This window comes from Companilactobacillus kimchii DSM 13961 = JCM 10707 (assembly GCF_001435445.1).
Taxonomy (GTDB): Bacteria; Bacillota; Bacilli; order Lactobacillales; family Lactobacillaceae; genus Companilactobacillus; species Companilactobacillus kimchii.
In genome coordinates this window covers 173,014-230,684 of record NZ_AZDH01000027.1, presented here as the reverse complement: position 1 = coordinate 230,684, position 57,671 = coordinate 173,014, and the positions used below count along the sequence as shown (strand labels likewise).

The following is a 57,671-nucleotide window of genomic DNA, read 5'->3' as shown; positions in this document are numbered from 1 at the left end:
CAAGTTGCTTATCAAAAAGTCAAAAATCAAGCTAAACAGACTCAAATTGAATTTGATAATAATGCTGAATTTTTGAAACAGGTTAGTGAACAGGAAAATATTTTACGTAATTTAGATAAGAAGTGGGAACGCTTTGAAGAATTAGAGAAAAATAAACAGCCAGTTGGTAACAACGCTCAGATTAGTAATGAAGACTGGGAAAAGTTCTTAACTGACAACCAAGAGTTAAGTACATTACAAGAGACGACAACGACAAATCGTGTGACTCAATTGAATAATGTTGAAAAACAAATGTTGGTTAATTATAGAGCTAATCAGAGGCGTATGGATTATATTCGCAATCAGAAGTTTGAACTTCAGAACCTGCAGTTTCATCGAGATGATATGAAATCTAAGTTGTTGAAAGTTGATACGCAAGTTGATCAGCTATTCCAAAATAATCCGCAATTATCAGAAGATATGCGACCATTATCAAGTGAAGAACTTGATCAAATTAACCCGCAACAACGTGTGAAGACCAACAGTTTGCCACTATTGATTTGTGGTATTGCTGCAATTTTGGCTGTGGTAACGGGTAATCCGTTAAAAGTTATTTTTGCTATCGTAGCAATTGGCTGTGGTGGCTGGTACTTTTATCAAAGTCGTAATCTTAAATCCAATCAAAATTTAGCTAATTATGATTTTCTCAAGCAAAAGGGTTATCAGTCTCTAAATCGAGAAAATATTGTTAATATTCAAAGTACAGTAATTCAGTTGGCCAATTATCGCTCAACTCAAAATAGTTTGAGTGATGGTATTAAAGCAATTGAAGTCGACTTGAATAAATGGCATGACATTCTGTTGGAGTTAAATATCTTAGATAAGTCATATAAGAAAGATAATTATAACGAACAGATTGAAAAATACTTTACAAGATTAGATCAAATCAAGGCACGAGCTGACTTGAATGAACAGAGTCAGTCAGAAACTCAAGAAATTACTGATAATCGAAATCAACGTTTGCAGGAAATTAATGCGGAAATATCGCAAATCGTTGATAAGTATCAATTAGTGAGTGTAGAACGTTTTGTTCAAATGCATACAGCTCAGATTAAGAATCAAAAAGTTATTAATCAGATTAAACAAGACAAAGCCTTTTTAGGTGATGATTTAAAACGATTGCAACAATATTCCAATCATGATGAATTGATTGAAGATTTACAACAAGTAGTAACGAGAAAAGAAGCTTTAACGGATAAGAATAATGAATTAAGTCGTCAAATTGGTTCATTAAAGGAACAGATGCAACAAGTCTTAGATAATACCCAATATCAAAGGGTAGTTGACCAGTTGGCTCAGAACAAAATTGATATCATTGAATATTATGATGAATGGTTGTCTAAAACTTTAGCAAGTAAGTGGATTCGAGAAATGTTAAACATTGCTACTGAAAATCGTTATCCTAAGATGATGCAGAAGGCCACACAGTATTTTGCTTTATTGACGAATAATAATTATGTAAAGATAGATTTTCACGATAATGATATTGCAGTTTTTAGCCAATCTAAAAATCGCTTTGATGTTCACGAATTATCACAGGCAACAACAGTTCAATTGTATATTTCTTTACGTTTGGCCTTTGTTACAGAGATAGCCGATCTAATTAAATTGCCAATTTTGATTGATGATGCGTTTGTTGATTTTGATATCTCAAGAACAGAGAATGTCTTTGAATTGATTCAGAGAATTGCTAAAGATAATCAAGTTATTTATGTAACTGCCAATGAACCTAGTTCGTTGCCACAGGATCATATCTTAAAATTGAAGGGGGAAGCCTAGTGAGTAAACATATTATTGATTTTAACAATGGAGAAACAATGAGTCTGGAAGTTATTATTAAACGGTCTGATTTTAGATTGGCAAAGAATGGTAAGAATTTCCTGTCATTGGTTTTTGAAGATAAGTCAGGACAAATTCCTGGTAAGTATTGGGATGCTAGTGAAGATGATGCTAAGAAGTACCATATTGGTGCCATTGTTCAATTGGAAGGTCGTCGTGATTTGTATCAAGGAAAACCTCAAGTTAACATTACTCGTCTAGGCCTTCTGGATGCTGATACTGTGGATATGTCACAATTCGTTCAAACGGCACCTATGAAACGCGCCGATATGGAAAATGAATTTGAGGATGTCTTTTTACAAATTACTAATGGTGCCTGGAATAGAATTGTTAGATATTTATTTAAAAAATATCATGATCAGTTCTTTACTAGTGCCGCTGCCAAGAGTAACCACCATGATTTCCAAGGTGGTTTAGCTTTTCATACCTTGAGTATGGTGCGAATGGCAGAGAAGATTTCTGATCTTTATCCACAAATTAACCGAGCCTTATTAATAGCTGGAGCTTGCCTACATGATTTTGGCAAGATTATTGAGTTAACAGGCAGCTTGGATATTGAATATACCTTTGAAGGTAACATGTTGGGCCATATTACTATTGTTGATGAAGAAATAGTCAAGGCAGCTACGGACCTTGATATTAGTCTTGAAAGTGAAGATATGATTCTTTTAAGACATATGATTTTGTCACATCATGGCTTGCTTGAGTATGGTTCACCAGAACGTCCTAAGATATTAGAAGCTGAAGTTTTACATAATATTGATATGATGGATGCTTCTATCAATATGATTACTAAGGCTTTGGATAAAACCGAAGAAGGTAAGTTCTCTGAAAGAATTTTTGGATTAGATAATCGTTCATTTTATAAACATAGTTAACAATAAAAGGCAGTGTCTATTGAATAGGTCATAATTTCATGACTAAATCTAATAGACGCTGCCTTTTTTATACAATTAATTGTTTTTGAGCCGCTGATAACCAGGGATGTATTATCAATGGATTGTGTGATAATAAATAATCAATATATACTAACGCTGCTTTTTGTGGTGAATCCTTTAAAGCACTGTTTAAATCTTTCAAATAAGGTGGAGTCCCAGATTGATCCCAAGCAATTTTATCGGCTAGGAAAATAATCAAATCAAAATTCGTAAAATCTTTTTTCAAAGTAGTGTGACATTCGATAGCATTTAAGATCAGAGGATCTTTAATTTGAAAGCATTCTCGAGCAATGTAAGCCGAGAGTTTTTGATGCAATAGAAGAGGAACTTGACGTTCTTCTTTTAAAACAGGAATATGTAATTTTTCAGAAACTGACAAATGTTTGTTTTTGGGGATAAAAGCGCTGATATCGTGCAGAAGTCCTGCCTGGTAAAGCTGTTCAGAATGTTTTTTAGAAAGGCTGACAGCTTCTTTAGCGACCATCTGGCCGTGATGAAAGGTAGAGATGGTTTCAGTTTCTTGGTAGAAGCGTTTAATGTTATCTATAAAACTTTGATTAGTCTTCAATTTAAAGTTATTAATGTATTCAATGTAATCCGTATTTTCCCTCAAAAAAAAAGAACTTTGGACTTTACATCCAGAGTTCTTTTTAATCAATTATTTTTTACTTGATGTTGAAGATGATGATACGTAACCTGAAAGAACGTCTTTCAAATCGCTATCCTTGATAGAAACATCAGCATTCTTCAATACTTTAGAAATAACTTTTTGCATTGTAGTTGAATCTTGTAACCATGAAGCATAGATCTTAGATTTAAGTTCAGCTTCGTGATCCTTCATGTTACCCTTAGCAGGTTTCTTAAGAAGTTTGATAACACTGTAACCATAACTTGTCTTAACAGGTGTTGTTGTGTAATCGCCGACTTTGTTTAGCTTGTATGCAGCTGTCTTAAAGTCTGAATCAATACTTGTTGTATCGTTATCAAAGGCTGCTAACTTACCACCCTTGTTCTTTGTAGCAGAATCTGTTGAGTATTCCTTAGCAAGCTTAGTGAAGTCGCCACCGTCTTGAAGTTTAGTAATAACTTCTTCAGCAGTTGATTTCTTAGCTACTAAGATGTGAGCAACAGTGATCTTAGGTTGGTAGTTCTTCCATTCTTTTTGAAGGTCTTTGTTTGTAACTTTCTTGTTCTTCTTCAAAGCAACCTTTGTAAGAAGATTTGTACGAATATTCTTCTTAAATTGGGCAGTTGTCATACCGTTTTGTTGAAGAATTGAACTAAATGAAGAACCGTATTGACTCTTGTACTTGTTGTATTCCTTGTCAACTTGTTTTGTTGAAACACTCTTACCATATTGGTCTTCAAGGGCCTTTGTGATAATCATTGTTTGAAGTGTTTGTTTACCTTGGGAAGAACTCTTCATTTCCTTGTAGTATTCTTCTTGGGTAATTCTTCCACCCTTAAGTGTAGCAACAGTCTTGTTACTTGAACATCCAGCAGCAACTACAGTTATCATAAATAGACCAGCAAGCGCCAAGATCCATTTAGTTAATCGTTTATTCATCTTTACACATCCTTAATTAAATAAATATATCTACAGTTGAAAAGACTACCATAAAAACTCGTTAATAGTTTATCATTTTATGAAAAAATCACAAAAACTTCATAATTAACTTCAACCTTTGTTTAACTCATCAAGGTTTGATTTCATTTCAGCGATAGATTCTTGAAGTTCTTCTACATCTGGCTTGATACTTTCTGAGTAATTAGATAAGTCTTCTTGAATACCCGAAACCACTTCTGGAACTACTGCAGTATTTTTCTGTAAATCGGTTAATATATCCTTAAAATCTTTTATATTCTGAAATATCTTGGTATCATTGACACTAGATAGCGCATCTTTTGATTGGACAAGATGAAGTGCAATTCCGGAAATAGTACCAACTACGAATCCAGTAAAAAATTTCATTTTAACCCTCCAAGTTTTCCTTGATCTTGTCAGCACGAGTTTGTAATTCTTCAGCACTAGCGAGACCAGTGTTGTCGCCCCAGTGCATTGAGAAAGCATCATCTTTAGAATAACGGGGAACTAAATGGATATGTGAGTGCATGACGCTTTGGTAAGCAATCTCACCGTTGTTTTGGCAGATATTCATACCAATAATTTTAGGATTTGATGCTTTGATAGCACGTGCAATCATAGGAACCTTCTTGAAAACACGTTCAGCTAGATCTTCATCATAAGCAAAGATATCTTTGACATGTTTCTTAGGCACTACAAGGGTGTGACCCGGTGTAACTTGAGAAATATCGAAGAATGCTAGTACATCATCATCTTCGTAGATTTTAGTACTAGGAATATCTCCGTTAATAATTTTGCAAAAAACACAATCATCCATGTAAAAAACTCCTTTCAAAAACAGCAATATATTTACTACAATGCTATCATATTAACATTATTAAAAACAGATAATAGGTGGTTTAATCCATGACTTTAGAAGTAAAAGAACTGACCGGAGGATACGGTCAAGTATCAGTTTTAAAAAAAGAGACCTTTAATGTTGAAAGTGGTCAGGTTGTTGGTTTAATTGGTTTAAATGGTGCTGGTAAATCAACGACAATCAAACATATTATTGGTTTGTTAACTCCACGAGGAGGGCAGATTTTAATCGATGGTATTAGTCTACATGACGATGTTGAAAAATATCGGAAGAAAATTGCTTATGTTCCCGAAATGCCAATTTTATATCCTGAATTGACTTTGAGAGAACATATTGATTTAACAATTATGGCTTATGGTTTAGATCATGATAAAACTTGGGTTAATGCAACTGAATTGTTAAAAACTTTTCGTTTAGATAACAAGCTGGATTGGTTCCCACAAAACTTTTCTAAAGGTATGAAACAAAAAGTTATGATCGTCTGTGCCTTTATGACTGATGCCAGTTTATTCATTATTGATGAACCATTCACTGGTCTGGATCCATTGGCGGTTAATGATCTTTTGAATATTGTTGAAGCTAAGAAAAAAGCAGGATGTTCTGTATTGATGTCAACTCACATCCTAGCGACTGTTCAAAATCATGCGGATAAATTTGTTTTGATCAACCATGGTCAAGTTAGAGCTGATGGGACTTTAGATCAGCTTAAAGCTAAATTCAATATGCAACAGGATAGTAATCTTGATGATATCTATATCAAGATGTCACATGAGGATCTCTAATGACAAATTTATGGCAAGAGAGATTGAGAAGACATCAACTCGATCAATTTAAATATTTAAGACTTATCTTTAATGATAATTTTGTCCTTGCATTTATTGTCTTGATAGGTGCGTTAGGATTTTGGTATTCTAATCTTTTGGGAACAATTCATCATCAACTAATAATAGGCAAACCAATCGTTATCCTATTATTATTTTTGGCAACACAAGTGGGTGGAATAGCTACCTTATTGGAAGAACCAGACAGTACTTTTCTACTAGTTAAAGAAAAAGAATTTTATAAGTATTTCAAGGCTGCTAAAAATTACAGTGTTTTTATTCCAATTGTAACTTTGGCTTTGGTTAACTTTTTATTGTCGGCTTTTGCCTCAAGAGCAGCAGGAATGAAAATTATTGATATTGTTTTGATTGCTATTGGTCTAATTGTTTTCAAACTGGGATCTTTGAATGTCAATTTAATGGCATTGTATGGTCAAGATCATTTTGGTAGTTTGAATATGCATTTGGTTTCCAATATTCTTTTAGTTATTTCTTTGATTATTTCAACGTATTTCCTAAGCGCTATTATGGTGATTGTCGGGGTAATTTATTACTTGTTCTTGAATATGCGTGTAAAACCTTTGGAAACTAGTGGACAATTACAGTGGAAATATGCAATTGAAACTGAGAATCAACGAATGTTTCGTATCAAACGTTTTTACAACTTATTTACAGATGTACCTGGAGTTAACAGTAAAATTAAGCGTCGTAAGTGGTTAGATGGACTCTTTAATTTTATCAAGCCAAAGGGTTCTAATACTTATTTGTATCTATTTGCACGTGGTTTTGTTAGAAATAATGAATATATCGGTCTTTTCTTGCGCTTGACAATTATTCAAGCAATTATGCTTTGCTTGATCGATAATTTTTATATTTCTTTGATTGTTGAAATGTTATTCATTTATTTAGTTGGATTCCAGCTGAAACCATACTTCAAAGAAGTTATGCAAAATTTAATGCAACGTTTATATCCCGTAAGTAGTAAAGATAAGATTGCTTCTTTTACAAAATTAAGTACAATAATTTTAAGCATTCAATGGATCGTCAGTGCATTGGCAATTATTTATAAGTTTGGATTGAGTATGAATGGACTTATAATTATTGTTGCTGGAGCTTTGGTATTAGTGTTTGTAAATTACTTCTATATGCCAAGACAACTGAAAAAATATTTAAACTAATGGAGAATTTTGATTTATGCGATTAAGAAACAAACCTTGGGCCAAGGATATGATCAATGACAACCTTGACCTAATTGCTGTACAACCAGAAAATATGCCCGGTAAGTGGCAAGACCGTTTCGAAAAGAAACAACCTTTGTTCATTGAAGTTGGCTCTGGGAAGGGTAAATTCATTACTGAATTGGCTCAACAAAACCCACAAAATAATTATATTGCAATGGAGGTGCAAGAGGGCGCCATTGCCTTGGTACTAAAAAAACAAGTTGAGTTAAAATTACCCAACTTGCAATTGTTATTAGCTAATGGTGCCGATTTATCAGACTTGTTTGCTGAAAGTGAAGTTGATGGCGTTTATTTAAACTTCTCTGATCCGTGGCCCAAGACACGTCATGAAAAACGCCGCTTAACTTATAAGTCCTTCTTAAAACAATATCAATATATTTTGAAAGATGATGGTTACCTACAATTCAAAACCGATAATCAAGGATTGTTCGAATATTCATTGGTTAGTATGAATAATTTCGGCATGAAATTTGATGAACTTTCATTAGATCTACATAATGATGAAGTTCTAAATGCTAAAAATATCGAAACTGAGTATGAAAAAAAGTTTTCAAAAAAAGGCTTCAGGATTAATTACCTGAAAGCCCAATTTAAAAATTAATTATCGATTATTATTGTACCTTTTTAATGTTAAGCAACTCACCGGTAATGGCGTCAGCAATGAAGTGATATTGAGCAACGTCAAATTCATCCATGGTTGTAACGCCACCAACGATTCCCCATGTAGAATGACCATTTACGTCAACACGTTGGTAAAGTGGTTCTACCCATGAACCGATTACTTTGCTATCTTCGCCCAAGACGGACTTAACTTTATCAATTATTTTCTCGCTATCTAGATGGTGTTTTACTAAAACTGTAGCAGCCGTTCCAGCTACAAGTACAGAACCAGCAACGATTAATGAACCGATACCTTTTTTACTCATAAAAAATCACTCCTTGATTTCGATTTAATGATATATTACCACTATTATATATCATTCGAATACTCAAGAACATTTAATTGACCGTTTAATAAATAAAAAGTATCTTATTGACAGAGGTGAATTAACTATGAAAACAATTGAAGACTATAACGTAAAAGACTGGCACGAAGCTACTAAAGAAGGAAAATACGTTCTATTTTTCCATGCCGACTGGTGCCCAGACTGTAAATTTATTGAACCAAAGCTTCCAGAATTAGAAGAAGAATACTCAGACTTTACTTGGATCAGCTTTAACCGTGATAATAACATGGAAGTTGCTCAAGAATTAGGAATTATGGGTATTCCTAGCTTTGTTGTTATTGAAAATGGCAAAGAAATTGGTAGACTAGTAAATAAAGATCGCAAAACTAAAGAAGAAGTTGAGACCTTTATTAACAGTGTAATTAACAAATAATTAATCAAGTGAGGGGAAAAACTTGCTATTAAGCTTTTATAATCCAGATGTTTTAGGGGATGTTCTTATTGTTGAGCTAGCTAATGATGCTGGTATCACTCAAGCAACTGCCCAAAAAGATAATGTTGTACGTATTTTTAATGAAGAAAACGATGAAGCCATTGGTTTTAATTTCTTTGGCCTCGGAGAAAAATTAGGAATTCAAAGTGACTCCGGTCAAGTATTCCTAGATGATAACCAAGTTAACGTTCTAAACGACGCACTTGCTCAAGCAGGTTTTTCTGATAAGTTAGTAGCAGATAAGAGTCCTAAGTTCGTAATCGGACATGTTGACGAAATGAAAGCTCATCCTGACTCAGATCATTTGCATATTACACAAACTGATGTGGGCTTGGATAAGCCTGTTCAAATCGTTTGTGGTGCACCAAATGTAGATCAAGGACAATTAGTCGTAGTTGCATTGCCAGGTGCAGTTATGCCTACCGGAAAAGAAATTTGGCCCGGTGAATTGCGTGGAGTAGATAGCTTTGGAATGATTTGCTCAGCTAGAGAATTGGGTATTCCAAATGCACCACAAAAACGTGGTATTCTAGTACTTGATCAAGGTACAGCAGGTCAAGCATTTGATTTTGAAGAAGCAAAGAAATTGTTCAATTAGGAGCTATTATGGAAAAGACAGTTTATCATTTTGTTGGAATTAAAGGAACAGGAATGAGTGCTTTGGCACTTATCTTAAAAGATTTAGGATACGAAGTTCAAGGATCAGATATTGATAAATATACATTTACACAACGTGGTCTTGAACAAGCTGGAATTAAGATTTTGCCTTTTGATGAAAAGAATATTCACGAAGGCTTAACGATTGTTAAAGGAAACGCTTTTAGTAATGATCAAGTAGAAATTAAAAAGGCCAATGATATGCACTTAAAAGTAATTACATATCCTGAATTAGTTGGCACATTAGTTTCTGACTATACTTCAATTGGTATAGCTGGATCACATGGTAAGACAAGTACAACTGGTCTTTTGGCACATACTTTAAGTGGTATTGCTAAGACTTCATACTTGATCGGTGATGGTACTGGTAAAGGTATCAAGGATGCTAAGTTCTTCGTCTTTGAAGCCGATGAATATCGTCGTCATTTCTTGGCATATTCACCAGATTACTTAATCATCACAAATATTGATTTTGATCATCCTGATTACTTCTTTGGTGGAATCAATGATGTTGTTGATGCCTTTGAATCAGAAGCTAGAAAGACTAAGAAGGGTATCTTCATCTGGGGTGAAGATAAACATGCTAAGTCAATCAAATCTGATACACCAATCTATACTTACGGATTAGATGAATCAGATTACATTCGTGCTACAAATATTCAACGTACTGTTAAAGGATCATCATTTGATGTTTCTATTGATGGTGAGAATATTGGTAACTTCCAAGTTCCATTGTTTGGTGAACACAATGTCTTGAATTCATTGGCCGTTATTGGTGTAGGTCATATGGAAAAACTTGATCATGCCTTGATCAATCGTGAACTACAAACATTTAGTGGTGTTAAGAGACGCTTTAGTGAAAAGAAAGTGGCTGACCAGGTTATCATTGATGACTATGCTCACCATCCACAGGAAATTAAGGCTACAATTGATGCTGCTAGACAAAAGTATCCTGATAAGAAGATCATTGCTGTCTTCCAACCACATACTTATACAAGAACATTAGCTTTGATGGATGACTTTGCTAAGTCATTAGATATGGCTGATGAAGTTTACTTGACTAACATCTTTGGTTCCATTCGTGAAGCCCATGGTGATATTACAAGTAAGGATCTTGGTGACAAGATTCATAAGGGTGGTAAAGTTCTAACGCTTGATAACATGTCTCCATTATTGGAATACCATAATACAGTTATGATATTCATGGGTGCTGGAGATGTTCAAAAGTATGAAACAGCTTATGAACAACTATTGAGTACTTTAAATCCTAATCAACAATAATATTTAAATTAACGAAGGCTATGACAGAGCATATTGTCATGGTCTTTTTTTATGAGAAGAGGTAAAAACGTGAAAGATGTTGTTTCTACAAGAGTTAAATTATCAATTTTCGCGGTTGGCTTATTATCGTTTACAGGAATTTTAATTGAAACTTCGATGAATGTTACTTTCCCCACATTGACCAAAGTTTTGGGTGTCAGTTTGGGAACCGTTCAGTGGTTAACAACAGGATATTTGTTGTTGACGACCGTGGTAATGAGTACGACAGCTTATATTTTGAAAAAATTTAATCCACGAAGAATTTTTGTATTTGCGGCAGCTCTTTGTTTAATAGGTTCGATTATTTGTATGGTAGCGCCTAATTTTCCGATCCTGATGGCAGGACGTCTTTTGCAGGCAATAGCAACAGGATTGTCGACACCACTGATGTTCAATTTGATTTTCTTAGAAGTACCACAGTCAAAATTGGGCCTCTATACTGGTCTAGCTGGAGTAGTTATTTCTTTGGCTCCAGCTTTAGGCCCAACGTATGGTGGAATTATTAATCGTATTTGGACTTGGCGAGAAATTTTTGTTGGCGTAATCCCATTAATTATTATCTTATTTTTGATAGGCTATTTTTCAATACAAGGGAAGGCTCCTGGAACTAAGGGGATTTCATTTGATTATGGTAGTGTTATTGGTTTAGCCATCATCTTTTCAATGATTTTATTTACTTTTGATCAGGTCGGAGTACACGGTTGGACATCTCTAAACTTTATAGGATGGCTGATAGCTTCAATTGCTGTTATCGGAATTTTTAGTTGGTATAATCGTCGAAGCAGTCGGCAGCTAATTGATTTTTCGATTTTGAAATTACCAGTTTTAAGACTCAGATTATTCAGTTATTTCAGTTTGCAATTCATTAATATTGGTTTGTCATTTGTGTTACCTATTTTTGCACAAACGGTTTTGAAATTAGATTCAGCCCAAGCTGGCTTAATGTTGTTGCCAGGCTCTCTTTTAGGGGCAGTTGTTGGTCCATTTGCGGGTCATTTGTATGATAAGAAAGGTGCTTCGATACCACTTTTGTTCAGTGGCAGTTTGATAACAATTGGTTCAGCACTGTTCTGGTTCAAAAGTGAGAGTTTAACTTTAACCAGTATTACTTTAATTTATATTATTTTAAGAATTGGATTTAACTTTGGTTTTGGGACTTCGTTATCTGATGGTAGTATGCAGGTTCAAGGTTCTAAGAAGTCGGATCAAAATTCATTATTCAGTATGATGCAACAATATGCCGGTTCACTAGGAACCAATGTTTTATCAGTTGTAATTTCTGCAGCTGCTCTAACTAGCGGTACAAAAAATACAGTTTATAATACAATTTTAGGAACAAAAATTGACTTTATTGTTTTAACTGTTTTATCATTATTGGTACTGATATCAGTGATTTATGTCTATTTTAGATATGAAAAGAAGAATAACTAAGTAAGGGCCTTGATTGGATTGTAATCTGGGCTTTTTTAGTTGTTCGGAAACTGTTACAACAGGTTGGTATTTGTTAAAATAGAGATAGTTAATTTCAGTTTTATTGGAGAATATATGTCAAAAAATAAAAAGTTACTTTTAATAGATGGAAATAGTGTTTCATTTAGAGCCTTCTTCGCAATGCATAATGTTTTAGATAAATTTGTCAACGGTGAGGGAATACATACTAATGCTTTGTATGCTTTCAACAATATGTTGGAAATTATTCTAAAAGATGAAAAACCAACACATGCGCTAGTAGCGTTTGATGCAGGAAAAACTACTTTTAGAACCGAAATGTTTGATGAATACAAAGGTACGCGTGCTAAAACACCCCAAGAATTGATGGAACAATTACCGTTAATTCAAGAGATGCTTAATTATCGTGGTATTAAAACTTATGAATTGCCAGACTATGAGGCTGATGACATTATTGGAACAATGTCGCATAAAGCTGAAAAGGACGGTATGGATGTCACTATTATTACTGGTGACCGTGATTTGACACAATTAGCCACTGATAAGGTGACTGTAAAAGTTAATGTGAAGGGTGTGACTGAAACTGAAAGTTATACACCTGAACATGTTCAAGAAAAATTGGGTATTACACCTAACCAAATTATTGATATGAAAGGCTTGATGGGGGATAACTCTGATCACTATCCTGGTGTTGAAAAGGTTGGTGAAAAGACTGCAATCAAGTTGATCAATGAATATGGCAGTGTTGAAGGTATTTACGATCACGTTGATGAAATGAAGAAGAGTAAGTTAAAAGAACATTTGATCAATGATAAAGATAAAGCTTTCTTGAGTAAGAAATTAGCCACGATTGATTTGGATGCTCCAGTAGAAATTAAATTGGGGGATTTGGAATATCATGGTGATGATGAAGAACAATTGATGCAATTTTATCAAAAGATGAATTTCAAAACATTCTTAAACCGAATGGATGTACCTCAAGAGACTACTGCTGAAGACCTAGCTGATATAGCTGTGAAAACTTTGGATGATAAGGCTATTGAAACAATTGTTAGTGATTCTAAAGCTCATACGCTGATTGTTGAAGGTTTTGGTGAAAATTATCATACGGCACCAATTATTGGTATTTTGATTTCTGATGGTAAGGACTTCTATGGAACAACTGACTTTGCCATTTTAGAGAACGAATCTTTGAAGAATTGGTTGTCCGACAAAACAAAAGAAAAGTATTTATTTGACAATAAGCGCACAATTGCTTTATTGCATCGTTACGGTTGTGATTTAGCTGGAATAAGTTTTGACATGCTGTTGGTATCTTACTTATTGGACTCAAATGATAACAAACAAGATATTGGTTTAGTGGCTAAGAATTACAATGTTAATTTGCCAACGGAAGAAGAATTTTACGGCAAGGGTGTTAAAAAAGCTGTTCCTGAAGATGAGAAACTCTTATTGAACTTCTTAGCTCAAAAGGCTCAAGTTATTGATAACCTGAAAGATCAAATGTTGAAAGAACTGAAAGACAATGATCAGGATAGTCTTTATGACGAGATTGAATTGCCATTATCAATTGTTTTGGCTGAGATGGAAATTAAGGGAATCACAGTTGAAGTCTCCAAATTAAAGGAAATGGAAAATAGTTTTGCTACACGTTTAGCTGAAATTGAGAAAACAATTTATGAAGAAGCTGGCAAAGAATTTAATATCAACTCTCCAAAACAATTAGGTGTTGTCCTATTTGAGGATTTGAAATTGCCGGTAATTAAGAAGACTAAGACGGGTTATTCTACTTCAGTTGATGTTTTGGAGAAATTAAAAGATAAGTCACCAGTAGTGCAAAAAGTATTAGATTATCGTCAAATTTCTAAGATTCAGTCAACGTACGTGGTTGGATTACAAAAATTTGTTCAACCGGATAATAAAATTCATACCATTTATCTACAAACGTTAACTCAAACAGGTCGATTATCATCAATTGAACCTAATTTGCAAAATATTCCTATTCGTATCGACGAAGGAAAGCAAATTAGAAAAGCCTTCGTGCCACAACATAAGGATTGGGAGATCTTTTCAGCTGATTATTCACAAGTTGAATTGCGTGTGTTAGCCCATATTTCTGGGGATGAACATATGCAAGAAGCCTTCAACGAAGATTACGATATTCATGCTCATACGGCAATGAGAATCTTTGGTTTGAATAGTACTGATGAAGTGACACCTAATATGCGTCGCCAAGCTAAAGCTACCAATTTTGGTATTGTTTATGGAATTAGTGATTACGGTTTGTCGCAGAATATTGGTATTAGCCGTAAACAGGCCGCTGCCTTCATCGAATCTTATTTTGAACAATATCCTGGAGTTAAGAAGTATATGGATGATATTGTTAAATATGCTCGTGAAAATGGCTATGTTGAAACGATTATGCATCGTCGTCGTTATCTTCCAGATATTCATTCAAAGAACTTCAACGTTAGAAATTTTGCACAAAGAACAGCTATGAATACGCCAATTCAAGGTAGTGCTGCCGATATTATCAAAGTTGCAATGATAAATATGCAAAAGATGTTAAATAAAGAAAATTTACAGGCTAATTTACTTTTACAAGTACATGATGAAATGATTTTTGAAGTTCCGGCTTCAGAAATTGCAACCTTAGAAAAACTAGTTCCAAGTGTCATGGATTCAGCGGTTAAACTTGATGTACCTTTGAAAGTTGAAACGGCTCATGGAAAAACTTGGTACGAAGCTAAATAATAGTAGGTGATAAAATGCCAGAAATGCCAGAAGTAGAGACGGTTAGACGTAGTTTGATTGCTCAAGTAAAGGGTAGGAAGATAACGCATGTTGAGATTCGTTATCCAGATTTGATTACTGGTGATGTGGACCAATTTGTTGAATTCGTTACAGGAGCAACTATCACTGATGTTGGCCGTCGAGCAAAATTTTTATTGATTCATTTGAATAATGGTTATACAATTATTAGTCATTTGAGAATGGAAGGTAAATATCGTATTTCAGCCGATTCAAGTGCAATTGATAAGCATTCACATGCTATCTTTACTTTGGATAATGGTCAAAAAATGATTTATAATGATGTTCGTAAATTTGGTCGAATGCAGTTGTGGAATACCGATGAATTATCAGAGAATAAATCACTTAAAAAATTGGGGCCAGAACCATTGTCGGCTGAATTCACCTTTCAAAATTTAAAGCCAAGAATTATGCGTCATCACAAAGATATTAAGACTGTTTTGTTGGATCAAAGTGTTATGAGTGGTCTAGGTAATATCTACGTTGATGAGGTTCTTTGGAAAGTTAAATTGCACCCTGAGACACCATCCAATCATCTTAGTGATGAAGATATTCAAGGAATTATTGAGGCTTCTAACCAAGAGATGGACAAAGGAATTGCCGCTGGTGGTTCATCAATTAGAACCTATGTGGATGCTACAGGCCATAAGGGGAATATGCAAAATAATTTAAAAGTTTATGGAAAAGAAGGAACGCCTTGCCCAAGATGCGGGACCGAGATAAAAAAGATTAAAGTCGGAGGTCGTGGTACGCATTTTTGTCCAAAGTGCCAGGTAGTAAAATGAGTAAGATTTATGGTTTGACTGGAGGAATTGCCTCTGGTAAATCAACCGTTTTAAATTTATTTAGACATAATAAATTTATCGTATACGATGCCGATTATGTTGCTCGAGACGTGGTCAAGGTCGGAACTTTAGGCTTAAAGCAGATTACCCAACAATTCGGTGAACAAGTTTTGTTGCCCGATGGGAATCTTAATCGTCGAAAATTAAGTTCAATTGTTTTCAGTGATAGGGATGAATTAGATAAGTTGGATAAAATAACGAGGCCCTTGATAAAAAAAGAAATTTTACAAACGGTCGCTGAAGTTAAAAGATCAACTGAAAAGACAATCTCCATTTTTGAAATACCATTATTGTTTGAAGGTAATTATCAAAATTACTTTGATGGTGTGATTAGTGTCTATGTTGAACCGCAAATTCAGTTGCATCGATTGATGAGACGAAACGCTTTAAGTAAGGAAGTTGCTTTAGAACAAATCAATTCGCAGATGTCGATGTACGAAAAAAAAGAGCGTGCTGACTTTGTGATTGATAATTCGGAAGATTTAGCACATCTTCAGGATGAGTTTAATCGGTTAATACCACAACTTTAATTTGGAAAAGAGGCTGGAATTTTGATTTGTCCGCATTGTCATCATGATTCATCAAAAGTTATTGACAGTCGTCCCAGTGATGAAGGACGTGCCATTAGAAGAAGACGTGAGTGTGAATACTGTGGAACAAGGTTCACAACGTTTGAAAGATTGGAAAAATCACCATTGTTAGTTATCAAGAAGAATGGCAACAGAGAGGAATTCAGCCGTGAAAAGTTATTACGTGGTTTAGTTCGTGCCGCTGAAAAACGTCCTGTAACGATGGATCAAATGAATAGTATCGTCGATAAAGTGGAAAATGAAATTAGATCGACTGGTGAAAGTGAAGTTCGTTCACAGTTAATTGGTGAGCATGTTATGAGAATCTTATCCAAGGTAGATGACGTAACTTATATTCGCTTCGCTAGTGTTTATCGTGAATTTAAAGATATGAATGGATTTATGGAAGAGGTCCAAGAAATGATGTCTAACGGTAAAAAAATTGATAAAAAGTAAGGGGATTATTAGTGTCCGTGAGTAATTTTGAATCAGATAAATTTACACCTTTAGTAGGTTATTGGTGTTTGCCAAGTGGTCATTTGAACGATGATGATCGTCATGTTTTGACTGACTTATATTTGCCCATTTTAGGTACTGAAGCCTTCAGTCTATATTTGTTACTGTGGGAAAAATTGCCTAATAAAGAGGTCGTCACACAAAGAAAAAGCCATGCTGAATTGATGAGTTTACTTGGTATTGATTTGAAACGATTTTATGAGGCACGAATCAAGACGGAAGCTCTGGGTTTAATTAGAACTTATCAAAAAAAGGATAGTTTAGGACCTTACTATATTTATCAGCTTTTTGAACCCCTATCACCAGATGAATTTTTTAAAGATGATTTGATGAGTATTTTTCTCTATGAGCAAGTTGGTGAGAGTAAGTATCATTTATTGGCCGATAAATATGCACATTCAGATTTGATCTTGCAAAATTCACATGAGATAACGAAAGATTTCTTGGAGGTCTTCCAGTTAAGCAATAGTGATTTGATCAATACACCAACAGAAGTAAAAAACACGCAAGATAGTTTTGAAGTAAATAATACAGACAATAAGAAACCATCGTTGAATGAAGAGGAGATTCCTCAATTAGATTGGGAATTAATTTCGGATCGTATCCAACAATTATTTAGAATTCATCCTGATAATTTGTTAGAGAATCAAGAATTGATTTTAAATCTTCATGCTTTTTACGGCTTAGACGAGATTACGTTGATTGATTTGATTGGCAAAACTTGTGATATTGTCAATAATAAAATTGATCCTGCACGTCTGAAAAAAGCAGTACAAGATCGTTTTGAAAAGAATGCTAACATTTCAGTTAAACAGCAAGCTAACACAGAATCTGAACCAGTTGAGCAGTCTGATGGGCAATTGAATCGTGCCGATCAGTTGTTGTTAAAACAGGCTCGTTCCTTACGTCCAGCTGAATTTTTGGCCGCTCAAAAGCAAAAGAGTGGTGGCTTTACTGGTACGGTGGAATCTAATGCATTACGAAATATGGCAACGAAGACTTACTTGTCTCCAGCTGTATTAAATATTATGGTGTACTATATTTTACAGACCTCACCAACTTTGACTTTGCCACTAATGGAAACTATGGCAAATGATTGGCAACAAAACGATGTCAAAACGCCTGAACAGGCTTTGAAACGAATTAATGATTTTCAAACTAAGAGTCGTAATCCAAAACGTCGTTACAATAACAAAAGTCGTAAAGTTGAACAGGCAACTGATTGGAGTAAGGTAAAGGCTAAGGTTCCTGCACAAAAGAATCAAAAAAATGAACAGGATGATCTCCAGAATCGTTTGAAGAGATTAAGAAATAAGGATAATTAAGTATGGAAAATTTAGGTAGTAGATTAGCAGAGTATTTGAATTCAAAGAATTTGACGGAGGATTATCGCCGTCTTCTTAATAGTGCTTTGAACGATCCCGATGTGCAGAGATTTTTGAAGGAGAATAGTGATAGAATCAATCCTAATGCAATCTCTACTAGTGCAGCTAGTATTTATGAGTTTTATAATAACAAGCGTCATACGAGTGAATTAACACGTGGATATTATCCGAAATTGATCGTTAATAATCATAATATTGAAGTGGCTTATTATCCTAATGAGCGTACTCAAAACCGAGAAAAGCGAAGTCAGTACGAATCAGGCTTTGTTTTGATGGACATGGCTCCAGATATTCGTCGTGCAAAATTGGATGATTACGATGGTGAGGGTAGACAAGATGCTCTAGCCAAAGCTTTGGATTTTATCGATAATTATTTAAATCAAGATAGTTTCACACCTGGACTATATTTGGCCGGTGATTTTGGAGTGGGTAAGACCTATCTTCTAGGAGCTATTGCCAATGAGCTATTTAAACACGATGTTCATACAACCCTGATGCATTTTCCAACTTTTGCAGTTGAAATGAAGGATTCTATTGGTCAAAATAATGTGTTGGCAAAAGTTAATAAAATTAAGGGCGCCGATATTCTAATGTTGGATGATATTGGAGCTGATACGATGTCTAGTTGGATTCGTGATGAAGTATTAGGTGTTATTCTGCAATATCGAATGCAAGAGAATTTGCCAACATTCTTTTCATCTAATTTTTCGATGAAGGAATTAGAACAACACCTGGCTGTAAACCAACGTGGGGAAGAAGAACCCGTTAAGGCTAAACGAATTATGGAACGAGTTAAGTACTTATCTCGAGAAGTAATTGTGACTGGTGAAAATAGAAGATTTAAAAAATAGCTTGCATTATCTGAAAATTAATGTTTCAATAAAGCCATGAAAGATAACACTTCGGTTCTATTCAGGGAGGGTACGGTCACTGGAAGCTTACCCATTACTGGAGTTACCACTTTCACACAAAACTGTATAGTTGCCGGTTACTTTATAACCATAGAGTGAAAACTGTTTATTTGTTATACAGTTTTAAAGTGGGTGGAACCGCGTAGAAATGCGTCCCTGAAGTATGTACATGTCTTAGGATATGTCTATACTTCAGAGACGCATTTTTTTGTTATCTAAATATTAGGAGGAAAAGTATATGTCAAAAATCAAGTTAACATTCCCAGATGATTCAGTTAAGGAGTTTGACGAAGGCACAACTACTTTAGATGTTGCTAAATCAATTAGCACATCATTGGGTAAGAAAGCTGTTGCTGGTAAGCTTAATGATACTTTAGTTGATCTTGAACGTCCTATCAAACAAGATGCTAAAATCGAAATTATCTCTGGAGAAGATAAGGAAGATGCTCTAAAGGTCTTGAGAAATACTGCAGCTTTGGTATTCAGTGCTGCTGCTAAGAGTTTCAAGAAAGATCTTCACTTCGGTGAAAAACAAGCAAACGATGATGGCTTTTATGTTGATACTGATAGCAAAGAAGGACAAATCAGTGTTGATGAATTGAAAGAAATCAAGGCTTTGATGAACAAAATTATCAAGAACAATGACAAGATTGAAAGATCTATGATGGATAAAGACAAGCTTGTTGAAATGTTCAAAGATGATCCATACAAGTCTTCATTGATCGGTGCTATTGAATCTGTTCAAATCCCTGTTTACACATTAGATGGATTTGTTGACTTTGGTTATGATGCTGTACTTACAAATCTAAAGGCATTGAAACACTTTGAATTACTTTCAGTTGCTGGTGCTTATTGGCAAGGTAAGTCAAGTAATCCAATGCTTCAAAGAATTTATGCTACAGCCTTCTACAAGGAAGATGGACTAGAAGCTGACCTTAAACGTCGTGCCGAAATCAAAGAACGTGATCACAGAACAATTGGCCGTGATCTAGACTTGTTCTTCGTTGATCCAGAAGTTGGTGCTGGTCTTCCATACTGGATGCCAAATGGTGCTACAATCCGTCGTGTTATTGAAAGATATATTGTTGATAAGGAAGTTGCTTGGGGTTACCAACACGTTTACACACCTATCCTTATGAACTTAAATGCTTATAAGACTTCAGGTCATTGGGCACACTATCGTGAAGACATGTTCCCACCAATGGATATGGGTGATGGCGAAATGCTTGAACTACGTCCAATGAATTGTCCTTCACATATCCAAATTTACAAACATCACAACCGTTCATACAGAGATCTACCTCTTCGTATTGCTGAACTTGGTATGATGCACAGATATGAAAAATCAGGTGCTTTGTCAGGTCTACAACGTGTTCGTGAAATGACTCTAAATGATGGTCACACATTCGTTGCTCTTGACCAAATTCAAGAAGAATTCAAACGTACACTACAATTGATGGTTGAAGTTTACAAAGACTTTGATATCAATGATTATACATTCCGTCTAAGTTATCGTGACCCTGCTAATACAGAGAAGTACTTCGATGATGATGAAATGTGGAACAGATCACAATCAATGCTTAAGGCTGCTATGGATGACCTTGGTTTGAAGTACTACGAAGCCGAAGGTGAAGCTGCATTCTATGGTCCAAAACTTGATGTACAAACAAAGACAGCCCTTGGTAATGAAGAAACATTGTCAACAATTCAATTAGACTTCATGCAACCAGAGAAGTTCCAACTAACATACGTTGGTTCAGATGGTGAAGATCACAGACCAGTTATGATTCACCGTGGTATTGTTTCAACTATGGAAAGATTCATTGCTTACCTAATTGAAATTTACAAGGGTGCTTTCCCAACATGGTTAGCTCCTACACAAGTACGTATTATTCCTGTTAACCAAAAACTTCATACAGAATATGCTAATGAAGTTCTTTCAGAATTACGTGCTAAGAATATTCGTGCTGAAATCGATGATCGTGATGAAAAGATGGGTTATAAGATTCGTGATTCTCAAACAATGAAGATACCATATACAGTAGTTATTGGTGATGAAGAAGCCAAGAACGCCACTGTTTCTGTAAGAAAATATGGTGAAGATGATTCAGCTTCAGAAAATGCTAAGATGTTCGTAAGCTCAGTTGTTGCTGATATTGCAAACTTTAGTCGTAAAGATGTTACTGATAAGTCTGATAACAAGGATTAGTTAATATTTTTCAGTGAAATAATATTTTGTAATTCAAATACATTCAATCATAAAAATGATTGGGTGTATTTTTTTTAACTAAAAAAGACATATACAAAGTGTCTAAAAATTATGAAGAGTGTTCATTTAAAATGAACAGTTGTATTTCTTTTATAAACAATATATAAATCAGATATTTTAAAAAATATGATAATTTGTGAAACTTAAATTTTTTTTGATAAAATTTTCTCAATCTTAGCAGTGGTTATCACAATCTTTGAGTTTGTGAAGTAAAAAAACAGCTTGATACTCTATAATGTAAGCGTTATCATGCATTTGTAAGGAAATAGTTATTGTTTTCACAAAAGGAGAGTGTGAATATGCAAATCGCTGTAATTAAAGAACAAAAAGAAGGAGAAGGTCGTGTAGCGGCAACTCCAGAGAATGTTCGTAAGATGGTTGAAGCTGGTAATGAGGTACTTGTTGAAAAAGATGCAGGTATTGGGGCAGGATTTACAAACGAAGAGTATGTCGATGCTGGTGGTAAATTAGTTAGTCATGAAGATGGCTGGAAAGCTAAATTGATCATCAAGGTTAAGGAACCTGATCCTGAAGAATACAAATATTTCTCAAAAGGTAAAATTGTCTGGGGATTTCAACATTTGGCATCATCAAAGCCAACTGTTGAGGCAATGATGAAAGCTGGTACAACTGCAATTGGTGGTGAAACAATTGTCAAAGATGGAAAATTGGAATTGTTAGCACCAATGAGTGCAATTGCTGGTCGTAGATCAGTTATTATGGGGGCTTATTATCTTGAAGCACAACATCAAGGTCAAGGAATTCTTCTACCAGGTATTCCTGGAATCGATGGAGGCAACGTCGTAATCTTTGGTGGTGGTAATGCTGCTATAAACGCTGCTACATTAGCCTTGAACATGGGCTGTTCAGTTGTAATTATCGAATTGAACGATGAGAGAATTAAGTTCTTACAAGATAAGTTTGCAGGTAAGAATTTCAGAGTTGTTAAATCAAATGAAGAGAACTTAGCTAAAGAAATCAAAGATGCCGATATTTTCATTTCAACAATTTTGATTCCAGGTTCAAGACCACCTAAGTTGGTTAAGGAATACATGGTTAAATCAATGAAACCAGGAAGTGTTTTAGTCGATGTAGCCATTGATCAAGGTGGAACGGTTGAAACAATCGATCATCCAACAACTATTGATGATCCAATCTTTGTAAAAGACGGAATTATCCATTATGCAGTTCCTAATCAACCAGGAGCAGTACCACGTACAGCAACAATGGCTTTGGCAAAAGGAAATTTGAGTTACTTACTAGAAATTGCCGATAAAGGTATTAACGAAGCTATCAAGACAGATGAAGCTTTGGCATCAGGAGTTAACCTCTTTGAAGGTAAAGTAACTAATAAAGGATTGGCAGATTCACTTGATTTACCATATACAGAATTGTCAGTTGATGAAGAATCAGTTAACTAAATATTGATTAAATATAGATAAAAATTAAGATGGGTGAGGTACGGATCATGCTAAAAGGTGTAGGCATTGATAATATTGTTGATATTCATGATATTGAAGAAGCAAAGGCAATTGTTGGAAAATATGCTCGTAAGACTCCTCTAGTTCAATCCATGTTTTTGAGTCGTAATGTTGTTGGTGGGGACGTTTACTTAAAACTAGAAAATATGCAACTAACAGGATCGTTCAAATTCAGAGGTGCCAATAATAAGATTAATCATTTATCAAAAGAAGAATTGGATCGAGGAGTAATCACTGCATCAGCTGGTAATCATGCTCAAGGGGTTGCCTTAACAGGACATCTATTAGGAATTGACACAACAGTTGTTATGCCTGATGAAGCTCCTCAAATGAAACGTGACGCTACAAGAGGATATGGCGCTGAAGTTGATATTCACGGCGCAACTTTTGATGATGCGCATCAATGGATGTTCGAACGTGCCGAAAGAGAAGGAAAGACCATTGTTGATCCATTTAACGACAAATATGTTATTGCTGGACAAGGAACAATTGGTTTGGAAATTCTTGATGATATTTGGGATGTAGATACTGTTATTATTCCTGTTGGTGGTGGAGGATTAATTTCCGGAATGGCTACCGCATTGAAATCATTTAATCCTAATATTCATATCGTTGGTGTTCAATCAGAAAATGTTCATGGTATGTATGCATCAGTTAAAGCTGGTCAAATTACTAAACATCACGATGATTTCACATTGGCAGATGGAACAGATGTTGCTGTACCTGGAGATATCACATTCCCAATCGTTAGTGAATTAGTAGATGAAATCGTCTTAGTAAATGAAGATGAAATTGCTCATGCTATGAAGGATCTATTACAGAGAACTAAGGTTGTAGCAGAAGGTGCTGGTGCACTTCCAGTAGCAGCTCTTGAATCACATAAGATTGATGATAGATGGCTCAAGAATAAAAAGACTGTTGCTATGGTATCTGGTGGTAATGTTGACCTTAATCGTGTTTCACAAATTATTGATCAATTCTTGAAACCAGTTAAAGCCGACGGAGGCATTGGATAAAAACTAATTTGAAACCTGAGAAGATGCTGCATTTGAATGCAACGTCTTTTCTTTTTTAAAAAAATAGTTTTTTTACGTGGAGGTATAAGATTATGGGCGATCAAGATGTCAAATTGAAAAAAACAATTGGCTTTTTCCCCGCTTTTGCTACTGTAACCGGGAGCGTAATTGGAACAGGAGTATTCTTTAAAGCATCGGCTGTTACTAACTATACAGGATCCACTAGTTTAACTATGCTTGTGTGGGTATTGGGCGGTTTCATTACTATCTGTGCTGGATTGACAGGAGCTGAGTTGGCGGCCGCGTATCCAGAGACAGGTGGATTAACCAAGTATATTGAACATAGTTATGGCGGTTTTTGGGGATTCATGGCCGGTTGGGCTCAAGCTATTATTTATTTTCCTGCTAATGTAGCAGCCATATCAATTGCTTTTGGTACACAATTCACGCACTTATTTACACTTTCTAATTCATGGATAGTACCTGTAGCAATTTTAAGTGCTTTATCAGTAACATCTCTTAATTGGATCAGTGCTAAAGTGGGGGGACGAGTTACATCAATTTCCTTAGTTGCAAAATTAATTCCATTAGCCTTAATTGTATTGTTTGGTTTTATGCATAAGGGACCAGTTGAATTATCATTGTTCCCCGTTGTCGCAGGGCCACATCGTAATTTAATTACAGCAATGGGAAACGGTTTATTAGCAACTATGTTTGCATATGATGGCTGGATTCATGTTGGTAATATTTCTGGAGAAATGAAGAATCCTCGTAAAGATTTACCAAAAGCTATTTCTTTAGGTATTGCAGTCATTATGTTAGTTTACGTTCTAGTCAATGCGGTTTTCATGTATGTATTGCCAATTAATCAAATTGCCGGTAATCTCAATGCTGCATCTGATGCATCCACAATGATTTTTGGCAATATGGGTAGTAAATTGGTTACAATTGGAATTTTAATTTCGGTTTATGGTGGTTTGAACGGCTATACAATGACAAGTATGCGTATCCCATATATTATGGGTAAGGAACATAAATTACCGTTTGGTGATACTTTTGCTAAATTAAATAAAGCGGGAATTCCATGGGCCGCTGGCGCAATTCAATTAGTTATTGCTTGTCTGATGATGTTAACTGGTGAATTTGATGCCATTACTAATATGTTGATTTTTGTAATTTGGGTATTTTATGTTATGGCCTTCATTGCGGTTATCAAGTTACGTCATACTCAACCAGAGCTGGAAAGACCTTATAAAGTTCCTTTATATCCAATTATTCCCATCATCGCTATTTTAGGAGGAGTATTCATTCTGGTATGTACTTTGCTGACAGAATTTGTTACTACAATTATTGGGATTAGTGTTACTGCTATAGGTGTTCCAATATACTTCTATTTGAAGAATAAGTGGAATTTTGATGGACAAAAGGTTGATAAGAAATCAAAAAGTATGACAAAATTAGAGGTTGAACCTGAATAAAATAATAAGGTCTAGAAATCAGAAATGGATTTCTAGGCCTTATTTTAATATTGCTAAGTTCTTCCTATTATAGTGAATTTTTATTATCCGTATCAGTAGAAAAGTCGGTTGGTGTCTGAGCACCATTTTGAATGTTCAAAGGTTCTGAACCTTCACCGGTAGCACTTATTTTACCCGTAACGGTCATATTATTGACTATGGCTTTGGGTTCAACGTTGTAACTAGACACGCCATTACCCTTAGTTTGGATGTTACCTTTGACAGTGAGGCTTGAAACAATACCACCGTCTTTGATACTTAAAGCATAAGCGGGAAGATTGATAATGACGCCCTTAACGAGCGAATTACCGATTCCACCATGTGTGACAATACCACCATCAAAAGTTAAATGACCAACTTTTTTAGAAATTTGTACGCCAATTGATCCATCGCCAAAAGTCATGATTGAAGAGAAGTGGCCTTCTTCAAGAGTACCATCATATTGATTGTAACCACGAGCTCCTAATCCAAAGGTCTCAATTGGTGCTTGAGCGTTGAAGGATTTGACTGTTCCAAAATTAACAAAACCGATACCAGAAGGACCATATGAGGTAACCGAACCCATAACGTCCCAGTCATCGACTTCACCCCAAGCATCTAGAACCATATCGTTGACTCCATAGGTAGTAGTTTCACCACTTTGAGTAACTTTTTTGGCATGGGCGCCGTTAACGATAAAAATAGCACCAGTAATGATATCAGCAACACCTAAAGGGATTTTGCCAGTGGAATAAACATCGTTGGTTGAAAGGTCATTAATTTCAACACGTCCACCACTATCACCAAATCCCGCAATAAAGACACCTGAACCGATAACAGGGGAGTTCTTTTGGCCGATGGAGATTTTTTTAGCACTGACTGTGATTAAACTATTTTTATTAGGACTCAAATTGTAGATAGTCAGGGCACCTTGAAGAACATTGACACCATATTTTTGCGGTTGTTCTAGATATCCTCTAGTGTCGGCAGCAATGATATTGATATTTTTTAAATTTAAAAAAGTATTGTTTAACTTAGTCTTAGATAGGAAGGAAAATTGACCGTTTAATTCAAGATTTTCAAAATTGAATGAACCAAGATTGGCTTCATAATTAGTGTTAAAGATAGAACGATGATTAGTTGGAACATGGATAATTAAGTTCTCAACGGTATTATTGGACGTTAGACCAACCCCGTCACTATCCTGGAACATCAAAATTGGTAACGCTGAATCTTCCTGTGGTTTACCAGATAGTGAAGCGGCATCTGGTAAAGTGATTGACTGTGTTAGCATCATACTGCGAGTTAGAACAATGGATGTATCTTTTGCAGTAAGAGCTTGAATAAGTTCCGTAGGATTTTTAACTTCTACCATAAAAATCACTCCTTAATTTTGTTTAAACATGTTAATTAAATTAAAGAGCGTCTCGAACAATTTGTCCAAAGTTATGCTTAATTATTTAAAAGGGTCCTCAAGGTTTAGAATCTTCTTTTCATCTTGAACAAATTTGATTTGTCCTTTGATAATGTTAACTGAATCCTCACTAGCATAGCGCTGAATTTTGGTAGTGATTTCTTTTAGATTGTCATGCAACACTTGTTGCTGTTTCAAAACGTTTTTTTTATGTTGCTGTAGTAACTCTCTACGTTGTTGAATTGAAGCAGTTCCTTGCATACAAAGATCAATGTAGGTTCTGATGTCTTTAATAGGCATACCAGTATTTTTTAAACAACAAATAGTTTTAATGAAACCAAAGTCGGATTCTGAAAAAACTCGGTAACCGGCTTCATTTTTTGAGACAAAGGGAAGCAATCCTTTTTTGTCATAATAATGAATAGTCGAAATTGGTAAGTGAAAGTAATCAGCTACTTCTTTAATGGAATAAGTTTTTTTCATAAAATCTCCTTTATGTGCTTGCTATGAACCATAGTTTAGGGTTTAAAGTGATGATAATCAATTAATAAAATAAGTACAAGGAAGTTCCTTTATGAAAAAAGTTTTAGTTACAGGTGGTACGGGATTTTTAGGTTTAAGATTAGTTATGCAACTGTTAAATGATGGTTACGACGTTAGAACAACTACTAGAAAGAAAAGTGGTCAAGCCCGCATAATGAAGGTTCTAGAATCCTATGGAGTAAAAAATTTACAAAATTTGTCTTTTATTGAAGCTGATTTATCCAATGACAATAATTGGTTAGAGGCCATGCAGGATCGGGAATATGTTTTTAGTGTTGCTTCACCAGTCTTCTTTGGCAAAATCAAAAACGAGACAGATGCTATAAAACCGGCGTTGGATGGTATCTTAAGAATTTTGAAGGCTGCTAATACTAGTAATGTGAAGCGAGTTGTAATGACATCTAATTTTGGAGCAGTCGGGTTTAGTAAAAAACAAGGACTAACTACTGAATCTGATTGGACTGACCCTGAAGAAAAGGGATTATCGATTTATGAAAAGTCTAAATTATTAGCTGAACAAACAGCTTGGAAATATGTTAATCAACCAGAAGTGAACTTGGAGTTTGTAACGGTCAATCCAGTTGCCATTTTTGGTCCATCGCTAGATCAGCATGTATCGGGTAGTTTTGATTTATTAAAGAATCTCTTAACTGATACAAATAAAAGAATTCCTGATTTACCTTTGAATGTAGTGGATGTTAGGGATGTTGTAGATATTGAAGTCAGGGCTATGGAAACACCTGAAGCTAAATTCAAAAGATTTATTGCTAGTGCAGATGGACAAATTTCAATGAAGGAGATAGCTGAACTGATAAAAACTCAGCGTAAATCTTTAAAAGATAAGGTTACGGATAAAACTATACCCAATTGGCTAATTGATGTTGCAGCAGTATTTAATTCTAGAGCTAGGGAAGGTAAATTGATGATGCATATGAATCGTAAAGTCAGCAATCAACAAGCTAAAGATATTTTAGGTTGGACACCAATTTCCGATAACCAACAAGCTGTTTTGTCAGCAGTCGATAGTTTAGTCAAATATGATTTAATATAAGTTTAAAAACTTGTGTTAGCTAAGATAACGTGATAAATTATATCTATTGAACTTTTTCAGCTTTTCTATAACAAATTCATCGATGTTTATTGACATGTCGCGTTTATATTGTTATAGTTTATAACTGTTGAGATTAAGCAGAAGCGCCCGCTTCTCACCTATGCATTCGCCTCTAGGTTAATACGATTACGTAGATAATATAGTGGGCATGCTTGTGCAGCCTGCTTTTTTTTGTGGGCCAAATTACTCCGGAGGTGACTACTCATAGCAAGAGAATTATTATTAAATGATCAAATACGTGCGAAAGAAGTTAGATTGATCGCTGAAAATGGGGATCAAGTTGGTGTTAAACCAACCGCAGAAGCTAGAAGATTAGCTGAAGCAGCTAATATGGACCTAGTTCTAATGTCACCAGGTGCTAAGCCACCTGTTGCCAGAATTATGGATTATGGTAAATATAAGTTTGATCTTCAAAAGAAAGATCGTGAAGCACGTAAAAAACAAAAAACTGTTAGTCTTAAAGAAGTGCGTTTAAGTCCAACTATTGAGGCCAATGACTTCAATACAAAACTTAATAACGCTCGTAAGTTCTTAGCTAAAGGTGATAAGGTCAAAGTTTCTCTTCGCTTTAAGGGTAGAGCAATTACTCATAAAGAGATAGGTAAGGAAGTCTTAGACCGTGTCGCTGAACAGACTAAGGATGTTGCTACGGTAACAACTAGACCTAAGATGGACGGTCGTAGTATGTTTTTAATGCTTGATCCAATTAACGCAAAAGATAACAAAAAGAAGAAATAGTGGAGGGATTTTCATGCCTAAACAAAAGACACACCGCGCATCAGCAAAGAGATTTAAGAAAACTGCTAATGGTGGTTGGAAGAGAATGCATGCTTACACAAGTCACCGTTTCCACGGTAAGACAAAGAAACAACGTCGTCAATTGGCTAAGCCAGGTATGGTTAGCTCAAGTGATATGAAACGTATCAAACAAATGTTAGCTACATATTAATTAGCTAATCACTTAAATATTTATTTTCGTAAATTAAAGGAGGAGTCATTATGCCACGTGTAAAAGGTGGAACAGTAACTCGCAAACGTCGTAAAAAGGTTTTAAAATTAGCTAAGGGATATCGTGGTTCAAAACATATCACTTTTAAAGCAGCACATACTCAAATCATGGTTTCATACCGTTATGCATTCCGTGATCGTCGCCAAGTTAAGCGCGATTTCCGTAAGTTATGGATTGCTAGAATCAATGCTGCTGCAAGAATGAATGAAATCAGCTACAGCAAATTAATGCATGGTTTGAAGTTAGCTAATGTCGACATCAACCGTAAGATGTTGGCCCAAGTTGCTATTGAAGATCCAAAGGCATTCACAAGTTTAGTAGATACAGCTAAGAAAGCTTTAGCTTAATTGTTAAAACAAACGTAATTTGGATAACCCAAATTACGTTTTTTTACTAATTAGCAGATAATGAGGATTAAAAATGTTTAAACCATATATTATGCTTGATAAGATTACTGATATTGAGATTGATGATCTTAAACAATTAGGAATTACTACTATTATGACAGATCTTGATAATACACTTTTGCCATGGAATAGTAATAAATATGACCTCTCATTACGAAAATGGCTCAATCAGATGTCTAAAAATGATATTGAGGTTATGATTGTTTCGAACAATAGTTATGAACGTGTTGAAAAGGCTGTTCATGAGTTACCTGTAAGCATTGTTGCCCGTGCAGTTAAACCATTACCATTCGTAATTATTAATCATATTAGAAGTGAAAAAATTAATCCTGCTAGCGTTCTATTTGTCGGAGATCAAGTGATGACTGACGTTTTGGCAGGAAATATGGCCGGGTTGAAAACAGTATTAGTAAAGCCTTTAGTAAAAACTGATGCAAAAAAGACCCGCGTAAATAGATTTTTTGAACGTCCAATTTTAAAAGCTATGCAAAAGCGTGATAAGAATTTATACTGGAAGGATTCATTAAATGACAGAAATTGATGATAAGTTGTATTGTATAGGTTGTGGTGCCAGACTTCAGACCGAAGATAAAGATAAACCCGGCTACGTGCAAGAATCAACTTTAAAGAAATATATAGAAGATGACTCTAAAGAATTATTGTGTAAGAGATGTTTCAGACTACGTAATTATAACGAAATTATGGACGTTGATGTTTCAGACGATGATTTCTTGAAGCTATTGGATTCTATTTCAGAAAAAGATGCACTAGTAGTGAACGTAGTTGATGTTTTTGACTACGAGGGTAGTGTCATTCCCGGTTTACAAAGATTTGTTGGTGATAAAAAGATCATTGTCGTTGGTAATAAGGTTGATTTATTACCAAAATCAGTTAATAAGAATCGCTTGTTGAACTGGTTGCAACAAAAGAGCAAGGAAAATGGAATCAAGTCAACTGACCAAATATTAGTTTCAGCCGTTAAGGGAACTAACATTGATGAATTGATGGATATGATTGAAAAGTATCGTGATGGCAAAGATGTTTATGTTGTAGGAACAACGAATACTGGTAAATCAACTTTGATTAACCGCATTATCAGTTCCAACTCAGACGTTAAGAATTTGATCACGACATCAAGATTTCCAGGTACAACGCTTGATAGAATTGATATTCCTTTGGATGATGGACACAATTTAGTTGATACACCAGGTATTATTCACAATTATCAATTAGCACATTATTTGAATGCCAAAGATCTAAAGACCATCACGCCTAAGAAACCATTGCGTCCAGTTACTTTCCAACTTCGTGATGGACAAACAATTTTTGTGGCCGGCTTAGCTAGATTTGATTTCTTGGATTATAAGACAAATGTTACTTTCTATGTTAATCAAGGGTTGCCACTCCACAGAACAAAGACAATTAATGCGGATGAGTTCTATCAAAAACATTTAGGTGATATTTTAGCTCCACCTACAGAAATCGAATCTTTCCCTAAAATGAAGCAACAAATTTTCTCTGCACATGAGAAATCTGATATTGTTATCTATGGTTTAGGTTGGGTTACAATTCCTGCCGGAAGTAAGGTTAAAGCCTACGTTCCAGATGGTGTCCGTGTCTCAATTCGGAATGCAATTATTTAAGGAGAAACATATGATAATTAAAGGAAAAAAGAATCGCTATTTAAGAAGTCAAGCCGCTACCATGAAACCTGCTATTCAAGTTGGTCGTGATGGTATCAGTGAGAATCTTTTAAATCAATTAGAACTTTTGATTAATAAAGATGAAATAATTAAGGTTTCATTACTACAGAATACAATGGTAGAACCTCAAGATTTGATTGATGCTTTGAATGAATTTGACGAACAAATCGTTCACGTACAAACAATTGGTTCTAAATTAGTCTTTTATAAGAAAGCACCTAAAATTAAAAACCGTAAATATTCTATTGAATTAGAAAATATGTAATTTAAGTGATGAAAATGGATACTCAAAAACAATTATTAACTAAAGCAAAATTAGAATTTCATAGTAATTTGCCCAAAAAGCATGTTGGAATCTTAGGTGGAACTTTTAATCCCATCCATTTGGGACATTTAGTTATTGCTGAACAAGTTTATGAACAATTGTGTTTGGATAAAGTGTTATTTTTACCTGACAAAGTTCCACCTCATCGTGGTGTACAAAAAACTATTCCTACTATCAATAGTGATGATCGTATCAATATGATCAAATTGGCTATTAGAGATAATATGCATTTTGATTTAGATTTGACTGATATTCATCGTGGTGGTGTAAGTTATACTTACGAAACTATTAAGTTATTGAAAGAATATAATCCCAATACCGAGTATTACTTTATTATTGGTGGAGATATGGTGGAGAATTTGCCTAAGTGGTCTCACATTGAAGAATTGAGACAAATGGTACATTTTGTAGGAGTATGTCGCAAAGGTTTTGAGAAAAAATCAAAGTACCCTATACTTTGGGTAAACACGCCTGAATTAGAAATTAGTTCAAGTATGATACGTGAGCGGGTCAGAAAAGGTCAAACGATAAAATATTTGGTGCCGGATGATGTCGCTTGGTATATAAATGACAGGGGGCTTTATAATGACTGAATTTAATTATGATGAAGTTATGCCAGGAATCGATCGAGACAAGATTCTGGAGCGAATGCGCGATACATTAAGTGACTTTCGCTATAACCATTGTTTACGAGTAGAAAAAGTAAGTCGCGGACTAGCTGCTGAAAATGGTGGCGACGTTGAACGTGCGGGCTTAGCTGGTCTGTTACACGACTATGCTAAAGAGCGCAGTGATGAAGAGTTTATTAGTATTATTAAAGAAAAGAATATGGATCCAGAATTATTAAAATTTAACAATGCTATTTGGCACGGAATTGTTGGTGCTGAAATTGTTAAAGATGAATTGGGTATTTATGATGAAGATGTCTTGAATGCTATTAGAAGACACACAGTTGGTCATACAACGATGACTACAGTTGATAAATGTGTATTCATTGGTGATTTCATTGAGCCCAAGAGAAGTTTCCCAGGAATCGATGAAGCTAGACAATATGCTAAAAAATCATTGGATGCTGGAGTAACTTTTGAATTAAAACACTCATTGGCATACTTGATTGACCGCAATAGAGTGGTATACCCAGAAACATTTGTAAATTATAACTACTGGATCGCAAAAGGAGAATTATAGTTTGGACTCAAAGAATATAATGGAAATTGCTGTTAAAGCAGCAGATGAAAAACACGCTAATGATATTAAAGTTTTGAATATCAGCGGTATAAGTATTGTGGCTGATTATTTTGTCATTATGGATGCTAGTTCTCAACGACAAGTTGACGCTATTGTTCAATCAGTTTTGGATAAAGCTGGGGAAAATGATATCGATATAAGTCACGTTGAAGGAAACCGTAACTCTCAATGGGTTTTGATTGATCTTCATGATGTTATTATTCATGTCTTCACAGCAGAACAACGTGAATTCTACAATTTGGAAAAGCTTTGGTCAGATGCCCCCGAAGTAGATATTTCTAATTTGGTAACTGAATAATGATTTATAACTCATTTGCACGTGTCTATAGTGAATTGATGGATGATTCACTATATGCTAAGTGGGCGCAATATGTAGAACAACAAGTCTCAGATAAAGCTAAATCTTTGTTAGATGTTGCTTGTGGTACAGGTGATTTAACAATCCAATTAGCTGATCGTTTCCAAGTTACAGGAACCGATTTATCTGAAGAAATGTTAAAAATTGCAGCGGAAAAAGCAACCAAGGCCAAAAAGAATATTCCATTTGTTCAAAGCAATATGATGGATTTATTTGATTTTGATAAATTTGATGTCATCACTTGTTTTGATGATTCAATTTGTTATTTAAAAGATGAAGATGAGCTAGCAGTAGCTTTTAATCAAGCTTACGAACACCTCAATGAAGGCGGTAAGTATTTGTTTGATGCCCATTCTTTATATCAAATGGATGAGGTTTTTCCAGGTTATATGTTTAATCATCGAGCTGAAGATTCAGCCTTTATGTGGAATAGTTATGAAGGAGAATATCCTCACAGTATTGAACATGAATTGACGTTCTTTAATTGGAATGAAAAGATTCAAGGCTATTCGGTTAACACTGAACTTCATAAGGAAAGAACATATCCTGTTGAGACTTTTGAGATGATTCTTAAGGACATCGGCTTTAAGAACGTCCAAGTTACGGCAGAATTTGGTCAATCAGAAATCAAAGATGATTCAACTCGTTGGTTCTTTGCTGCAGAAAAATAGAGGATTCTATGACAAAAGTCTATGGTTTCGTTGCGGAATTTAATCCGTTTCACAATGGTCATAAATTATTTATAGATAAAATTAAACAAGAATATCACCCCGATGTTTTAATTGCCGTAATGTCTGGTAATTTCGTCCAACGGGGTGATTTTGCTGTTTTAGATAAGTGGAGACGAGCACAGATTGCAATCGATAATGGCGTTGATCTTGTTGTTGAGCTACCGTTCGCATATGCAGTGGAACCAGCGCAATATTTTGCCCAAGGGTCAATGAAATTACTGCAATTGTTGGGAGTCAATGAACTAGTTTTTGGTACTGAACAAAAATTGGATTTTGATAATTTGGCACAAAAAATAATTCGTTCTCGAACTGATTTTCAACAGGATTATCGTTTGAGTTCAGCTGAAAACTTAACGCAGTATTATCAAACTTTAGGAATTGATATTGCTAAATTGCCCAATCAACTTTTGGGTATAAATTATGTAATCCAATTGATAGAGCAAGGCTATCCAATACATGTCAATACGATTCAGCGCGATTCAAGTCAATTTAGTGCAACTGAAATTAGACAGCGAAGAGCTCAAAAATCTTCATTCACAGAGTTAGTTCCGTCGGCGACTGAAAAAGCCTTTGATGAACAAAAAATTGTGACTTGGGATGATTACTTTCCATATTTAAAATTTCAAATTCTTAGTCATTCAGAAGCGGAGTTACACTCCAATTATCAAATGGTTGAAGGATTAGAATATAAATTAAAAAAAGAAGTTAAACAGAGTCACAATTTTATGGAACTAGTTGAACGTGTGAAATCAAAACGGTATACTATGGCTCGAATCAGACGACTAATGGTGTATACATTATTGAATGTAAAAGAGTCGGAGATTAATGGCGTTTATAATAATCCTTATTTGAGAATATTAGGGTTTAGTGACCGTGGTAAAAAATATTTAAATCGATTGAAAAAAAGTGATGTTGATCTGATCACACGGGTTGGTAAAAAGGAACAAAAGCAATTAAACTTAGAAGTACGAGCAGATGAAATTCGTCAGCTCATAACCGAGGAAGAACAAAATTTTGGAAAAATACCTTATATGAAAGGGGTAAATTAATGCTAAATTGGGATGTGCAAGAAGTTCGTCGCTATAAAGACAAACCTTTTACATTTAAAGAAACACTTGATTTAACTAAGGAGATGCAAACACGTTCAGAAGATGTGCTAGAAATTTCTCCTGTAGAGGTTGAGGGTCAATTATTTAATGATCACGGTCTAGTTATTTCGGATATTAAAGTGGAGACAACGTTAAAAGTCCCTTCAACTAGAAGTCTATTACCAGTAGATTTGCCAGTAAATATTCGAATCAACGAGGCTTACAATATTGATGATGTAGACGAAGAGGAATTGGAGGATTACAATGTCGTTATTCCAATTGATGACGATAATCCTACCATTAACGTTTATGAGTCAATCGTGGATAATATCTTATTGAGTATTCCTTCAAAGATTTTAACTAAGAAGGAAGAAGAAAATGATGTTATGCCATCAGGTAAAAATTGGAGTGTTATTTCTGAAGAAGAATATAAGAAACAACATGAAGAAGAACACGTTAATCCTGAATTTGCTAAATTAAAGAATTTATTTAACGATGACACAAAGGAGTAGTATTGTTACTGCTCTTTTTTATTTGCATTTATTAGGTATTGAAAATTACACATATAAATCTAATCACCTTTTTTTACAAAAAAATTGCTAAAAAAGTTCTTTTATATACTCCTTTTTTATTTTTTTGTTAAGATTAATATGTGTTAACAAAAATCGGAGGTAATTATTATAATGGCAAAACCACAAATTGGTGTTATTGGTATGGCTGTTATGGGTAAGAATCTTGCCCTTAACATTGAAAGCCGCGGATATGAAGTTGCTATCTACAACCGTACTGGTTCAAAGACAAAAGCAGTTGTCGAGGAACATCCTGAAAAGAAATTGGTACCAAGTTATACAATTGAGGACTTTGTAAACTCACTAGAAAAACCTCGTCGTATTTTGATGATGGTTAAGGCTGGTGCTGGTACTGATGCTGTTATCAATCAATTATTGCCTTTATTAGACAAAGGCGATGTATTGATCGATGGTGGTAATACATTCTTCGAAGATACTATGAAGCGTAACGAACTTTTGGATAAATCAGGAATCAACTTTATCGGAATGGGTGTTTCTGGTGGTGAATTAGGTGCCCTTCAAGGACCTTCATTGATGCCCGGTGGTCAAAAAGAAGCTTATGACTTAGTTGCTCCTATTTTGGAACAAATTTCAGCTAAAGCTGACGAAGATGGCGCTCCATGTGTTACATATATCGGACCTAATGGTGCCGGTCACTATGTAAAGATGGTTCACAATGGTATCGAATATGGCGATATGGAATTGATTTCAGAAAGTTACAACTTGTTGAAGCACTTATTTAACAATGATGTTAATAAGATTGCCGAAGTCTTCCAAGACTGGAACAAGGGTGAACTTTCAAGTTACTTGATTGATATCACATCACAAATCTTGACTAGAAAAGATGATGAAGGCTCAGATGACTACATCGTCAACAAGATTATGGATAAAGCTGGTAACAAGGGTACTGGTAAGTGGAGTTCACAAAGTGCTCTAGAATTAGGTGTTCCACAATCATTGATCACTGAATCAGTTTACTCACGTTACGTTTCTGCTTATAAAGACGAACGTGTTAAGGCAAGTAAGGTTCTTCCTGCACCTGCTACAAAGCCAATTGTTAAAGATATGGACGAATTAGTTGAAAAGATCCGTAAAGCTTTGTACTTCAGTAAGTTGATCAGTTATGCTCAAGGATTTGCTCAAATGAAGGCCGCTTCAGATCACTACGACTGGGATCTACAATATGGTAAGATTGCTCAAATCTGGCGTGCCGGTTGTATCATTCGTGCACAATTCCTACAAAAGATTACAGATGCTTACGATAAAGAACCAAAACTAGATAACTTATTGTTGGACGATTACTTCAAGGGTATCGTTGAAGAATATCAATCAGACGTTCGTGACGTTGTAAGTTTTGCTGTTCAAGCAGGAATTCCTGTTTCAGGTTTCATGGCCGCAATTTCATACTACGATCAATATCGTTCAGAAGTTCTTCCTGCAAACTTGATCCAAGCTCAAAGAGATTACTTCGGTGCTCATACTTATGAGAGAAATGACAAACCAGGCGTATTCCACTACACATGGTATGAAGAACAATAATTAAATTAATATAAAAATGTCCTTAGACATAATCGTTGTGTAAATGACGATTAATTGTCTAAGGCTTTTTTATTTAAAAAACTGAACTTGCTTATGCTTTAAAAGTGGGGATTTTTAAAGGGGAGAGGATTTTGCGCCAAAAAGAGTAGAAGTTAAATTATTACCGTTAGCCGATGAATTATCAAATAATGTTATTTTGAAATCTCATTTAGTAAATCCACGATTTTAATTTGTTTTCATTATTTATATTTCTATGAAAAGTAAATTAAATTATTAAAATTGAGGCTAATTATTGCCTCTTTTTTATTTTTCTAAAAAAATAAAAATAAAAGCTTGTCTTCTTTTAATTTTTGCTATATGTTAAAATCATTAGTGCATTGCCAAGAATCTGGCATATTCAAATTAATGATTAAGCTATAATTAAAGACAATTTAATATTTATGTATGGGAGAAATATATGGCTAAAATACTTGTTATTGAAGACGAAGAGAACATGGCAAAATTTGTTCAACTCGAACTTCAACATGAAAACTATGAAGTAACTGTTGAACGTGATGGTAGAACTGGCCTTGAAGCAGCATTGTCTGAAGACTGGGATTTGATCTTATTAGATCTAATGTTGCCTGAATTAAATGGTATTGAAGTTTGTCGTCGTATTCGTCAAGAAAAGAACACACCAATTATTATGATGACAGCAAGAGACTCAATTATTGATCGTGTATCAGGATTAGATCATGGTGCTGATGATTATATCGTTAAACCTTTTGCTATTGAGGAATTACTTGCAAGAATTCGTGCTTTGTTAAGACGTATCGATTTAGATATCGATGTAACTAGAAATAATGATCAAGTTCTTAAGTATAAGAATCTGGTAATTGATAAGACGACTCAAACTTTGAAGCGTAATGGTGAAGTGATTGATTTAACACGTCGCGAATATGATTTGTTGAGTGTTTTGATGGAAAACGTTGGAACCGTTTTGAGCCGTGATGATTTATTAGAGCGCGTTTGGGGAACAGGTTCTTCAACTGAGACTAACGTTGTAGATGTTTATATTAAATATCTACGTAATAAAATTGATCGTTCAGGTGCACCAAGTTATATTTCAACCGTTCGTGGTAAAGGATATGTGATGAGACGATGAGGATTTCCATTAGATTTAAGTGGACAGCATTGATTTCAATAGTTATTTTAATGGCCTACATTTTTGTAGGCGTTTTAGCTATGCGAACTGTCCAGAACGTTGCATCCGTAAACGAGATTCATTCTTTTACAAATAAACTATTGATCGGTGGCATCGTTGTTTTCGTTATTGGAGTCCTTTTGAGCTATTTTGCAGTAACGATGGTTTTGAATGATTTAAAACGGATCAATAAGACTATTGATGATTTAAATAAAAAACCTGATTCCGATTCTCGAATCAAGTTACGTAAGAGAAATGATGAAGTTTACGATTTAACAGTTAATATCAATAAAATGTTAGATCGAATGCAAGCTTACACGAATCAACAAAAGGAATTCGTGGAAGATGTTTCACATGAATTGAGAACGCCAGTAGCTGTTTTGGAAGGACATTTGAGCATGTTACAACGTTGGGGAAAAGATGATCCTCAAGTTTTGAATGACTCGATCAATTCTTCATTACAGGAATTGAAACGTATGCAATCCTTAATTCAAGAGATGCTCGATTTAACTAGAGTTGAACAAATCGATAGTGCTTATTTGGAGCAAACAACAGAAGTTAAACCATTATTTACCCAAGTTTATAATGATTTTAAAATGTTACATCCCGATTTTGTTATTAATTTCGATGATGATATTCGTGAAGGTAGCAAAGTTAAAATTTATCGTAATCACTTGGAACAGGTTTTGGTTATCTTACTGGATAATGCCTTCAAATATTCCGCTGATCGGAAGGAAATAAATTTTGCGGCTTCAACTAACTCAGCTTTGCTAGAAGTTGTGGTTCAAGATTATGGCTTAGGAATCGCAAAAAAAGACCTTAAACGTATTTTTAACAGATTCTATAGAGTTGACAAGGCTCGCTCTAGAAAACGTGGAGGGAACGGATTAGGGCTTTCTATCGCCAAAAGATTGATTGAAATCTATCATGGTAGTTTGGAAGTAGAAAGTGTTGTCGGTTCAGGAACAGTTTTCAAGATTGAATTGCCACTTATTCAAGAAGCTCCTGCTGAAGATGAAACGACTAAAGGTGAATAGCTATAAATAAATGGACATCTACTAGAGAAATGCATCTCTAATAGATGTCCATTTTCATTTTGCAGGTTATTTCCAAAGTTCAACCTAAAAGTATATTATTAAGATACCATCCAAGGGGAGGAAGATATTTTGAGTAAGAAAGCACTGTTAATTGGCGTAATGTGTTTACTACTAATTAGTGCCGGTTGTGCGAATAAAGCTGACGCAGATAAATCAACTTCTGACGTCAAGGCCACGGAAACTACAGAGAAGACAGTAGACTACACAAGCTTATCTCAATCGGAGAGAAATGAATTAACATTTTTATTTACCAGAAGTAGTCAAGATCCAGTGTCAGTAGATTTAAAAATTATTAATCGTACTAATAAAAATATAAGCTTTATCAATTCCGATTTTATCCTGATGCATACGAAAAGCGACAAAGTAAGAGCTGATAAAGATGGTGATAGCACTATTGATTCTAACAGTACTAAAACTGTAAAGAATTTATTTGAAGATGTTGAATTAAGTGAATTTCAGACAGTAGGGTTGTTTGTTTATAAAAGCGCAGATAATGAATTAGCTTATAGTGAGACAGCCAAATTAAGTTCCCGTTCATCTAATTTGACTAATAGTAGTTTGGAAAATTCATATAAGCAGGCTACTAAAGTGGTCGAAAAGACTAAGCAAACTAAACAAGTAACAAAATCGACTAATTCTGAAATAGAAGATTCAAAAAAAGATAATGGTGATACTACTAGTACTGTAAGTACAAATGCTAATGATTCAACAAGTACTAGTACTGATGATAACAAGAATGCCGATAATAAAACGGAAAGTAATGATAATTCATCGTCAGTTGGAACTGTTAATGCTGATCAGGCGATGAATATAATCAAGAGCCATGATGGTAATACTGATAAGAAATATTCCGTGGTTATTGATCAGAATGGCGGTACAGCTAAGACTTATACAGATGGTAATGGTCAAACTGTTTATTGGATTCATTCGACTGATAATGATGGATCGTCTGGCGATGATTGGACAGTTTATTCAAATGGATTGGTAATGCATTCTAAACCAAATTTGTAAAAGAAAAAATCTCTCAATCCTAATCGATTGAGAGATTTTTTGTCTATTTCTTATTACGGTTTTGTTTACCCTTATTTAATTCACGAATATTTTTGTGAAGTTCTTTTTCTTCAGCTTGTTGAGCATTACCTGCAGGGGAACTAGGAGCAGCTCCACCATTTAAGATATTATCAAGCATTTCTTGAGTAACCAAGACTTTAACCGGATGCTTAGCTAAATCAGCATCAGTTTGTTTTCTAATTCTTGGAGTTACGATGTAGTTAGTAATCAGTTGTTGAATAACAATAACAACACCACCAACCAAGAAGTAAAGAGCAAGTGCGGCAGATAAGAAGATTGAGAAGAAGAAAGTCATCAATGGACTGACCATCATCATTGTTTGCATTTGTTTTCTTTGTTCTGGTGGAACAATTTGTAAGGACATCCAACTTTGGATGACGTAGAACAATGTAGCAATAATGGCAATGATGATACTTGGCTTACCAAGTGGAATATTTAAGAAAGTAGCTGAAGCAATTTCTTTAGAATATTGCACAGCTTGATAAATACCCATCAAGATAGGCATTTGAAGCAATAGAGGTAGACAACCCATACCACCAGTCAAACTAAGATTATTCTGTTTATAAACATCCATCATTAAAGCACTAATTTTTTGTTGCGCAGCTGGATCTTTAGCTTTCTTTTGTGCAGCTTGAACCATCTTCAATTGAGGCTGTACAGCACGCATTTTTTCCTGTTGAGTCGTTGACTTGTATTGTTGGTTCAATGATAAAGGAACCAACACCAGACGAACGATAAAGGAAATAATAACGATACCCCATGCGTAGGCATTTTTACCACCAATAGTTTGGGCCGTTTTTAGGATTAACTTTTGGAATGGAGTTCCAATCCATTTGTAAACTATTCCGTAGGGCCCACTAGTAGGAGCGTGCAAGTTTGCAGCTGTTTGCTGAGCACACCCCGTCAAAACTAGTGTCAGTACTAAAACTAATGAAAGTACTGATAGATATTTGACGTATTTTTTATTCAATTAATAAACCACCCTTTTAGTCATATATAATGTAATATACGTTAACTCATTTGACGTTTCAACCAATCACAGTAAATTTCTTGTAATGTTGCAAGTCGTCAGAAAAAGTATAGTCCAATTTTCTAACTTTTCCAAAGGGTGATGGAGAAGATTTAACACGATTTAAAAAAACATAGAGTTCCTTTTGTGGACCTTCAGCCTCAATAGACACTGAACCGTCGATTTCATTTCGAACTGTTCCGGTTATACCTAATTCAACTGCAACTTGTAAAGTTGAGTAGCGAAAACCCACGCCCTGCACTAAACCGTCAACATTAATAGAAAGATGTTTCACAACTAATCACCTCACATCATCTTATGTGTTAATATTTATATTATAGAACAAGAGGGATGAGACACATATGAAATATATTGAATCTAAGAAAAATGATGAAATCAAGCAATTAAAGAAATTAGCATCAACGAAGTACATTAGAAAAACAGGGACTTACATGGTTGAAGGTTTTCACTTAGTACGTGAAGCCGATGAATATGAACAAGACTTTGTTCAAGTGTTAGTTACCGAGAAGTATGCTGAGGATCGTTTGGTTAAAAAATACCATGATATCGCTGTGACTGTTTCAGAAGAAGTAGCTAAAGAATTATCCGAAACAAAGACTCCACAAGGAATTTTCGCTGTTCTTAAAGTGAATAATACAGAATCATTGTCAGCACTTACTGGAAAATGGGTTATGTTAGATGATGTTCAGGATCCTGGTAATGTGGGAACAATTGTTAGAACTGCTGATGCTGCCGGATATGATGGTATTATTACTAGTTTGGACTCAGCTGATTTTTATCAACCAAAGGTTCAACGTTCGATGCAAGGTAGCCAATTCCATTTACCAATCTATCGTATGGATATCCACAAGGCTATCGACATGGCTAAAGAATCTGAATTGACAATCTATGGTTCTGAAGTTAATGAGCAAGCCAAGCCTTACAATGAATTAGAGAAGCTTGATAACTACGCTTTAATTATGGGTAATGAAGCTCATGGTGTAACACAAGATGTTCTCAATGCTTGTGATGAAAACATTTATATTCCAATTTTAGGAAAAGCTGAATCACTAAATGTGGCCGTAGCAGCTGGAGTATTGATGTATGGATTACAAACACTTTAAAGACTTGCGAAACTTTTTGGTTTTTGTATAATTAGTCATATGAAAATAGTTTAAACTTTGATGAAAAACAGTAGCTTGGGATTTCATGACAGGAAGAGTCGTTGACTGAGAAGACTTGATGAATGAAAGAGTGAATTCACTTTCTGAGTTTATAAGTTGGTTACTATATAACCTTTGAGTGCATGTATTAGACATGAACTAGGGTGGTACCGCGAGTCCTCGTCCCTTATTTGGGATGGGGACTTTTTTTATGCAGAAAGTTCATTAAAGAGATTGCAAACATTTGAAAATAACAATAAAAAGGTAACGCGGGAGGAAAACTATGTCATTAGATGATAAGCTCAAAAGCTTAAGAGAAAATGGTATTGATGAAGCTAAGCGTGCGCAAAGACTTCAAGAATTAAATGATCTAAGAGTTAATCTGTTAGGAAAGAAAGGTCCAATTACTAAAGCTTTACGTGGAATGAAAGACGTTCCAGCCGAACAACGTCCTGAAATTGGTACTTTGGCTAATAACGTTAAGAAGGATATTCAACAAGCCATTGAAGAAAAAATGACCGAGTTGAATGAAAAGTTAGTAGCACATCAACTTGAAGAAGAAAAAATTGATGTTACTTTACCAGCTGCTAAACAAGTTCAAGGAACTAAGCATATCTTGAATCAAACAATTGAAGATATCGAGCAATTCTTCATCGGTTTAGGTTATGAAGTTGCTCCAGGTTATGAAGTTGAAGAAGATCATTATAACTTTGAAAGATTGAACATCCCTAAGGATCACCCTGCTCGTGATATGCAAGATACATTCTATTTGTCAGATGAATTATTAATGAGAACTCAAACTTCAGCCCAAGAAGGCCGTGACATGGAAGCTCATGACTTTACTAAAGGTCCATTGAAGATGATCTCACCAGGTGTTGTCTACCGTCGTGATGACGATGATGCTACTCATTCACATCAATTTCATCAAATTGAAGGTCTAGTAGTTGATAAGAACATTAGCATGGCTGATTTAAAGGGTACTTTGGAAGCCTTATGTCGTCATGTCTTTGGCGCACAACGTGAAATTCGTTTCCGTCCAAGTTACTTCCCATTCACCGAGCCATCAGTTGAAGTTGATGTTTCATGTTTCAACTGTGATGGTAAAGGCTGTCGTATCTGTAAGTATACTGGTTGGATCGAAGTTTTAGGTGCTGGATTAACTCATCCTAATGTTTTGAAGATGTCTGGAATTGATCCTAACGAATATAGTGGTATGGCATTTGGTCTTGGACCTGAACGTTTTGCCATGCTTAAATACGGAATCAACGATATTCGTGATTTCTATCTAAACGATGTTAGATTCCTAGAACAATTCAAAGGAGTAAATTAAGATAATGAAAATTTCTGTTAATTGGTTAAAAGAATATATTCCTGTCACACATACTGTTGAGGAAATGGCTAATAAAATTTCTCTAACTGGTATCGAATCAAGTCCTGTTGAGTTGGGAACAGAACTAACTGGCTTAGTTGTGGGTCATGTTACAAGCGTTAAACCACATCCCGATTCAGATCATTTAAAGGTTTGTATGGTTGATGTTGGTGAAGATGAGGATATTCAAATTGTCTGTGGCGCCCCTAATGTAGCCGTAGATCAATATGTGATTGTAGCTACACATGGTGCTCACTTGCCAGATGGTGTCAGAATCAAGCGTGGTAAGTTACGTGGTCAAGAGTCAAACGGGATGATTTGTGGTTTGGATGAAGTAGGAGTACCTGCCAAATATATGCCTGAAGAATTTGAAAATGGTATTTATGTTTTTGATGAACCACAAAAACCAGGTACTGCTGTATACGATTTATTAGGCTTGAAAGATCAGATGGTTGATATTGATATCACACCTAACCGTGCTGATACCTTAGGTATGCGTGGCGCCGCTTGGGAAATTGGTGCTACTTATGATGAGAAGCCTAGCTTTAAAAAGCCAAAATTGAATACTGATAAAATTAAAGATTTAAATGATGTCGATGTAGAAGTTGAAGAGAAATCTTTAGTACCTGACTATTTATTACGTGAATTGAAAGATGTTAAGGTTGGTAAAAGTCCACTTTGGATGCAAAGAAGACTTTGGAACCAAGGCATTCGTCCAGTCAATAGTGTGATTGATGCTGCTAACTACGTTATGATCGAATATGGTCAACCAATTCAAGCTTATGACTTAGACAAACTGGCTGAGAAGAAATTGGTTATCAAAAAAGCTCATGATGGTGATAAATTAAAATTAGCCGATGAAGATAAGGTTTTGAATCACAACGATTTGATTGTTGCAGCAGGTGAAGATATTCTTGGCGTTGCTGGAATTGTCAATGGTACAGTTGCTCAAGTAGATGATAATTCTAAGAATATCTTATTGGAGGCTGGTGTTTTTGATGGTGCCAGTGTTCGCAAGACAGCTCAAAGACATGATCTACGTGGTGATGCTTCGAACCGTTTTGAAAAAGGTGTCGACAATGGTATCGTTTCTGAAGCTCTGGTCCGTGCTACACAATTAGTTGACGAAACTAGTGCTGCTAAAGAGATCTCTAAAGAAATTGTTGGCAATTATACAGAGGCTAAACCAACTGTTATTGAGGGTAGTGTGTCTCATATTAATCATTTGATGGGCTTGGAGTTATCAACTGATGAAATGGTAGGTATCTTGGATCGATTAGGCTTTACTGTTAAAGTTGATGGTGACAAGATTACTGTTACCATTCCAACACGTCGTTGGGACATGGCGATTGAAGCTGATCTTGTGGAAGAAGTTAACCGTATTTATGGATATGAGAATTTGCCTAATACTTTGCCAGCTGGTATGGAAACACGTGGAGGCTACAGTCAAAAACGTGAATTCAGTAATAAATTGCGTGATGTTTTACTTGGTGAAGGAATGGATGAAGCTATTAATTTCTCATTGCTAAGCAAAAAAGAAGTTGATGATTTTAATGTAACAAGTGCTGAATACACTAAGTTATTGCATCCGATGACCGAAGATCATGAATATTTGAGAAATAGTTTGATCCCAGGATTAGTTCGTAACATTGCTTACAACCAAGCTAGAAATAATAAGGATCTAAGTATTTTTGAACAAGCTCGTATCTTTGCTCGTCCAAAGGGTCAAGCCCGTCCTAATGAAATTGAATATCTTTCAGGTGCTATCAGTGGTAATGTGATGCTCGATTCTTGGAACACTAAGGCCCAAAAGGTTGATTTTTATTATCTCAAAGGAATTGTTGATGAAGTATTATCATTTACTAATACTGACGCCAAATTTGAGTACGAAGCTACAGATGACTATTCAAATATGCATCCAGGTCAAACAGCAAAAATTTTGGCTAATGGTCAAGTAGTAGGTTTGATTGGTAAATTACATCCTAAATATCAAAAAGATCATAATGTTGATGAGACATTTGTTTTCGAATTAAATATTGATGCACTCTTTGAACTAAATAAGAAGAGTATTAAATCTCAAAGTGCTCCAAAATATCCAAGTGTTAGTCGTGATTTAGCCATTCTAGTTAAGAGTGATGTTGAAAATGCTCAAATCATTTCAGACATCTATGAAAATGGCGGCAAGTATTTGAACGACGTAACAATTTTTGATGTTTATGAGGGTAAGAATATTAAGACAAACTATAAGTCATTGGCTTACCATCTAGAGTTTTTGAATCCAAATGATACCTTGACTGATGAAGAAGTTGAAAAGGCATTTTCATTAGTTAAAGATAGTTTGGTTGAAAAATTTAATGTGGAAATTAGATAATTATTCCGGAACTAATGGTATAATTCTAATAAATTAACTCGGGAGGCTGTGTCTTGAGCCAGAAGGACGAAAAAAAAGAAGCATTAAAGCAAGAATCAACTGATAAAATGAAAACACGTGCTGAGGAACGGTCCGTAGCTAATCATATTGCCTATTGGATTGTTGGCGTGATTGCTGTTTTAGCAGTTGTTGTTGCTATTATTGGCTTCAATTATGTAAACAGTTCATTGCAACCATACAATGCGAATAGTAAAGATGATATTGTCGTTAATATTCCTGTTGGTTCATCAAGTAAAGAAATTGCCAAAACACTTGAAAAGGACAAGATTATCAAGAGTGCGACAGTCTTTAATTTCTATATAAAGGCTCAAAACTATAATGATTTTCAAGCGGGATATTATACTTTCAAGCAATCAATGGATATGAATTCTATTGTTAAACAATTGCAAAAGGGTGGAAGTGCTCAACCGACCGGAACAGCTAAAGATACTGTGCTAGTCCGTGAAGGTGTTACAATTGATCAGATTGGTGATCAAATTCAGAAGAGTACTAGTTTTACGAAAAAGGATTTCTTGAAGTTGATGAAGGATGAAAAATTCATGAAACAACTTCAAAAGAAATATCCACAATTGCTAAATTCAACAATGTCCAGAAAGAATGTTAGATATCATCTTGAAGGTTATTTGTTCCCAGCTACATACAGTGTTTATAAGGGATTAAGCCTGAAACAATTAGTTGGACAAATGGTTGAAAAGGATAATGATATGCTACAGCCATACTTCTCGACGATTAAAGAGAAGGGTTATTCTGTTCAAGAAGTTCTAACCTTGGCATCATTGGTTGAACGTGAAGGTGTTACAAAGGCAGATCGTGGAAAGATTGCTGGTGTCTTCTTTAACCGTTTAGACGTCGATATGCCTATACAATCTGATATTTCTGTTATGTATGCTTTGAATACACACAAGACTAAACTTACATACAAAGATGTTAGAGTAAATTCACCATATAACTTGTATAAGAATACTGGCTATGGTCCTGGACCATTCAATACTCCAAGTATTCAGTCAATAGAATCCGTCTTGAATCCAACTGACAGAGATCAAAATTATCTCTACTTTGTTGCAGATTTGAAGAGTGGTAAGGTATATTATTCACGTACACGTGAAGAACATGATAGTAAAGTTGCTGCTCTTAACCAGTAGTATTTATAGTGAATTAAGAAATGTCATCTAATCATGGTTGATTAGATGACATTTTAAAATTAGAATATTAATAAATGATTTTTTAGAAATGAGGAAGTTATAAAATGGCAGATAAAAGTTACCCTATGACAGCTGAAGGTAAGAAAAAGCTTGAAGAAGAATTGGAGAATTTAAAGAAGGTTAAACGTCCGGAAGTAATTAACAGAATTAAGATTGCTAGAAGTTTTGGCGATTTATCTGAAAATTCTGAATATACTTCTGCTAAAGATGAACAAAGTGTTGTTGAATCACGTATTTCACAAATTATCGAAATGCTACAATATGCTAATGTCATTGATACTGATGAAGTTGCTAGTGATGAAATCTCTATTGGTAAAAAAGTTACTGTTCAAGAAGACGGCGAGGAACCTGATGTTTACACAATTGTTGGTGCTGCCGAATCAGATCCTGACAGTGGTAAGATTTCAAATGATTCACCAATTGCTAAGGCCTTATTAGGTAAGCATACAGGTGATGTTGTTACTGTTGATACTCCTGTTGGCAGTTACGATTTGACTGTTAAGTCCGTAGAAGTTGCTTAGTGAAGACGTTTTCTGGTATGTTTACCTTATAAAATATTGAGGTGACAATAATGAAAATTGAAATAACTGATGAAGCTTCTAAATGGTTCCGTGAGGAACTTGATTTGGTTCCTGGGGATGGAATCCATTTCTATGGTAAAGTATATGGTAAGACAATGGTTCATGATGGTTTTTCAATTGCTATGCGAAAAGAGAAACCAGTTGATCCAGAGTCTAGTACTGTAGTTGATGGAATTACATATTTTATTACTGACAGTGATACTTGGTTTTTTGCCAGATATGATCTGTTGGTTGAATATGATCCTAAACTAGATGGACCGAAATATATTTTTAAATCTAATGAATAACTATTCGCTTTTTTGAAGGATAATATGAGAAGAATACTTGATATATTAAAGAAAAGAACAGGTAGTCAAGCGAAGTCTACTATTCCATTTCGTCTAAACCTGCTTTTTTTTATTGTCTTTGTTCTATTTGCCATGTTAGTTGGACAACTTGCATATTTACAAATCGTTTATGGTGGTAAATTTCAAGCCGAAGTTAACCGAACAGACAAGACAGTAATGACAGGCAGTGTACCTCGTGGAATGATCTATGATTCTAAAGGTAGACTATTGGTGGGTAACTCAACACAAAATGCTATTACTTATACAAAGAGTGGCAGTGTTAAGTCGACAGATATCTATCAAATCGTTAACAGACTAACTAAATATTTAACCGTTGAGAAAACTAATTTAACTAGCCGTGATAAAGCTGATTATATTCTTTCAGCACCAGGTAAATCAGCCAAGGTTATTAAGCAAATGCCTAAATCATACCGTGTTAATTCGAGTGGTGATGCATTAACATCTACTAAAATTTATGCAAATGAAGTTAAATATGTTGAACAACAAGGTATTCATTTGAATGATAAAGACCTTCAAAGGGCCACTTTATTTAAGAAAATGAGTTCAGCCTATTCACTTTCTACGGTCTTTTTAAAAGATAAAGATTTAACTGCTAAAGAGATTGCCGAAGTCAGTGAACATTTAACCGAATTACCTGGAATTAGTATTGGTAGTAACTGGGAACGTGACTATCCACAAGGAACATCCATCGAAAGTATTATCGGTGGTGTTTCGACTGAACAACAAGGTATTCCTGATGATGAGTTAAATACTATGTTGGCATCTGGTTATTCTCGTAATGACCGTGTTGGTACAAGTTACTTGGAAAAGAGCTATGAATCAATTCTTTCTGGTACTAAGAGTAAACGTGAAGTACAAGTTGGCTCTAATAACCAGATTAAGAAGAGTAAGGTTGTTTACAAGGGTCAAAAGGGTGGAAACCTTAATTTGACCATTGATTCATCTTTCCAAAAGAAAGTACAAGATGCTTTGAATACACAATATAGTGCTGCTAAGGCAGCTGGTATTACTCAGTATTCTGATGGTGCTTATGTCGTTGCCATGAATCCTAAGACTGGAGCTATCTTAGCTATGGCCGGGGTTCACAATAATACAAAGACTGGTAAAACTAGTGAAGATGCTTTAGGTGTTATCAATCGTACCTTCGTAATGGGTTCTGCTGTTAAAGGTGCAACCGTTTTAGGTGCCATGATGGATGGAGTTATTTCACCATCTAATAATACTTTGGCTGATGAACCGATTTATCTACCAGGTACCCCAGTTAAGAAGTCAGTTTACCCAATCGGTACTTTCAGTAGCTTGAGTGCTGTACAAGCTCTTCAATTCTCATCTAATGAGTACATGATGGCTTTGGCAATGAAGGAAGCTAATGCTGACTATACGCCAAATACTCATATTAGAATGGATTCAGATATCTTCTCTAAATTGAGAGGTTATTTCAATCAGTTTGGATTAGGTGTGAAAACTGGTATAGATATTTCTGGTGAAACAAAGGGTATCGAAGGTGCCACATTGAATAGTGCTGGCGAATTGAAAACAGGTTCTGCACTGGATTTGTCCTATGGAAACTACGACGCCTATACTTTAATTGAAATGGCTCAGTATATTTCAACTATTGCTAATGGTGGTTATAGAATGAAACCATACATTGTACAATCAATTCAAAAGACTAAAGATGACGGTACCAAGGGTGCATTGACTTCAGTTACACAACCTAAAGTTTTGAACAAAGTTGGATTCACTAATGATGAATTAGACGTTGTCAAGCGAGGTATGTACGCTGCTGTTCATGGTAGTGGTTATTGGACTACTGCTACTCGTTTGGCCGATATTAAGCCAGCTGTAGCCGCTAAGACTGGTACTGCTCAGTCATTCTACTATGACCCTGATAATCCAAGTAGTGATCCTCCTGAAACTATTACAACTAGTTTAGTCAGTTTTGGACCTTATAGTGACCCTAATATTGCGATGGCTATTGTGTTCCCTAACTTGACTAGTGAAAGTGGATCATACCCACAATTACTTGCAAAACAGATATATACGGATTACTATAAGATGACAGGACAGAAATAAATCCTGATTTAACCTTTTAAAATACCGTGAAAAATGATATATTTAATTAGTTGAATTTAGTTAAGTATTTATGAAAGGATGTTCCAAAGATGAGAGTAAACATAACAATGGAATGTACTTCATGTCATGAACGTACATATCTAACAAACAAGAGCAAACGTAACAATCCTGATCGCCTTGAACTTAAGAAATATTGTCCACGCGAACGTACTGTTACATTGCATCGTGAAACAAAATAAACAACAGGTTAAAATCCCTGTTGTTTTTTTTTACTAGGATTGGGAGTGATTAGTTGGATAAAGTAAGCTTTAGAAAGAAGCAAATTGATTTAGTTAGTGCTTTTATGAAATCTGCTAAGGCACAAAAAGAGATCAATAATATTTATTTTCAGCTTTTTAATGATTTAGATTTTCAAAATGCACCAAGTGTTGGAATTACTCTGAGTATGAATGATGAGATTCCGACGTTCCCAATCATTAATCAATGTTGGGAAATGGGCAAGGAAGTTTATATTCCAAAGACTTTTGCTGATCATTCAATGACTTTCGTTAAGTATACGAAAGACACTGAAATAGAAGAAAGTCCATTTGGAGTTCGTGAACCAAAGAATTATGAAAATAATTTAATGGATCCTCCTGATCTTCTAATCGTTCCAGGCTTAGCTTTTTCGAAGGATAGGCATAATCGTTTAGGATTCGGCGCAGGGTATTTTGACAGATATCTGGCCAAGTATCCAACTAAAACTATCTCTTTAGCTTCTTCACAACAATATTATGAAGAAGCTCAATGGCCAATTTATGTACTAGATAAACCGGTGGATAAAATTATTTTGGCCAAGACAGATAAGGACCAACAAAATGTTTAATCGACAGAGTAATGCGTATGTGACATGGACCCTTTTGGTATTGACTATTGGAGTTTATCTAGTTGAAGTTCTGGCTGGAGGCTCACAGAACAGTAATACTTTGATGACAATGGGTGCCATGACAAATGTAAGTATTCAGACTGGTGACTGGTGGCGTTTGATTACACCAATATTTTTACACTTAAGTGTCTTCCATATTTTCATGAATGGGTTTACACTGTTATATGTTGGTCAAATATTAGAGCCCATGATAGGTCATTGGCGCTTTTTAACAATTTACCTTTTAAGTGGTATCACTGGTAATTTAGCAAGTTTTGCTTTTGGAAGCGATAATGCAATTTCAGTGGGTGCTAGTACTTCGATATTTGGTCTCTTTGCAGCCTTCTTAGCTTTGGGATTTATATATCGTGAAAATAAGTTTATGACTGAAATTGGTAAGAGTTTTCTAGGCTTGATCGTCGTTAACTTACTTTTGGACTTGTTAATGCCTAGTATTAATATTTGGGGGCACCTTGGTGGCGCGCTTGGGGGATTATTCTTGGGTTATACTTTAGGATTACCCAGTATTCAGCGTCCTAAGATGGTTTATAGGATATTATCTCTGATTGTTTTAGTTATAATTTCTTACTTTATGTATACAAAAGGTATGATAGTTTATGGATGAGATGAGTTTTAGAACTCTCTATGACGTTCAGCAACTTTTGAAAAGATATGGCACTTTTGTTCACGTTGGTAAAAGAATGTGGGATATAGAGCTTATGTTTATTGAGGTTAAGCGTTTATATGAGAGTCAAATGATCGACAAAAAGACCTTCATCAATGCTCAATTGGTCTTAAAACGGGAGCATAGAATAGAAGAAGAGAAAGAAAAGGACAGATCAAAGTGACAGACAAAAAGTTAATCGGTGTTGACCTTGGTGGTACAACAATTAAATTTGCTATTCTTACTGAAAAAGGTGAGATTCAACAAAAATGGAGTATTGAAACAAATATTCTATCTGACGGACAATTGATTATTCCTGATATCATTGATTCAATTAACCATCATCTTGATATGTATGGTATGAGCGCTGACCAATTTGATGGAATTGGTTTGGGTTCACCTGGTACTATTGATCATGAAAAAGGAACAATTAAAGGTGCATACAACCTTAACTGGACTAACGAGGTTTATCCAGTACGTGACATTGAAAAGGGAACAGGCCTTCCTGTAACTATTGAAAATGATGCTAACGTTGCAGCACTTGGTGAAAGATGGCAGGGTGCTGGTAACAACGCCAAAGACGTTGTCTTCGTAACCCTTGGTACAGGTGTTGGTGGTGGTATCATCGCTAATGGCCAATTACTACAAGGTGCTAATGGTGCAGCAGGTGAAATCGGTCACGTTACCGTTGATCCTAATGGCTTCATGTGTACATGTGGTAAGAAAGGTTGTCTAGAAACAATCGCTTCTGCTACAGGTATCGTTCGTGTTGCTAGAGATCGTGCTTCAGAATACGCTGGAGATTCAGAATTGAAAGCTATGCTTGATGACGGTCAAGATATCTCTGCTAAAGATGTTTTCGATTTAGCTAAAAAAGATGATGATCTAGCATTGATCGTTGCCGATTATGTTTGTGATTCACTTGGATTTGTTCTAGGTAATATTGCTAATACCTTGAATCCTAAGTATGTAGTTATCGGTGGTGGTGTTTCTGCTGCTGGGGAATTCCTTCTAAACAAAGTGGATAAAGCTATGCGTAAGAATGAATTTGCTACAATCAAGGACTCAACTGAACTAAGACTTGCTAGTCTTGGTAATGGTGCAGGTGTTATCGGTGCAGCTTCATTGATTAAAGTTGGTTAGGGGTTTGTGTTAATGCAAGTATTAAATGCAGTTTTGTACGTTATTGTAATAGGATTTATCATCTATTGGGTCGGCTCATGGCTTTATTATTGGTATAAAGGCAGACAAATGGGTGGCTCAGTTGATCAAAAAACCTTTGAAAAGACAATGAGAAAAGCTCAAATTGTTGATTTGAGAGAAAAAAATGCATTCGATGCAAAACATATCCTTGGTGCTAGAAGTCTTCCTTATACGCAATTAAAGTATAATGAGGGCGAATTGAGACCAGATCTTCCTGTATATTTATATGCAGATAGTAAGAATATTTGTGTTCGTGCTGCTATCAAGTTAACAAAAAAGTGGGGCTTTACTGATGTTAAGTGGTTAGAGGATCGCTTTTCCGATTGGGAAGGTCAAACTAAAAAGACTACTAAACTATAAAAAAATGCTGTGCAGAAAAAATTCTGACACAGCATTTTTTATTATTTGAAATTGATAATTAACCTTGGTGTGCTTGAAGACTCTTACGGTTAGCACGTCTGCGGTTTTCTTCTACTCGTTCGTTTTCTTCATTTTCAGGTTCGATAACCTTCTTCTTGAATGCATGTAGTGCACCATAAACGGCTGTTGCTGTTGTTAATGAACCAACAAGAAAGCCTTTAACAAAACGAAAGTGTTTTTGATTTTTTGCCATAATATAATTCCTCCTGTCTTTAGTTCTCATTATGGCTTATTTCCTTTAAAATATCTATAAAAGACTATATTAAGTGGGGTAATTTTTTGAAAAAAGTTATAGCGATTGTCGGTCCAACGGCTGTAGGAAAAAGTGCGTTAGGTCTAAAATTAGCTCAAGAGTTCCAAAGTGAAATAATTTCTGGTGATTCGATGCAAATATATCGTCATTTGGATATTGGTACTGCCAAGGATTCACCCGCTGAATTAAGGGTTGTACCACATCATTTGGTTAATATTTGTGATCCGGATCAACGTTATACAGTTAAAAATTTTCAAGAACGTGCCAAAAAGATAATTACAGATTTAAATGAACAAGGAAAAATTCCATTTGTTGTTGGAGGGACTGGCTTTTATTTGAGTTCACTGATAAATAATCTTAATTTGGGCGGTAATTCTGCTGGAAATGACGAAGTACGTCAAGAATTGCTTGAAATCGAAAAGAATGATGGAGTGGATAGGCTGCAAGCTATTTTAAAATCAGAAGATCCAATTGCTTATCAAAAAATTGATATTGAAAATTCTCGAAGACTAATACGAGCAATTGAAGTAATTCGTACTACCGGAAAATCAATAACAGATCAAAACAATGGTAATAAATGGGCTAATTTTTATTTAATAGGTTTAACCGATGATCGTCCTAAGCTGTATGAACGGATTAATCGACGTGTTGATAAAATGGTAGAGATGGGCCTATTAGATGAGGCTGAGTACGTTTTTAAGCATCGTGAGACATTTGTTCAGGCTAAGAACGCCATTGGCTACAAGGAGCTATTTCCCTACTTTGAACAAAAGGCCTCTTTAGAAAGTTGTCTAGATGAAATTAAAAAGAATTCTCGTCATTTTGCCAAGCGACAATTTACATATTTCCGTAATCAAATGGATGTAGATTGGTATAATATTGGTGATGATAATAATTATCAAAAAACAATCGAGAAAAATATCATAAAATTTGTAGGAGGGCACAATGACTAAATGGAATGCAGCATTTCCAGATAAATTAAAAGAGGTTATCAAAGAGACTGATGAGATGATTACTCCAAAGTTGGCTGAAATTGATGAGCAAGTTTTGGATAATCAGAATAAAGTTCTAGAGGCCTTTAGAAAAGAAAGTATTGATGAAAGCAGTTTGCTAGGTACGACTGGTTATGGGGATGACGATCGTGGCCGTGACCAATTAGAAGCAGTTTATTGCGACGTTTTCAAGACTGAAGCAGCTTTAGTACGTCCACAGTTTGTTTCAGGTACACATACTTTGGCAACAGCGCTCTTTGGTATGCTTCGTCCGGGAGATAATTTACTCTACGTTACAGGTGAACCATATGATACCATGCAAGAAGTTATTGGAACTGCTGGTAACAAGAAAGGGTCATTGATTGATTATAAGATCGGTTTCGATTATGTTGAGATGGATGGTGACAAGGTTAACTTTGACTTAATGAAGAAGAAGATCAAAGAACAAAACCCTAAAGTTATTGCTATTCAAAGATCTCGTGGATATTCTGTACGTAAGAGTTTGACAGTTAAAGAAATTGCTGAAATCATCAAACAAGTTAAGACTGTTTCCGATGCAATTATTTTTGTCGACAATTGCTATGGTGAATTTTCCGAAACCGTTGAACCTACTGAAGTAGGTGCTGATATTATGGCTGGATCATTGATCAAGAATGCTGGTGGTGGTTTAGCTAAAGTTGGTGGCTATATCGTTGGTAAGAAAGATCTTGTTGAATTGGCAAGTTATCGCCTCACAGCTCCTGGAATTGGTGCTTCTGAAGGCCCTACAGTTGGTCGTTTGTCAGAAATGTTCCAAGGCTTCTTCTTAGCTCCAAGAGTAACTGGTAATGCCATTAAGGGTGCCATTTTTGAAGCAGGCATCTTTGAAAAATTAGGTTTGAATGTATCACCTAAGTGGAACGATGACCGGACAGATTTGATTCAAACTATTGAATTCAATGATCCGGACAAGATGGTTAAGTTTGCTGAAATGGTTCAAAAATTCTCACCAATCGATTCTAATGTTTTGCCTGTACCTAGTGAAATGTCAGGTTATGAAGATAAGGTCGTTATGGCCGCTGGAACCTTTGTTTCTGGAGCAAGTATTGAATTTTCTTGTGATGGGCCAATGCGTGCACCTTATATTATCTATATTCAAGGTGGATTGACATTTGAACACGTTAAGATTGCCATTGCTAATGCATGTAAAGAATTATTCTTTAAATAGAATAAATATAGATTTTGAATCGCTTTAATTGTATTTATTGTTTAGGAGTGTATAATAAGTATTCAAATAATTGGAGGTAGGCAATATGAGATATAAAGTTACTTTAGATACTAAGCATCAATTGTTTACCGTATTTGATAAGAAAAACACTCGGGTTTCTGCATGCGGTAAGTCAATTGAAGAAGCTATGAACAAATTATTGAAGTTGAGCGCATAATTTTAAATTAATATGAATCATTTATTACAGAATTCGTAATTAATAATACAATCTCTTTACGAGTATTTTAAAATGGAGAATATCTGGTTGATAGATGATATATTAAATGAGCAACGAAAGTTGCAATTTATCCTCAACGATAATAAGGAGAGACCTTTCAATATTGAAGGGCCTCTTTTTTTGTGATTTTAAAGTTAAAGCGCTAGGATTGCTTAGTAAAGGGATTTATTTAGTGAGGCAATATTTATTATGCAAGAAAAACAACAGCATCTTCAAAGAGAAACAAAAGAATGGCGAAAGATTCAACATCGAGAATTGAATAAGTTGCGTAGTGCTCAGCACCACCTACTATTTAATGTAGGAGCTTATTTAGCAATCTCTGTGATTGAATTTTATTTAGCAGAAGTTGGACATTCACAGACCCTACGGGCTGATGCTTTGAATAATTTGGCTGGAATTATTTCTGCTGTCTTATTGTTAGTAGGGATTTTTATTGCTCGAGATATTGACGATGATGACTTGATGGGACAACCATTACCAGAAGATATTCAAAAGAATGGGCAACGATTGCAGTTAACAAGATTTCACTATGAAACAGTCTTTACTTTGATTACCGGTATAGTCATGATAGCTATCTCTTTGAATGTTATTTATGGTGGATTCAAAAGTTTAATGCATCCGGAATTGCAAGAAGTACCTCAACCAATTACCTTATTAGGAGCAGGTGTTGCAATGGTAATAATGATAATTGTT

Annotated in this window: 63 protein-coding genes (2 of these 63 only partly in view); 53 read left to right on the top strand and 10 right to left on the bottom strand. The window is 35.2% G+C overall.

Going from position 1 to position 57,671, the window contains the following annotated elements; translation table 11 throughout:
* Both FC97_RS12630 and FC97_RS12625 read left to right on the top strand, forming a co-directional pair.
* Nucleotides 1-1,818: the 3' portion of an AAA family ATPase gene (locus FC97_RS12630; RefSeq protein WP_054642021.1), read on the top strand. Its footprint begins 612 nt before the window's first position; the window shows 1,818 of its 2,430 coding nt (coding positions 613-2,430); the start codon falls outside the window, past its left edge; it ends in the stop codon at nt 1,816-1,818.
* Nucleotides 1,818-2,756 carry a 3'-5' exoribonuclease YhaM family protein gene (locus tag FC97_RS12625; RefSeq protein WP_173585299.1) on the top strand — a complete coding sequence of 313 codons (939 nt, stop codon included), beginning with the start codon at nt 1,818-1,820 and terminating at the stop codon, nt 2,754-2,756. Before FC97_RS12630 ends, FC97_RS12625 begins: the two co-directional genes overlap by 1 nt.
* Before the next feature lie 67 nt (nt 2,757-2,823).
* On the opposite strand, the gene yqeK (FC97_RS12620) is transcribed toward FC97_RS12625, so the two are convergent.
* The 4 genes from yqeK (FC97_RS12620) to FC97_RS12605 form a co-directional block, all read right to left on the bottom strand.
* On the bottom strand, nt 2,824-3,384 hold the full coding sequence (gene yqeK, locus FC97_RS12620; RefSeq protein WP_158163546.1) for a bis(5'-nucleosyl)-tetraphosphatase (symmetrical) YqeK: 561 nt from the start codon (nt 3,382-3,384) through the stop codon (nt 2,824-2,826).
* Nucleotides 3,385-3,474: 90 nt separating this feature from the next.
* Nucleotides 3,475-4,383 (bottom strand): peptidylprolyl isomerase PrsA, encoded by a 909-nt coding sequence (locus FC97_RS12615; RefSeq protein WP_054642020.1) that lies wholly within the window; start codon nt 4,381-4,383, stop codon nt 3,475-3,477.
* Between the two features lie 111 nt (nt 4,384-4,494).
* A complete protein-coding gene (locus FC97_RS12610; protein WP_054642019.1) occupies nt 4,495-4,788 on the bottom strand; it encodes a hypothetical protein in 294 nt (97 codons plus the stop codon).
* 1 nt (nt 4,789) lies between these two features.
* Nucleotides 4,790-5,218 (bottom strand): HIT family protein, encoded by a 429-nt coding sequence (locus tag FC97_RS12605; protein ID WP_054642018.1) that lies wholly within the window; start codon nt 5,216-5,218, stop codon nt 4,790-4,792.
* Between the two features lie 89 nt (nt 5,219-5,307).
* Here FC97_RS12605 and FC97_RS12600 point away from each other — a divergent pair, with 89 nt between their 5' ends.
* From FC97_RS12600 to trmB, 3 genes are read left to right on the top strand one after another with little or no spacing between them, the layout of a single operon-like run.
* The gene (locus FC97_RS12600; protein WP_054642017.1) at nt 5,308-6,042 is read left to right on the top strand and encodes an ABC transporter ATP-binding protein; all 735 of its coding nucleotides are present in this window, start codon (nt 5,308-5,310) and stop codon (nt 6,040-6,042) included.
* Nucleotides 6,042-7,259: an ABC transporter permease gene (locus FC97_RS12595; RefSeq protein WP_056968338.1), complete on the top strand. Its 1,218-nt coding sequence runs from the start codon at nt 6,042-6,044 to the stop codon at nt 7,257-7,259. The genes FC97_RS12600 and FC97_RS12595 overlap by 1 nt, the downstream gene beginning before the upstream one ends.
* 16 nt (nt 7,260-7,275) lie before the next feature.
* Complete coding sequence (trmB, locus tag FC97_RS12590; protein WP_054642014.1) at nt 7,276-7,923, top strand: tRNA (guanosine(46)-N7)-methyltransferase TrmB; 648 nt, start codon at nt 7,276-7,278, stop codon at nt 7,921-7,923.
* Nucleotides 7,924-7,933: 10 nt separating this feature from the next.
* On the opposite strand, the gene FC97_RS12585 is transcribed toward trmB, so the two are convergent.
* Nucleotides 7,934-8,248 (bottom strand): hypothetical protein, encoded by a 315-nt coding sequence (locus FC97_RS12585; RefSeq protein WP_025084476.1) that lies wholly within the window; start codon nt 8,246-8,248, stop codon nt 7,934-7,936.
* Between the two features lie 127 nt (nt 8,249-8,375).
* Here FC97_RS12585 and FC97_RS12580 point away from each other — a divergent pair, with 127 nt between their 5' ends.
* From FC97_RS12580 to FC97_RS12515, 14 genes are all read left to right on the top strand, one after another.
* Nucleotides 8,376-8,702 (top strand): thioredoxin family protein, encoded by a 327-nt coding sequence (locus FC97_RS12580; RefSeq protein WP_054642013.1) that lies wholly within the window; start codon nt 8,376-8,378, stop codon nt 8,700-8,702.
* A 22-nt stretch (nt 8,703-8,724) separates the two neighbouring features.
* The gene (gene ytpR / locus FC97_RS12575) at nt 8,725-9,360 is read left to right on the top strand and encodes a YtpR family tRNA-binding protein (RefSeq protein ID WP_054642012.1); all 636 of its coding nucleotides are present in this window, start codon (nt 8,725-8,727) and stop codon (nt 9,358-9,360) included.
* A gap of 8 nt (nt 9,361-9,368) precedes the next feature.
* Complete coding sequence (murC, locus tag FC97_RS12570; protein ID WP_054642011.1) at nt 9,369-10,700, top strand: UDP-N-acetylmuramate--L-alanine ligase; 1,332 nt, start codon at nt 9,369-9,371, stop codon at nt 10,698-10,700.
* A 69-nt stretch (nt 10,701-10,769) separates the two neighbouring features.
* Entirely contained in the window at nt 10,770-12,170 is a 1,401-nt protein-coding gene (locus FC97_RS12565; RefSeq protein ID WP_225868650.1) for an MFS transporter, read from the top strand.
* Nucleotides 12,171-12,284: 114 nt separating this feature from the next.
* On the top strand, nt 12,285-14,942 hold the full coding sequence (gene polA / locus FC97_RS12560) for a DNA polymerase I (protein ID WP_054642009.1): 2,658 nt from the start codon (nt 12,285-12,287) through the stop codon (nt 14,940-14,942).
* Between the two features lie 14 nt (nt 14,943-14,956).
* The gene (gene mutM / locus FC97_RS12555; protein ID WP_054642008.1) at nt 14,957-15,784 is read left to right on the top strand and encodes a DNA-formamidopyrimidine glycosylase; all 828 of its coding nucleotides are present in this window, start codon (nt 14,957-14,959) and stop codon (nt 15,782-15,784) included.
* Nucleotides 15,781-16,374, top strand: coding sequence for a dephospho-CoA kinase (coaE, locus tag FC97_RS12550; RefSeq protein WP_054642111.1), 594 nt, complete (start codon nt 15,781-15,783; stop codon nt 16,372-16,374). Before mutM ends, coaE begins: the two co-directional genes overlap by 4 nt.
* Before the next feature lie 21 nt (nt 16,375-16,395).
* Nucleotides 16,396-16,869, top strand: coding sequence for a transcriptional regulator NrdR (nrdR, locus tag FC97_RS12545; RefSeq protein WP_025084483.1), 474 nt, complete (start codon nt 16,396-16,398; stop codon nt 16,867-16,869).
* 17 nt (nt 16,870-16,886) lie between these two features.
* Nucleotides 16,887-18,254, top strand: a complete 1,368-nt coding sequence (locus tag FC97_RS12540) for a DnaD domain protein (protein ID WP_143442721.1) — start codon at nt 16,887-16,889, stop codon at nt 18,252-18,254.
* Between the two features lie 2 nt (nt 18,255-18,256).
* Nucleotides 18,257-19,165 carry a primosomal protein DnaI gene (gene dnaI, locus FC97_RS12535; protein ID WP_056968335.1) on the top strand — a complete coding sequence of 303 codons (909 nt, stop codon included), beginning with the start codon at nt 18,257-18,259 and terminating at the stop codon, nt 19,163-19,165.
* Nucleotides 19,166-19,463: 298 nt separating this feature from the next.
* Entirely contained in the window at nt 19,464-21,434 is a 1,971-nt protein-coding gene (thrS, locus tag FC97_RS12530; protein ID WP_054642006.1) for a threonine--tRNA ligase, read from the top strand.
* Nucleotides 21,435-21,793: 359 nt separating this feature from the next.
* Nucleotides 21,794-22,915, top strand: coding sequence for an alanine dehydrogenase (gene ald, locus FC97_RS12525; protein ID WP_056968333.1), 1,122 nt, complete (start codon nt 21,794-21,796; stop codon nt 22,913-22,915).
* A gap of 47 nt (nt 22,916-22,962) precedes the next feature.
* On the top strand, nt 22,963-23,991 hold the full coding sequence (gene tdcB, locus FC97_RS12520; RefSeq protein ID WP_087882334.1) for a bifunctional threonine ammonia-lyase/L-serine ammonia-lyase TdcB: 1,029 nt from the start codon (nt 22,963-22,965) through the stop codon (nt 23,989-23,991).
* 92 nt (nt 23,992-24,083) lie between these two features.
* Nucleotides 24,084-25,469, top strand: a complete 1,386-nt coding sequence (locus FC97_RS12515) for an APC family permease (RefSeq protein WP_054642004.1) — start codon at nt 24,084-24,086, stop codon at nt 25,467-25,469.
* A 67-nt stretch (nt 25,470-25,536) separates the two neighbouring features.
* Here the strand turns inward: FC97_RS12515 and FC97_RS12510 are convergent, their stop codons facing one another.
* Both FC97_RS12510 and FC97_RS12505 read right to left on the bottom strand, forming a co-directional pair.
* Entirely contained in the window at nt 25,537-26,862 is a 1,326-nt protein-coding gene (locus FC97_RS12510) for a hypothetical protein (RefSeq protein ID WP_056968331.1), read from the bottom strand.
* 81 nt (nt 26,863-26,943) lie between these two features.
* A complete protein-coding gene (locus FC97_RS12505) occupies nt 26,944-27,384 on the bottom strand; it encodes a MerR family transcriptional regulator (RefSeq protein ID WP_054642003.1) in 441 nt (146 codons plus the stop codon).
* A gap of 91 nt (nt 27,385-27,475) precedes the next feature.
* On the opposite strand from FC97_RS12505, the gene FC97_RS12500 reads away from it, so the two are divergent.
* The 17 genes from FC97_RS12500 (at nt 27,476) to FC97_RS12420 (ending at nt 40,823) form a co-directional block, all read left to right on the top strand.
* Nucleotides 27,476-28,495, top strand: a complete 1,020-nt coding sequence (locus FC97_RS12500; RefSeq protein WP_056968330.1) for an NAD-dependent epimerase/dehydratase family protein — start codon at nt 27,476-27,478, stop codon at nt 28,493-28,495.
* A 264-nt stretch (nt 28,496-28,759) separates the two neighbouring features.
* Entirely contained in the window at nt 28,760-29,293 is a 534-nt protein-coding gene (infC, locus tag FC97_RS12495) for a translation initiation factor IF-3 (protein ID WP_034543788.1), read from the top strand.
* 13 nt (nt 29,294-29,306) lie between these two features.
* Complete coding sequence (gene rpmI, locus FC97_RS12490; RefSeq protein ID WP_025084493.1) at nt 29,307-29,504, top strand: 50S ribosomal protein L35; 198 nt, start codon at nt 29,307-29,309, stop codon at nt 29,502-29,504.
* Nucleotides 29,505-29,554: 50 nt separating this feature from the next.
* The gene (gene rplT / locus FC97_RS12485) at nt 29,555-29,911 is read left to right on the top strand and encodes a 50S ribosomal protein L20 (protein WP_025084494.1); all 357 of its coding nucleotides are present in this window, start codon (nt 29,555-29,557) and stop codon (nt 29,909-29,911) included.
* Nucleotides 29,912-29,984: 73 nt separating this feature from the next.
* Complete coding sequence (locus FC97_RS12480) at nt 29,985-30,512, top strand: YqeG family HAD IIIA-type phosphatase (RefSeq protein ID WP_054642001.1); 528 nt, start codon at nt 29,985-29,987, stop codon at nt 30,510-30,512.
* Entirely contained in the window at nt 30,499-31,614 is a 1,116-nt protein-coding gene (gene yqeH / locus FC97_RS12475) for a ribosome biogenesis GTPase YqeH (RefSeq protein ID WP_054642000.1), read from the top strand. Before FC97_RS12480 ends, yqeH begins: the two co-directional genes overlap by 14 nt.
* A 10-nt stretch (nt 31,615-31,624) precedes the next feature.
* Complete coding sequence (locus FC97_RS12470) at nt 31,625-31,939, top strand: YhbY family RNA-binding protein (RefSeq protein ID WP_025084497.1); 315 nt, start codon at nt 31,625-31,627, stop codon at nt 31,937-31,939.
* A gap of 14 nt (nt 31,940-31,953) precedes the next feature.
* Nucleotides 31,954-32,592 carry a nicotinate-nucleotide adenylyltransferase gene (locus FC97_RS12465; protein WP_025084498.1) on the top strand — a complete coding sequence of 213 codons (639 nt, stop codon included), beginning with the start codon at nt 31,954-31,956 and terminating at the stop codon, nt 32,590-32,592.
* Complete coding sequence (yqeK, locus tag FC97_RS12460) at nt 32,585-33,187, top strand: bis(5'-nucleosyl)-tetraphosphatase (symmetrical) YqeK (RefSeq protein WP_054641999.1); 603 nt, start codon at nt 32,585-32,587, stop codon at nt 33,185-33,187. Before FC97_RS12465 ends, yqeK (FC97_RS12460) begins: the two co-directional genes overlap by 8 nt.
* A 1-nt stretch (nt 33,188) precedes the next feature.
* The gene (gene rsfS, locus FC97_RS12455) at nt 33,189-33,545 is read left to right on the top strand and encodes a ribosome silencing factor (protein WP_054641998.1); all 357 of its coding nucleotides are present in this window, start codon (nt 33,189-33,191) and stop codon (nt 33,543-33,545) included.
* Entirely contained in the window at nt 33,545-34,276 is a 732-nt protein-coding gene (locus tag FC97_RS12450; protein WP_054641997.1) for a class I SAM-dependent DNA methyltransferase, read from the top strand. Before rsfS ends, FC97_RS12450 begins: the two co-directional genes overlap by 1 nt.
* 8 nt (nt 34,277-34,284) lie before the next feature.
* Nucleotides 34,285-35,385: a nucleotidyltransferase gene (locus FC97_RS12445; RefSeq protein WP_054641996.1), complete on the top strand. Its 1,101-nt coding sequence runs from the start codon at nt 34,285-34,287 to the stop codon at nt 35,383-35,385.
* Nucleotides 35,385-35,936, top strand: coding sequence for a YceD family protein (locus FC97_RS12440; RefSeq protein WP_054641995.1), 552 nt, complete (start codon nt 35,385-35,387; stop codon nt 35,934-35,936). The genes FC97_RS12445 and FC97_RS12440 overlap by 1 nt, the downstream gene beginning before the upstream one ends.
* Before the next feature lie 171 nt (nt 35,937-36,107).
* Nucleotides 36,108-37,532 carry an NADP-dependent phosphogluconate dehydrogenase gene (gene gndA / locus FC97_RS12435; protein WP_025084503.1) on the top strand — a complete coding sequence of 475 codons (1,425 nt, stop codon included), beginning with the start codon at nt 36,108-36,110 and terminating at the stop codon, nt 37,530-37,532.
* Between the two features lie 457 nt (nt 37,533-37,989).
* Nucleotides 37,990-38,676 carry a response regulator transcription factor gene (locus tag FC97_RS12430; protein WP_054641994.1) on the top strand — a complete coding sequence of 229 codons (687 nt, stop codon included), beginning with the start codon at nt 37,990-37,992 and terminating at the stop codon, nt 38,674-38,676.
* A 29-nt stretch (nt 38,677-38,705) separates the two neighbouring features.
* The gene (locus FC97_RS12425; protein ID WP_235628564.1) at nt 38,706-39,752 is read left to right on the top strand and encodes a sensor histidine kinase; all 1,047 of its coding nucleotides are present in this window, start codon (nt 38,706-38,708) and stop codon (nt 39,750-39,752) included.
* 129 nt (nt 39,753-39,881) lie between these two features.
* Nucleotides 39,882-40,823, top strand: coding sequence for a hypothetical protein (locus FC97_RS12420; RefSeq protein ID WP_054641992.1), 942 nt, complete (start codon nt 39,882-39,884; stop codon nt 40,821-40,823).
* A 43-nt stretch (nt 40,824-40,866) separates the two neighbouring features.
* On the opposite strand, the gene yidC is transcribed toward FC97_RS12420, so the two are convergent.
* Both yidC and FC97_RS12410 read right to left on the bottom strand, forming a co-directional pair.
* Entirely contained in the window at nt 40,867-41,853 is a 987-nt protein-coding gene (gene yidC / locus FC97_RS12415) for a membrane protein insertase YidC (protein WP_054641991.1), read from the bottom strand.
* 58 nt (nt 41,854-41,911) lie between these two features.
* On the bottom strand, nt 41,912-42,187 hold the full coding sequence (locus tag FC97_RS12410) for an acylphosphatase (RefSeq protein ID WP_054641990.1): 276 nt from the start codon (nt 42,185-42,187) through the stop codon (nt 41,912-41,914).
* A gap of 67 nt (nt 42,188-42,254) precedes the next feature.
* Between FC97_RS12410 and FC97_RS12405 the strand changes: the two genes are divergently transcribed.
* From FC97_RS12405 to FC97_RS12350, 13 genes are all read left to right on the top strand, one after another.
* Complete coding sequence (locus tag FC97_RS12405; RefSeq protein WP_054641989.1) at nt 42,255-43,016, top strand: TrmH family RNA methyltransferase; 762 nt, start codon at nt 42,255-42,257, stop codon at nt 43,014-43,016.
* A gap of 322 nt (nt 43,017-43,338) precedes the next feature.
* A complete protein-coding gene (gene pheS / locus FC97_RS12400) occupies nt 43,339-44,385 on the top strand; it encodes a phenylalanine--tRNA ligase subunit alpha (RefSeq protein WP_054641988.1) in 1,047 nt (348 codons plus the stop codon).
* Between the two features lie 4 nt (nt 44,386-44,389).
* On the top strand, nt 44,390-46,795 hold the full coding sequence (pheT, locus tag FC97_RS12395; protein WP_056968325.1) for a phenylalanine--tRNA ligase subunit beta: 2,406 nt from the start codon (nt 44,390-44,392) through the stop codon (nt 46,793-46,795).
* Between the two features lie 107 nt (nt 46,796-46,902).
* Complete coding sequence (gene mltG, locus FC97_RS12390) at nt 46,903-47,997, top strand: endolytic transglycosylase MltG (protein WP_054642110.1); 1,095 nt, start codon at nt 46,903-46,905, stop codon at nt 47,995-47,997.
* Between the two features lie 104 nt (nt 47,998-48,101).
* On the top strand, nt 48,102-48,578 hold the full coding sequence (gene greA / locus FC97_RS12385) for a transcription elongation factor GreA (protein ID WP_054641987.1): 477 nt from the start codon (nt 48,102-48,104) through the stop codon (nt 48,576-48,578).
* Nucleotides 48,579-48,628: 50 nt separating this feature from the next.
* A complete protein-coding gene (locus FC97_RS12380; protein WP_054641986.1) occupies nt 48,629-48,925 on the top strand; it encodes a HesB/YadR/YfhF family protein in 297 nt (98 codons plus the stop codon).
* 24 nt (nt 48,926-48,949) lie between these two features.
* On the top strand, nt 48,950-51,058 hold the full coding sequence (locus FC97_RS12375) for a peptidoglycan D,D-transpeptidase FtsI family protein (RefSeq protein ID WP_056968323.1): 2,109 nt from the start codon (nt 48,950-48,952) through the stop codon (nt 51,056-51,058).
* Nucleotides 51,059-51,147: 89 nt separating this feature from the next.
* Nucleotides 51,148-51,297 (top strand): 50S ribosomal protein L33, encoded by a 150-nt coding sequence (gene rpmG, locus FC97_RS13310; protein ID WP_075887565.1) that lies wholly within the window; start codon nt 51,148-51,150, stop codon nt 51,295-51,297.
* A gap of 53 nt (nt 51,298-51,350) precedes the next feature.
* A complete protein-coding gene (locus tag FC97_RS12370) occupies nt 51,351-51,923 on the top strand; it encodes a 5-formyltetrahydrofolate cyclo-ligase (protein WP_054641985.1) in 573 nt (190 codons plus the stop codon).
* Nucleotides 51,916-52,587, top strand: a complete 672-nt coding sequence (locus tag FC97_RS12365) for a rhomboid family intramembrane serine protease (protein ID WP_054641984.1) — start codon at nt 51,916-51,918, stop codon at nt 52,585-52,587. Before FC97_RS12370 ends, FC97_RS12365 begins: the two co-directional genes overlap by 8 nt.
* Nucleotides 52,580-52,810 (top strand): YqgQ family protein, encoded by a 231-nt coding sequence (locus FC97_RS12360; RefSeq protein WP_025084517.1) that lies wholly within the window; start codon nt 52,580-52,582, stop codon nt 52,808-52,810. The genes FC97_RS12365 and FC97_RS12360 overlap by 8 nt, the downstream gene beginning before the upstream one ends.
* Entirely contained in the window at nt 52,807-53,769 is a 963-nt protein-coding gene (locus tag FC97_RS12355) for an ROK family glucokinase (RefSeq protein ID WP_054641983.1), read from the top strand. The genes FC97_RS12360 and FC97_RS12355 overlap by 4 nt, the downstream gene beginning before the upstream one ends.
* Before the next feature lie 12 nt (nt 53,770-53,781).
* Complete coding sequence (locus FC97_RS12350) at nt 53,782-54,189, top strand: rhodanese-like domain-containing protein (protein WP_054641982.1); 408 nt, start codon at nt 53,782-53,784, stop codon at nt 54,187-54,189.
* Nucleotides 54,190-54,247: 58 nt separating this feature from the next.
* Here the strand turns inward: FC97_RS12350 and FC97_RS12345 are convergent, their stop codons facing one another.
* The gene (locus tag FC97_RS12345) at nt 54,248-54,442 is read right to left on the bottom strand and encodes a DUF3042 family protein (protein WP_025084520.1); all 195 of its coding nucleotides are present in this window, start codon (nt 54,440-54,442) and stop codon (nt 54,248-54,250) included.
* 86 nt (nt 54,443-54,528) lie between these two features.
* Between FC97_RS12345 and miaA the strand changes: the two genes are divergently transcribed.
* The 4 genes from miaA to FC97_RS12330 all read left to right on the top strand — a co-directional run.
* Nucleotides 54,529-55,455, top strand: a complete 927-nt coding sequence (gene miaA / locus FC97_RS12340) for a tRNA (adenosine(37)-N6)-dimethylallyltransferase MiaA (RefSeq protein WP_054641981.1) — start codon at nt 54,529-54,531, stop codon at nt 55,453-55,455.
* Nucleotides 55,448-56,701: a methionine gamma-lyase family protein gene (locus FC97_RS12335; protein WP_056968320.1), complete on the top strand. Its 1,254-nt coding sequence runs from the start codon at nt 55,448-55,450 to the stop codon at nt 56,699-56,701. The genes miaA and FC97_RS12335 overlap by 8 nt, the downstream gene beginning before the upstream one ends.
* Nucleotides 56,702-56,786: 85 nt before the next feature.
* On the top strand, nt 56,787-56,918 hold the full coding sequence (locus tag FC97_RS13795) for a hypothetical protein (protein WP_256970471.1): 132 nt from the start codon (nt 56,787-56,789) through the stop codon (nt 56,916-56,918).
* Nucleotides 56,919-57,167: 249 nt separating this feature from the next.
* On the top strand, nt 57,168-57,671 hold the 5' portion of the coding sequence (locus tag FC97_RS12330) for a cation diffusion facilitator family transporter (protein ID WP_056968318.1). It continues 471 nt past the right edge of the window; the window shows 504 of its 975 coding nt (coding positions 1-504); it begins with the start codon at nt 57,168-57,170; its stop codon lies off the right edge, out of view.

Excerpts from the sequence above, each read along its gene's own strand:
- FC97_RS12585 (WP_025084476.1), bottom strand. The coding sequence starts at position 8,248 with ATGAGTAAAAAAGGTATCGGTTCATTAATCGTTGCTGGTTCTGTACTT.
- FC97_RS12600 (WP_054642017.1), top strand. The coding sequence starts at position 5,308 with ATGACTTTAGAAGTAAAAGAACTGACCGGAGGATACGGTCAAGTATCA.
- tdcB (WP_087882334.1), top strand. The coding sequence starts at position 22,963 with ATGCTAAAAGGTGTAGGCATTGATAATATTGTTGATATTCATGATATT.
- FC97_RS12510 (WP_056968331.1), bottom strand. The coding sequence starts at position 26,862 with ATGGTAGAAGTTAAAAATCCTACGGAACTTATTCAAGCTCTTACTGCA.
- trmB (WP_054642014.1), top strand. The coding sequence starts at position 7,276 with ATGCGATTAAGAAACAAACCTTGGGCCAAGGATATGATCAATGACAAC.
- FC97_RS12465 (WP_025084498.1), top strand. The coding sequence starts at position 31,954 with ATGGATACTCAAAAACAATTATTAACTAAAGCAAAATTAGAATTTCAT.
- FC97_RS12580 (WP_054642013.1), top strand. The coding sequence starts at position 8,376 with ATGAAAACAATTGAAGACTATAACGTAAAAGACTGGCACGAAGCTACT.
- FC97_RS12445 (WP_054641996.1), top strand. The coding sequence starts at position 34,285 with ATGACAAAAGTCTATGGTTTCGTTGCGGAATTTAATCCGTTTCACAAT.
- coaE (WP_054642111.1), top strand. The coding sequence starts at position 15,781 with ATGAGTAAGATTTATGGTTTGACTGGAGGAATTGCCTCTGGTAAATCA.
- FC97_RS12505 (WP_054642003.1), bottom strand. The coding sequence starts at position 27,384 with ATGAAAAAAACTTATTCCATTAAAGAAGTAGCTGATTACTTTCACTTA.
- FC97_RS12610 (WP_054642019.1), bottom strand. The coding sequence starts at position 4,788 with ATGAAATTTTTTACTGGATTCGTAGTTGGTACTATTTCCGGAATTGCA.
- yqeH (WP_054642000.1), top strand. The coding sequence starts at position 30,499 with ATGACAGAAATTGATGATAAGTTGTATTGTATAGGTTGTGGTGCCAGA.
- FC97_RS13795 (WP_256970471.1), top strand. The coding sequence starts at position 56,787 with ATGAGATATAAAGTTACTTTAGATACTAAGCATCAATTGTTTACCGTA.
- thrS (WP_054642006.1), top strand. The coding sequence starts at position 19,464 with ATGTCAAAAATCAAGTTAACATTCCCAGATGATTCAGTTAAGGAGTTT.
- FC97_RS12430 (WP_054641994.1), top strand. The coding sequence starts at position 37,990 with ATGGCTAAAATACTTGTTATTGAAGACGAAGAGAACATGGCAAAATTT.
- mutM (WP_054642008.1), top strand. The coding sequence starts at position 14,957 with ATGCCAGAAATGCCAGAAGTAGAGACGGTTAGACGTAGTTTGATTGCT.
- pheS (WP_054641988.1), top strand. The coding sequence starts at position 43,339 with ATGTCATTAGATGATAAGCTCAAAAGCTTAAGAGAAAATGGTATTGAT.
- FC97_RS12500 (WP_056968330.1), top strand. The coding sequence starts at position 27,476 with ATGAAAAAAGTTTTAGTTACAGGTGGTACGGGATTTTTAGGTTTAAGA.
- FC97_RS12335 (WP_056968320.1), top strand. The coding sequence starts at position 55,448 with ATGACTAAATGGAATGCAGCATTTCCAGATAAATTAAAAGAGGTTATC.
- FC97_RS12380 (WP_054641986.1), top strand. The coding sequence starts at position 48,629 with ATGAAAATTGAAATAACTGATGAAGCTTCTAAATGGTTCCGTGAGGAA.
- FC97_RS12450 (WP_054641997.1), top strand. The coding sequence starts at position 33,545 with ATGATTTATAACTCATTTGCACGTGTCTATAGTGAATTGATGGATGAT.
- gndA (WP_025084503.1), top strand. The coding sequence starts at position 36,108 with ATGGCAAAACCACAAATTGGTGTTATTGGTATGGCTGTTATGGGTAAG.
- rpmI (WP_025084493.1), top strand. The coding sequence starts at position 29,307 with ATGCCTAAACAAAAGACACACCGCGCATCAGCAAAGAGATTTAAGAAA.
- FC97_RS12350 (WP_054641982.1), top strand. The coding sequence starts at position 53,782 with ATGCAAGTATTAAATGCAGTTTTGTACGTTATTGTAATAGGATTTATC.
- FC97_RS12595 (WP_056968338.1), top strand. The coding sequence starts at position 6,042 with ATGACAAATTTATGGCAAGAGAGATTGAGAAGACATCAACTCGATCAA.
- greA (WP_054641987.1), top strand. The coding sequence starts at position 48,102 with ATGGCAGATAAAAGTTACCCTATGACAGCTGAAGGTAAGAAAAAGCTT.
- pheT (WP_056968325.1), top strand. The coding sequence starts at position 44,390 with ATGAAAATTTCTGTTAATTGGTTAAAAGAATATATTCCTGTCACACAT.
- FC97_RS12360 (WP_025084517.1), top strand. The coding sequence starts at position 52,580 with ATGGATGAGATGAGTTTTAGAACTCTCTATGACGTTCAGCAACTTTTG.
- FC97_RS12605 (WP_054642018.1), bottom strand. The coding sequence starts at position 5,218 with ATGGATGATTGTGTTTTTTGCAAAATTATTAACGGAGATATTCCTAGT.
- FC97_RS12365 (WP_054641984.1), top strand. The coding sequence starts at position 51,916 with ATGTTTAATCGACAGAGTAATGCGTATGTGACATGGACCCTTTTGGTA.
- FC97_RS12375 (WP_056968323.1), top strand. The coding sequence starts at position 48,950 with ATGAGAAGAATACTTGATATATTAAAGAAAAGAACAGGTAGTCAAGCG.
- polA (WP_054642009.1), top strand. The coding sequence starts at position 12,285 with ATGTCAAAAAATAAAAAGTTACTTTTAATAGATGGAAATAGTGTTTCA.
- FC97_RS12615 (WP_054642020.1), bottom strand. The coding sequence starts at position 4,383 with ATGAATAAACGATTAACTAAATGGATCTTGGCGCTTGCTGGTCTATTT.
- yqeK (WP_054641999.1), top strand. The coding sequence starts at position 32,585 with ATGACTGAATTTAATTATGATGAAGTTATGCCAGGAATCGATCGAGAC.
- FC97_RS12480 (WP_054642001.1), top strand. The coding sequence starts at position 29,985 with ATGTTTAAACCATATATTATGCTTGATAAGATTACTGATATTGAGATT.
- ald (WP_056968333.1), top strand. The coding sequence starts at position 21,794 with ATGCAAATCGCTGTAATTAAAGAACAAAAAGAAGGAGAAGGTCGTGTA.
- FC97_RS12470 (WP_025084497.1), top strand. The coding sequence starts at position 31,625 with ATGATAATTAAAGGAAAAAAGAATCGCTATTTAAGAAGTCAAGCCGCT.
- mltG (WP_054642110.1), top strand. The coding sequence starts at position 46,903 with ATGAAAACACGTGCTGAGGAACGGTCCGTAGCTAATCATATTGCCTAT.
- FC97_RS12345 (WP_025084520.1), bottom strand. The coding sequence starts at position 54,442 with ATGGCAAAAAATCAAAAACACTTTCGTTTTGTTAAAGGCTTTCTTGTT.
- FC97_RS12515 (WP_054642004.1), top strand. The coding sequence starts at position 24,084 with ATGGGCGATCAAGATGTCAAATTGAAAAAAACAATTGGCTTTTTCCCC.
- rplT (WP_025084494.1), top strand. The coding sequence starts at position 29,555 with ATGCCACGTGTAAAAGGTGGAACAGTAACTCGCAAACGTCGTAAAAAG.
- FC97_RS12440 (WP_054641995.1), top strand. The coding sequence starts at position 35,385 with ATGCTAAATTGGGATGTGCAAGAAGTTCGTCGCTATAAAGACAAACCT.
- murC (WP_054642011.1), top strand. The coding sequence starts at position 9,369 with ATGGAAAAGACAGTTTATCATTTTGTTGGAATTAAAGGAACAGGAATG.
- FC97_RS12405 (WP_054641989.1), top strand. The coding sequence starts at position 42,255 with ATGAAATATATTGAATCTAAGAAAAATGATGAAATCAAGCAATTAAAG.
- rpmG (WP_075887565.1), top strand. The coding sequence starts at position 51,148 with ATGAGAGTAAACATAACAATGGAATGTACTTCATGTCATGAACGTACA.
- dnaI (WP_056968335.1), top strand. The coding sequence starts at position 18,257 with ATGGAAAATTTAGGTAGTAGATTAGCAGAGTATTTGAATTCAAAGAAT.